A 48,960-nucleotide genomic window follows, 5' to 3' on the forward strand; every position below is an offset into this window, starting at 1 on the left:
AATTCATCATTCCAAGGATCTAGTTCATTGGGAGCTAATTAATCACCCGCTTACACGTACCAGTCAGCTTGATATGGTCGGTAACCCAGACTCCGGTGGAGTCTGGGCTCCTTGTCTTAGTTATGACAAGGGGACGTTCTATCTCGTTTATACAGATGTTAAAACACATATGGGGCCATACAAGGATACACACAACTACGTCGTAACGGCAACGAGCATTCATGGTCCTTGGTCCGAGCCTATTTATCTTAACAGTAGCGGCTTCGATCCTTCAATGTATCATGAAGAAGACGGTACGAAATGGGTCGTTAATCTAAAATGGGATCATCGTAAAGGAAAAAATTCTTTCGGCGGTATTATTATTCAGCAATTTGACGAGCAGCAGGGCAAGCTGGTTGGAGACATCCACCATATTTACGATGGAACAGAGCTTGGATTAACCGAAGGCCCTCATATCTATAAGCACGGAGATTACTATTACTTGTTCGTAGCCGAAGGCGGTACGAGACTTGGCCATGCTGAGACGATCGCGCGCAGTCGCACGCTGCTTGGCAAGTATGAAACCTCACCTCATGGTCCGCTGATTACGTCTCGTAATCATCCAGAGCATCCAATTCAACGTGCAGGCCATGCTTCGCTTGTGGAGACACAGAATAACGAATGGTATATCGTACATCTATGTGGAAGACCGGTAACGGAGCGAGGTCATTGTATATTAGGACGAGAAACTGCCATTCAGCGAGTGGAGTGGACGGAGGATCATTGGCTGCGTATGAGTCATCAAGAGGTTACTCCTGCCATTGAAATCCCTGCACCAAATCTAGCACCACATCCGTTTGATGCAGCTACTAGCTTCCGTGACGATTTTGACGGTGAGGATTGGAGCGTGCATTGGAACTCGTTGCGGGAGCCGATTACTGAAGGCTGGGCAAGTCGTTCACAGAGAAAAGGCTGGCTGCGCTTATATGGAAGAGAATCGCTAGCTTCTATGCATCGCCAAAGTTTAATTGCTAGAAGACAGCAAGCCTTTCATATTGTAGCAGAAACAAAATTGGAATATTCACCTACTTCCTATCAGCAGATGTCTGGCTTAGTATATTATTATAATACGAAAAACTATTACTATCTTTTTGTTAGCTGGGATGATGAGAAAGGGAAATGTCTAGGTATTATTTCAAGTGATCGTGGTGCATATGATGAGCCTTTAGCAGAGTCTATCGCACTTACAGGTGAGCATACGTACCTCAGAGCTGTAGTCAATCGTGACAAGCTTCAATTCTACTATTCTGAGGACGGAACTCAGTGGCTGGAGGTAGGTCCAGTATTAGATGCAAGCATTATATCCGATGAGCACGCTGAGCTTAAAAAAGACGGCATTATGCTCGATCAAGGCTTCACAGGAGCTTTTATAGGGGTATGTGCACAGGATTTAGGTGGAACAAGACAGCATGCTGATTTTGATTACTTTAACTACGAGGAGATGGAAGACTAATGTCTAATCAAACGATGCTAGCTGCAGTACTGAACAAGCCGCTCGATATGGAGATGAAGCAAGTGCCGATTCCTACACCTGGTAAGGATGAAGCACTCGTTAAAGTCTATTGTATCGGGGTGTGCGGCTCAGATGTGCATTATTACGAGCATGGCAGAATCGGTCGTTATGTTGTAGAGCAGCCAATTATATTGGGACATGAGCTAGCTGGAGAGGTTGTTGCGATCGGTGAGGACGTGAACCATCTACAAGTTGGCGATCGAGTTGCGGTTGAGCCTGGGGTAACGTGCGGCAGATGCGAATATTGTAAATCAGGCCGTTACAATCTCTGTCCGGATGTTGTATTCATGGCAACACCGCCTGTAGATGGGGCATGGGCGGAATATGTTTCGGTTAGAGCAGACTTTTTGTTTAAGCTGCCAGATACGATGAGCTACGAGCAGGGTGCACTGCTTGAGCCGCTTTCTGTGGGCATCCATGCGATGAATCGAGCAGGAGTCACACCGGCTGATCGCTTATTAGTTACGGGGCTAGGTCCTATCGGTCTATTAGCGATCCAAGCGGCTAAGCTTTACGGCGTGAAGGAGATCTATGCGACAGACATGGTTCCATTCCGTCAAGAGCTGGCGATGGAGATGGGCGCTACTGCGGTGCTTGATCCGTCGAAGGAAAACGTGAAGGAACGTCTAGAGGAGCTTACTGCAGGACACGGAATTTCGGTAGTGGTTGAATCTTCTGGGAATGGCCGAGCAATCGGAGATGCTATTCGTACGGTGAAGCGTGGTGGACGCATCGTTCTAGTCGGCATGCCGGCTGTAGATGAGATTCCAGTAGAGATCAATACCATTATTGATTCAGAATTAGACATCTTTGGCTTGTTCCGTTACGCCAATACGTACCCGGCCGCTATTGCAGCCTTGTCGAGCAGTGAGCTTGATATCGAAAAAGTCATTACGCACAAGTTCTCATTGCAGGATACACAGCAGGCCGTAGAGATGGCTCGCACACAAAAGGATACGAGCATTAAGGTTATGATTTATCCTGGTATGTAATCGATCGTCGTAATAGGATTACATCGTTATTATGAAGTCTACTCTCCTAGGGAGTAGACTTCTGCTTATATGTAATGACTTGAGGGGAAGAGGAAGATGAAGCAGCTCGGTAAGAGATTAGGTCTAGACACAACAAGAGGACAAATATTAATTGGTTTTGTTGCTACAATGATGCTGATTCTCACCGTTATGTTCTCCTTTATTTATACGTTCTTATCAAAAGAGACGAAGGATAGCGCGATGCTATATATTGAGGAAATTGCCGAGCAAGCAGGCGGACGATTAGAATCACTAATGAATGAAATTAATGTATTAACCTTGCAAATGGCAATGGATGAACGAATGCAGAGCATTCTTATGAGTGAGTATCAAGGGGAATTAGCTACTTATGAGGAACGAATGAAGCTGAGGAAGCTGTTGCTTGATATGACAGCGTATTCAGATACGATAGAGGAAATTGAACTTTACAGTGGTCAGAGAGCTATTTATCCACTGATTGATGAAACGATACAAACTAGAGTAGATCAGCACGTCATCCGGGAAGCTGATCGAATCGATCAAGCAGGCGCATTAATCTGGGCTGGTAAGGATCGAGAGCAAGAACAATTTTTGCTCGCAGTTAGACAAATTAAGCTAGAGAAGCTGAACTATGCTAATGGTGGATATCTTGTTATTAAAGTGAAGCCATCCTTTATTCAACTGGCAACGTCCAACAGAGAGCAGGATCAAGGGGCGGTCATGCGACTTCTTCAACAGGATGAAGTATTGCAATCGACAGGTGAGCTGGAAGGGAAGCTGTCAGAGTATTATAGCTTTGAGCGCTCAATAAAAGGGACAAGCTGGGTGCTGCAAATGATGGTTCAAAAGAAGCTGGTATTGTCCGATGTATACTGGCTGCGTAACCTATTGCTGTTGCTTCTGCTTATAAGTATCGGACTCGTGGCAATTATGTCTTACTATTTGGCTCATGTGATCTCTTCTCCAGTAAAGAGCTTGATTCGCGTAATGCAGGGCAGCAAGCATGGTGCGCCAAGGGACAATCCTATTGATTACTACAACAAGGAAGTTAATCAGTTAAACATTACCTACAATCAGATGGTGAAGCAGATTGATTACTTAATTAAATCAGTCTATGAAAAGGAGCTTCTCAAAAGCCGCAGTGAAATTCGAGCGCTGCATTCACAAATTAATCCGCATTTTTTGTTTAACACGCTTGATGCGATTTATTGGGATCATATCGAAAAAGGAGAGAAGGAGCTGGCGCATATCGTCGTTCAGCTTGCAGATTTGTTCCGCTATAGCATACAGCAACATCATGGAGATGGCTTTGTTTCAATTAAGCAGGAGCTGGAGCAAGTGGAGCGCTATACCAATCTAATGAAGCTCAGATGGCAGGAACGACTAACGATGCATATCGATCGAGAAGAAGAACTGCTTACTGTAAAGATACCGAAGCTATTAATACAGCCGCTCGTTGAAAATGCAATTGTACATGGCATCGAGCCGATGCCAGATGGCGGCGTAGTTCGCGTTCATCTTTACAGACATAGAGATCGCTGTGTTATTCAGGTGAAGGACAATGGGATTGGCATGACGGCCAAGCAGCTTGAGATGCTGCGGCAGAAGCTTCAGCAAAGCAATGAAGCAACCGTGCAGCATTCCAATCGAGGGATCGGTTTATATACGATTCATCGCTTATTAAAGCTGCATTATGGTGAGAGCTTCGGCCTGCATATCGAGAGCAAGGAACAGTTTGGGACAAGCATTACATTAGAAATTCCGCTTACGCTGAGTACAACACAGGAGGCTGCGCGATGACCTTTCGAATATTAGTAACGGACGATGAAAAGCATTCTAGAGTTGGGGTATCAACTACACTAAGGCAGCAATATAAGGAGAAGCTTCATATCGATACTGCTAATCATGGTGAGGAAGCGTTTGAGCTTATTGGCAGACATGCCTATGATTTGCTTATTACAGACATTCGTATGCCTAAGATGGATGGTTTACAGCTACTTGAAGCACTGCGCAACGATAACAACCGAATTGATACGATTCTGCTGACTGGCTTTGCAGAATTTGAATATGCACAGCAAGGAATTAAGCTCGGAGCAATAGATTACTTAGTGAAGCCAATCCATCAAGAACAGCTAATTGCTTCTGTTGAACGGGTGCTACACTCAGTAAAAAAGGCTGACCATCGATATATAAGCAGCAACTCCTACATTCAGGAGGCTATAGACTTTATGGAGCAGCATATCGCGGAGGCCTTTACGATTAAAGAGGTTTCGAGCCATGTGCATCTGAATGCAAGCTACTTTAGTGTGCTGTTTAAAGAAGAGACAGGCAACTCCTTTACAGATTTTTTAAGCACGCTGCGTATTGAAAAAGCGAAAATGCTATTGCGGGACACTGAGCTTAGCCTGGATGACATCTGTGAGCAGATAGGAATTCAATCGACGAGCTATTTTATTAAAATGTTCAAGAAGTTTGAGGGAGTTACTCCAAACCAATTTCGTATTAAAGAATAGATATGTTCTATGCCCTTTGCCATAGTGTTACGACATGAGGGTGCATGAACAATAAAATAATCCACCACGATATCGTTGTCGTGGTGGATTTAACAACTTTTTAAGTATGCCGAACGAATGAGAGAAGTTTCGTTGAGATTTCGCTCATTCGTTCGGTATTTTTACGCATGCTCTAAACCATTTTTTACCAGTAGCCTCTTTTTTTATATAATTTCTTCGTTCTACTCTATAATTCCTAACGCATAAAGTCGATATATTATATAATTCGACCTTTTACACTAACAGTCGACAAAATAATCGTTGACTATGCGAAACTCGATGCTATATAATGTGAAATTGGTTGGAAAAACTTCCTATAAAGTCATTAAATTGGCAATCAGCAAGCTGCAAAAAATAAAATACAGGAGTGGAAAAACAGCATGAAAAAACATCTAAGGCAAATTTTTAAGAAGGACCTGTCTTTAAAAGTAAAACTTCCGCTTTACATCTCAGTGTTAGTTGCAGTGATGTTTGCCGTAACGACAATTGTCATCTATGAGATGAATTCTAAGCTTTTAACGAACCAAAGCAAGGAAACGTTGGTTACCAGTGGTAGCTTAATCGGAGAAAGCTTATTCTCAGCCGTACTATCAGAAAAACAAGGTGTCGCATTGGCATCTAATCATGATTCTTTTAAAGATCTGCTAATCCTTAGAAACTCTGGGGACATGTCTGATGAAGAATTTTTCTCTAAAGATCATCAAGCGATACAAGTATCCAATCGTCTGCTAAAAACAAGCTTGGCTAAAGTAGTTGGTGTCCAAGCGTACCAGGTTATAGATAAGAATGGAGTTATTGTTGCTTCCTCTAACGAGGGAGACTTGCAGGGAGATCGATCCGATAGAGAGTACTTTCAAGAAGCGTTAAAAGGGAAGCCATTTGTTAGTGATGCGCTACTTTCGAGAAGCACTGGAGAGCTCGTTATTCCGTTTACTGAACCTATTCTAAATGATAATGCCCAAGTATTAGGTGTGTTCAGTGCGACCATCAATGCATCGTTTTTTGTAGATAAATTAGACAGTTTAGACATTCAAGGTGACGTAACGGTGTTCAGTCGTTCAGGCATTGTTATGTATAGTAATGTCGATCCATCTGTTGTCGGCACTACACTTGAGTTGGATGGAATGGACGAGTTCCTTAGCGAGCGGGCACAAGGAACATCAATCACAGGTGAGATTGATCTAGGAGATAGCTATATCAGCTTTACCAAAATTCCTGATGCAGATTTCTTAGTAAGTGTCTCGAAAACATATAGTGACATTAATAAGCCCGTGCAACAAATGTCTCAGCAGCTTATTATCATTTCTATCGTTGCGATGATTTTAGCCATCTTATTTGGAATTTTAATCTCTGTAGGCATTACTAATCCGATTATTAGCTTAACGAAGCTATTTAGAAAAATGGCTGATGGCGACCTCACCGTAAGTGCTGAAGGTAAGTACAGAAGTGAGATGAAGGATCTTGCTGATAGCTTCAATATTATGTCCGCCAATAATAAGCTGCTCATAACGAGCATCAACCAATCGATCGACGTGCTCAAAAAAAGTACAGGTGAGCTAGATAGCTCATCAAAGCAAACGGCAGTTTCGATCTCAGAAACAACGGCCTCAGGCTCTGAAATCGCAAGAGCGATGGAATCACAAGCTGACGATACCGAGCAAATTGTAGACAAATTCCATGGATTTGGTGACAGCTTCGATTCATTACGTGAACAAACGAATTTGATCAAAGTAGAGGCTGAAAAAATAGTTGAGGTTTTCCACAACAGCCAATCGGTCATTAATAATCTCATTGCGATCAAGGAACAAAATGAGCAAGAGGTACAAAAAATCTCGGATATTACGAAAAAATTGCAGGAAAGCTCGAGCAGCATTGGTCAAATTACAGGTGCAATAGCTGAAATTTCCGATCAAACGAATCTTCTAGCATTAAATGCTTCTATTGAAGCGGCAAGAGCGGGAGAGCATGGTAGTGGCTTTGCTGTTGTTGCCCAAGAAATCCGTAAGCTAGCTGAACAAAGTGCGAAGCAATCGAAAGAGATTAACGAGATTATTCAGCAGAACTTGACTTACGTAGCAGAGAACAATACAAGCGTGATGGAAATTCGTTCCGTTACTCAACAGCAGGAGCAATATGTAGAAGATACGAAAAACGCTTTTATGCAAATTTTCAACAATGTTTCACATATCTCCGATGAGATTCTAGCGATTGCTAGTCGAGTTGTGAATATGAATAAAGATAAAGATGAGGTTATGGACTCTGCTCAGAGCCTATCAGCGACTGGGGAAGAGGTATCTGCTTCGGTAGAGGAGCTGAATGCTACGATGCAGGAACAGTCTGCAATGGTCCAACAGCTCGCAGGAATGGTCGAAACGATTAATTCGTTGACAATAAAGCTTGATGAAGCTGCGTCCAAGTTTAAAGTAGAATAGACCGTCACGTCATAGCAAAGGGTGTTTCAAACGGAAGAGTATCTTGCCGTTTGAAACACCCTTTTTAATCGTCAAATACTTAGTCATTCATGATGCTATGCTTTCTTCCATAGATGATATAGATCGCTAACCCGAACAATAGCCAAATAACACATGCGATCCACGTATAGTAAGCAAGCTGGCTCATTAAAAATACGCAAAGCAGGAATGAAACGATAGGCAGCACAGGATAGAACGGAACCTTGAAGCCACCTGGCTGTATACTTTTATTGTTCCTTAAAAATATAACACCGATTGAAACGATGGAAAAAGCGATTAGTGTCCCCATATTAACCAGCTCTGCAAGCTTGGCAAGAGGAACGAAGCCTGCACAGAGTGAAACAGCTACAGCGAATATCAATGTGTTTTTTATTGGTGTTTTATACTTTGGATGAATGCTGCTCATGCTTTTAGGTAGCAATCCGTCACGACTAAGAGCATATAGCAATCTTGATCCACCATAGGACATAACGAGTATGACAGTCATCATACCGACAACCGCACCAAGTGCAATTAGTCCAGAGATCCAATCCTGACCAACAAGTGCAATAACAAAGCTAACTGGATCACTTACGTTAAGCTGAGTGTACGGTGCAATGCCAGTAAGTACAAGTGATACCGAAACATACAGCAATGTGCAAATAAACAATGAGCCAATAATACCAATCGGCAAATTTCGCTTCGGATTCTTCACTTCCTCCGCTGCATTAGAGACACTATCAAAGCCGAGAAATGCGAAAAAGACAAGTGCCGCACCGCTTAGCACCCCACTTACTCCATAAGGCATAAATGGCTGCCAGTTGTCTGGCTTTACATAAAAAATGCCTACGACTAGAAATAATACAATGACTCCTACCTTGATAAATACCATGATGGTGTTTATTCTAGTGGATTCTCTAACACCCAAGGTTAGCAAAAATGCTACAGCCATAATAATCGCGATGGCTGGTAGATTAATATATGTTCCTTCAGCGGGATTGAACGGTCCTGATAACGCCGTAGGTATATGCAGCTGAAAACCTTCAAGCAATGACATTAAGTACGATGACCAACCTGTCGCGACAGAAGCGACTGCCAAGCCGTATTCAAGGATGAGCACCCAGCCAACTAGCCAAGCAAATACTTCACCGAATATAACATAGCTGTAGGAGTAGGCGCTCCCAGTAACTGGAACGGCGCTCGCAAACTCTGAGTAGCATAATCCAGCAAAAGCACATACGATTGCAGCGATTATAAATGAAAAAACGATAGCAGGGCCTGCATGCACAGCTGCTACCGTTCCCGGTAATATGAAAATACCAGTACCTACGATTGCACCAACACCAAGTAGAATTAAATCAAATCCGCTTAACGTGCGTTCAAGCTGTACACTCCCTTTTTGTTGAAAGAAATCGTGTACCTTCTTTTTTCTTAACCATTCGTTCATCTGTCAAACACCCATTCATTTTATGATTAGTTCTATGATGCACATTTTCCTATTTTACTGGTTTAGTTATAGTATGACAAGTTAACGCATATCGATTCGTACAATCTAGCTAGTCGCTGTAACAGAGTATGCTAGCGCGTCAATGCTTTTGCTGTGAGAGTAAGCATTTTTATCCAAAAAATTGGTGTTGAAACATTGTGCAAGATGTTGTAGGATAACACAATGTAAACTCATATAATTTTGGGAATATGGCCCATAAGTCTCTACTGGCGACCACTGTAATCGACCAACTATGAGTGAATGATGATCAAATAGGTTTATTTAGTGCAGGCAATGATAGAACGATGATATCGCTATGCAACGTAGATTACCAAGATGACAGACTTCACTTATGAGCAAAAACTCTTAAGTGAAGTCTGTTTTATTTTAAAGGAGAGGTAGAGGACAACCATGAAGCTGCTTGAGGACAAAATTCGTACAGAAGGCAATATATTATCAGACACAGTATTGAAGGTAGATTCCTTCCTTAATCACCAAGTTGATACATCACTAGCTTTAGAAATCGGCAAGCAATTCCATCGTATATTTGAGCAAAAAAAAATTACAAAGGTTTTGACAATTGAAGCGAGTGGTATTCAGTTTGCCATGGCAACAGCAATGGCGTTTAATGTACCGTTTGTATATGCCAAAAAGAAAAAGGCTGTGACGCTGCAGGAAAGTGTATATACAGCAGCTGTGCATTCATTCACTAAGCAAGAAACGTACCAAGTGAGTGTATCACAGGCGTATCTTGGAGCAGATGATCATGTGCTAATTGTTGATGACTTTTTAGCAACGGGTGCTGCATTAATCGGACTTGTTGATATTGTAAAGGAAGCGGGAGCAACACTTGCAGGTGTGGGCTGTGTTATTGAAAAATGCTTCCAGGAAGGGCGCGAGCTGCTAGAACAAAAAGGCGTTAACGTATACTCATTAGCAAAAATTTCAGCGATGGCGCCCGGAGAAATTCACTTCGTTCCTGGTGATGACGAGACCGTGCTAGGAGAAGTGAACGATCATGCGGAGTAAACAGTTTGCACTTGGGTTTCAGCACGTTCTTGCTATGTATGCTGGAGCGGTTATTGTTCCGCTAATTGTCGGAGGAGCGCTTAATCTTACGCCGGCCCAGATGGCATATCTTATTGCAGCTGATCTGTTTACCTGTGGAATTGCGACAATTTTACAGGTCATGAATACGAAATACTTTGGCAGTCGCTTGCCGGTCATCTTAGGCTGTACCTTTACTGCGGTAGGGCCAATTATAGCGATTGCATCGACCTCAAACCTGGCTACAGCTTATGGAGCGATTATTATTTCGGGGATATTCGTCGTACTTGCAGCTCCGTTATATGGTAAGCTCCTTAAGTTTTTCCCTAAGCTTGTAACGGGAACGGTTGTTACGATTATTGGATTATCGTTAATCCCAGTTGGCATGAAAAATGTCGGCGGAGGTGACGGCAGCGCGGACTTTGGAGCACCTCACCATTTATTACTGGCTCTTATTACATTCGTTATTATATTGATCATTAATCGCTTTGCGAAAGGCTTTATTCGCTCGGTTTCTGTATTGATTGGCCTTGCTGCAGGTACAATCATTGCTTACTTTTTCGGCATGGTTGATTTCTCATCGGTTGCTGATGCCAAATGGGTGAACGTCGTACAGCCTTTCTACTTCGGTATGCCACAGCTTAGCATTACCGCGATATTAACGATGGTTATCGTAAATATCGTCAGCATGGTTGAATCAACGGGCGTATACTTGGCGGTAGGCAAAACGATTGATCAGAAGGTAGAACAGAAGCAAATTGTAAATGGATTGCGTTCCGAGGGGATTGCAATTACACTTGGCGGCATCTTCAATGCATTCCCCTACACTGCCTTTTCGCAAAATGTTGGATTGCTTGCGATTTCACGTGTGAAATCAAGAGATGTTATTTTTGCAGCGGGGATCATTATGGTGGTGTTAGGGCTATTGCCAAAGCTAGCAGCCATTACAACGGTTATTCCTAACGCTGTGCTAGGCGGTGCAATGATCGTAATGTTTGGCTCGGTTGCCGTATCAGGTATTTCCATTCTGTCCGAAACGAATTTGCAAAAAGGAAACAATCTAATGATTGTTGCATGCAGTATTGCGATAGGACTAGGATCAGCAGTACTTCCTGAGATGTTTAGCCAGCTTCCAAGCTTTGCTAGAATGCTGCTAGAGAACGGAATTGTGACAGGGTCGATTACAGCGGTTGTATTGAATGTGCTGTTCTCAAGTAAGGATGAAAAGCAACATGAGCAAACAGTGGATCACGAAGCAACCGTAGCATGAGATGCGCAAGTGGAAAATTAAACAAGATCTTTAGAAAATGTCGCATTAAGTGTGAGATTTGTAGCGTACATGTATGAACTAATCTGGCGATGTTTGAAAGCAACAGGATACGGGGAACAAGTGGGCAAGCATTGGAGCGCAACATCCAATGCTTGCCCTTTTAAGTTAATGCTTTGGTTGATGCTTAAAGTAAGGCTTAAATAATCATTGCTCACAACAATTAAACGTTTAATTCAGTGTGTTGTCTATTCATGCTACACTTACGATAGCAACAAGTATTAAGGAGTGTACGACGATGATTTATATAAAAAGCTTTAAGCTGTCCCCCTTTATAGACCGTAATCCTAATGCCTATCCTGATCATGTATTTAAGCATATGGCGGGCGAGGTGCTGCTTTTTGATCGGATTACAGTGCTGTATGGCAACAATGGCTCTGGCAAGTCAACGCTATTAAATGTTATTGCCAGTAAGCTGGGCGTGAAGGGGAATGAAAGCATGCTTAGCAATGGATACAATCAATATGCAGAGCCATTTCTAAGCTTTTGCTCATATAGCCTAGGCGAGGATGAACAAGACCGAGCACTTACGCAGCTGCCACACAGCAGTCAATATATTAAATCAGAGGATATTCTGTATGAGATTAAAAAAATCCAGCAATCGTCTGTCCTGCGTGAGAGCATGCTGCACGAGCAAGCGATGCGGGGACTCGATAAGGAGCAATTAGCACAGCATGAGCAATCAGCAGCGTTCTATAAGCAGATGGAGATCACAAAGTTTGCACAGGAAAAATACTCTAATGGCGAAACCTCAATGCAGCTTTTTGAGCAGCTGCTAGTGCCGAACAGCTTGTACCTGCTCGATGAGCCTGAGACTTCCTTGTCGCCTCATAATCAGCTGCTGCTTGCGGAGGAAATTAATGAGCTTGCTCGCTACTGTAACTGTCAATTTATTATTGCAACACATTCTCCGTTTATGCTTGGAACGCTGCAGGCGAAAATTTATAATCTTGATCTCCCTGCATTAAAAACATCGGAATGGACTGAGCTTGAAAATGTGCAGTTTTTTTATCAGTTTTTTCAAAAGCGCAAAGCTGAATTCGAGAGATAGGACTAATCATAAGGACTATTAAAAATGAAAGACGATACATTGGAAATCACCTTTATTTTGCTTGTACAGCTTAATAAAGGTGTTTTTTATATCTATTATTTACAATAAATTCAATTGAAGTTAACAATTAGATGATTTTGTCCCCGCATAATGGTGCTGCAAGGAAAGAGAAAAAGAGCATGGAGGGATAAAATTTGAAAAAGCAAAGTTTGAAAATGGCTTTAGCAGGATGTTTAGTTTTTTCTATGCTATCTTTGCAGTCAGTATCCGCAGCTGACCAACCAACGAGCTCAACATCTACCTCAAAAAACTTGATTGTGCTTATCGGGGATGGAATGGGTCCTGCACAAGTGACAGCAGCACGTAATTACTTAATGTACAACAAAGGGATTGATCAGCTGACATTAGACAGTATTTACACAGGGCAAGCCACAACTTATGCGGATCGCGGTGAGGATGGCGGAACGATTGTATCAGGTGTTGTCACAGATTCTGCCTCTGCAGGTACTGCGTTTGCAACAGGCAACAAAACATACAACGCAGGCATTAGTGTTTCGAATGAGGAAGTATCCAAGCCGTTCGCTTCAGTGATCGAAGCGGCAGAAGCGGCTGGCAAAGCGACCGGTCTTGTATCAACGGCTAGAATTACGCATGCAACTCCAGCCGTATATGCTTCGCACGTACGGAGTCGCGATAATGAGCTGGCGATTGCATCACAATATTTAGAAAGTGGCGTTGATGTTTTACTTGGCGGCGGAAGCTCCTTCTTTACAAGCAAGGACGAAGGGGGCAGACGCAGCGATGGCTCGCTTATTCCACAATTCGAAGCAAAAGGCTACACATACATAACCAATGCATCGCAATTAAACCGTCTTAACCAAAATGATGAGCAAGTGCTTGGTCTGTTCAGCAGCTCACATATTCCTTATGTGCTGGACCGAACTAACGAGATTCCATCTTTGGCTCAAATGACGAAAAAGGCTATCGAATTATTGGAAAAGGATGAGGATGGCTTCGTTGTCATGATCGAAGGCGGTCGTATTGACCATGCCGCTCATGCGAATGACTTCCCTTCTACTGTGCAAGAGGTGCTTGATTTTGATGCTGCGGTGAAGGTAGCGCTTGATTATGCGAAGAAGGATGGCAACACGTCAATTGTTATAACTGCTGACCATGAGACAGGTGGTCTATCGCTATCTCGCGATAACATTTACGAGCTGAATTTAGACCTATGGGATAAGCAAGTTCATTCCTCTGAGTTTATTGCAAGCAAGCTGAATGAAGCGAAAACGTTAAGTGATATTAAAAAGATTGTGACTGCCAATACATGGATTACTGATTTAACAGATGAAGAGGCTCAGCAGATATTGGATGGCGATGGTTCATCCTACGGCAGAGAAGGCGGCTATAACGCAGTCATTAGCAAGCGACTTTTAGTAGGCTGGAGTGGTCATGGACACTCCGCTGTAGATGTTGGCGTATGGGCTTACGGTCCAATTATTCCGTTTGTAAAGGGGCAAGTCGACAACACTCAAATTGCTAAAGCGTCTGCTCAGGTTATTGGCGTAAGTCTTACGGATGCAACGGCTGAGCTGCAAGCCAAGTATCTATATCCGAAGTTCAAAATCACTCGCAGCAATGAAGTGCTATATCCTGCGAAGCCACTAGCTGAAGCATTAGGAGCAACGGTTCGTTACGATGCTAAGGCCGGCACTGTTACGCTGCAAAAGGCGGCAACGACGCTTGTCATCGCTACAGAATCAGCTGAAGTATCGATCAACGGAGCGAAAACGAGCATTGTTGGTCAAATGGATAAAGGCACATTATATCTGCCACTAGAAGCATTTAATAGACTTACGAACACGACGATGAGCTGGGATACGCTATCTGAGCGCATTATTAAGAAGTAACGACATGATGTTAATAGGCAGGGGAGCAAAAGCTTTCCTGTCTATTTTTCCATGAAAGGAGCACGACGGTATGATCACGATACAGCAGCTGAAGAAAAGCTATGGTCAGCAGCCCATTCTATATCTTCCACAATGGACAGTACAGCAAGGCGAGCAGGTTGCTTTGCTTGGGCCTAGCGGCTGCGGTAAAAGCACGCTGCTCCATCTATTAGGCGGCGTGCTAGCAGCCGATGCCGGCAGTATAACGATTAACGGTCAAACGTTAAGTACGATGTCAGAGGCAGCACGCGATGAGTTTAGAAGCAAGCACATCGGCTATGTGTTTCAAGATTTTTATCTAATTCCTTCGTTAACCGCAAAAGAAAACATTGAATGGGCGCTGACTTCGCAGGAAAGAGGGAGCGCGATGAAGCGCAAGCAGCTAATCGAGCAGTGGTTCGAGCGAGTGGGTTTAAGCGATCATATGAATCGCTATCCTTCTCAGCTGTCACGTGGCCAGCAGCAGCGTGTCGCGATGATACGGGCATTAATCCATACTCCACCGTTGGTGCTTGCAGATGAGCCGACAGGAAGTCTCGACTGGGAGACTGCCTCGCATATAATGCAGCTATTGCTGGAGCTGTCCAAGGAGCATAGCATGACGCTAGTAACCGTCACGCATGATCTTCATCTCGCTGAACTGTATCCGACTACGGTTCAGATGAAGGAGATTAACGAGCTAATTAAGCAGCCAGCTCAGAAAGGAGTTCTTGTATGACTGCCTGGGGATATATATGGCGTAATATCAAGCATCGAGCGATGCTGTCTACATTAACAATTGTAGCCGTGACCGTTACCGTTGCTATCTTTTCTTTACTTTTAATGAGCAAGGAAAGTATAGAGCATGGCGCGCAGAAGGGCTATGGACCTTTTGAGGTGGTTATTGGAGCTGAAGGCAGCGAGGCACAGCTCGTGCTTCATACGTTTTATCGAATGGGGGCACCATTAGGCAATATTCCATATGAATTGCTTCAGCAGGTGAAGGGTAGCGAGCATGTTGATCAAGCTTTCGGTATTACGACAGGAGATCAGTATAATGGCTATTCCATCGTCGGAATAGAGGCTGCTTATTTTGGCACTCGTTATAATAATCGTGCTTTGCAGCAAGGTAGATTATATCAAGCAACAGGCGAGGTAACGCTTGGTTACACAGCAGCTAAGGAGCTAGGGTTAGAGGTTGGTGATCAATTTACAGGAGCTCATGGCACAGTAGCGGGCTTTGATCATGAGGAACACCACAGTGATGAATCGGCACACGAGCCGCATGATACTCACCATTCCTTTATATACACTGTAGTAGGTATTTTACCGCAGTTAAGCAATAGCGATGATCGAGCAATATTTACAACGATGGACTATGCATGGGCTGTGCATGATAGCACGGAGGAAGAACGTGAAGTGACGACGATTATCGTGAAGCCGAGCTCGCTATTAGGCTTGCAAATGATAAAGCAGCAGATGGACGCCCAATCAGGTGTTCAAGCTGCCTATTCTAGTAAAGCTATTGCTGACGTGCTCAATATGGTAGATACAGGCTCTCAGCTTATGATGATCATGCTGGGGATATGTACGTTGCTAGCTGCAACATCACTGGTGCTATCTCTTGTTGCATCGATTCAGGAGCGCAAGCGTGATGTTGGGCTGATGCGGTTGGTTGGTAAATCTAAACGCTATATTTTAATGGTGACGATTGGCGAAGGCGTGCTATTAACTGCGATTGGGGCGTTCATAGGCTTACTGGCCGGTCATATTACAGGAGCAATCATTAGCCAGCAGCTGTTTGTCTATGCGGGAATACAGCTGCAGCCGTGGTCATTGGCAGAGTATGAGCTGCTTATGCTTATTGGAGCTTTGATGCTAGGGATGCTAGCATCATTAGGACCTGCACTTAAAGTGTATCGTACGGATCCAATTACGTTATTTAAAGCTTAGGAGGGCGAGTAGTATGAATATACGGAAACCTATGCTATATTGTGCAGCATTCATCGTTTGCATCACGTTATTAGTAGGCTGTGGGGAGGAAGAACAAGCTGCTTCAAGTACATTTTTTGATGCTATCGAGGCTTCAGCTAGTGAGTCTAAGAAAAGGACTGCTTCAGCTCAATTCGACGATGAAGCGGGAGAACGTCAACAAACAATGCAGCTAGGGCTAGAAACAGAAAAAGAAGAAGCAGTGAATCTGGAATTAGAGAAACGAGATGAAGGTCAGCAGCAAGACGCATCTATGCACGATGCTGCAAAGGAACAACTTAATGCATCTACCACTGATGCTGTAGACCATAGTCGTATCGAGAATAAAAATCAAACCGTCGAGATGAGCTTAAAGGAAATTCAAGCAAGAAAGATGTCAGCAGCTGCAGCGGAACAGGCAGAAGGCGATCAGATCGAGGCAGGAAGTGAAGCAGTAAGCGACACAACAAAGGGCACATTAAGTGGTAAATCAAGCAATATATCAAGTGGTAAAGCAAGTAGCCCACGAAACGATGAAAAAACTAGCGCTGTAAATGAAGAATTTAACAGCACACCAGTCAACACGCCAAGTGGTAAAACAAGCAACAATTCACCAAGCAGCGCAGCAAACGATGAATCTATCAATGCACCAAGCGATGTATTAAGCAGTAACGCCACAAGTAGTAAATCAAGTGACACCTCAAGCACTGTCTCCACAAAAGGGAAAAATGAGATCTATTGGAGCGAATTTTTCGATAACGAGGATCAAACAACGCCATCGAACACGTTTTGGGATTTATCTGAAAAATCGGCAACAGTGCAAATCAAAGGCTTTATGGGCGAGGTACTGTCATTAGACAAAAACTGGTTCCTGCTAATACCCGAGCCAGGAGCAGAATGCCCATTCGATAACGGGGATGAAACCTATTGGAACAAAATTATGATCGTATTTGTCGATGAAGACGTAAAGCTTCGCTACACCTCTAAGCCACTACAATTAACAGGTAAGCTAGATGTCGGCATAAAAGTCGATGAGTCCGGCTACAAAACAATGTTCCGACTATACGACGCAACCTTTACAGAAATTTAGAAGTAGCGGAATAATGGTGAGGGCACAACGAAGCAACCGCACGACACCGCTCCAGCGAGGCAAATGGAGAGCCCACGAAGCGATACCCAAAACCGCTCCAGCGGAGAACATGGATATGGTGGAAAAGCGAAGCGGTTGCCTTTGCCCTCTGATTTCTACAAATGATATCCTTCTAGAAATCAGAGGGGAACAGCAATTGTAACCAATCCATGTTCGGAGCGCTGTGAAATCAGAGGGGAACAGCAATTGCAGCCGCACCATTTGCGGAGCGCTGAATATCACTTCCGTGAAAGCGACACAAGCGATGATTCACGTACGATCAAACGATGCGGGATAATAATTCGGTTTTGGTGAACGGATGGCTGGTCCGTAATTCTTCTAATCAGCATCTGTGAAGCTGTATAGCCGAGCTGATAGGTGCCAATATCAATCGAGCTAATTGGCGGAGACGCAAGCTCAGATAGAGCGATATTGTTAAAGCTCACGACGCACATATCATCAGGTACTTTGAAGCCAAGCTCCGTTAGACCATGAACGACACCAAAGGCAACCGCATCATCGATGACAACCAGTGCACTTGGACGCTCCTGCAAATTCATTAAAAAGGTCATCGCACGATACCCGCCATGCTGCAAATATTCTCCTTCCACGATCCACTCTGGTCGAAGCTCCAAGCCTTGCTCCTGCATGGCACGGCGATACCCTGCCATGCGATCAAGTGATACGGTTAGGTTCGGAGGACCACTTACGAATCCAATACGGTCATGCCCCTGCAATATTAAATGTCGAGTAGCCTCGTAAGCAGCCTGCTCGTTATCGTTATCAACGGATAGAATATCTGGATGCTCATCTGTTCGACCTATAAGAACGGTAGGGAATTTTGCCTTATCGAGCATGGAGATGAGAGGATCATTAGGGCGCGAGGACAATAGAATAACTCCATCTACACGTCTGCCAAAAACAAGACGAGAAACGGTTTCCTTTTCATCATGCGGTGATGTAGCAGCAGCTAGCAGCATATCATAACCAGCTAGCGTCGATTGTGTCAGAATCCCTCGTAGCAGCTCTCCAAAGAAGAAATCCTTGAATAGCTCCTCGGCTGGACGAGGCAGCATAATCGCAAGTGTTTTGGTTGTTTTTGAGACGAGACTCTTCGCCATAATATTTGGATGATAGCCCATCTCCTCCATAATACGTTTCACTTTACTGCTAGTGGCACTGCTTATTCGATCATGGTTAGAGATCACTCTCGATACCGTAGAGGGTGAGACACCTGCAGCCTTTGCAATATCCTTTATCGTTACCATAGGAAATGCTCCTTTTTATTTACGAATGTAAAACTAATAAGTCTATGAACATCTACGGATGTTAATATATAACAAATGTAAGCGGTTAACAAATGTGAAAAACTGTCTAATTTAGAGAAAACGAAAGAAAACAGCAGGTAAATTGGCTATATTTCCAAATATTGAGCTATGCAAACGTTTTAACAAATTGCACAGCGTGTTGTATGATAATGACACAAATAGAACGCTTACATTTTCAGCTTGTATCGTGAGAGGTCGAATCGACAGGAAAAATTCACGATGAGTAGGATATTTTGTTGAATTTTGAACAAACGTTTGCGCTAGATTGCACAATATGTGATTACACCGTGAATCGCACACCTAATTTATCACGTACCTTGCATCACGTAACCGTCCTACTACGATACATAACCGGTCATATAAAAAAGTCGATACAAGGCTGATTTAAGCGATCTATCAGTTAGTTAAGTTTTTAAGTATACAATTTTGAGAGGGGAATACTTAGAATGAAAAAGCTACTGACTTTAACGATGATTGTTGCTCTGTTTTTTGTGGCTGCTTGCGGCTCTAACAACAACGGAGGAAGCACAGGAGGAAACACGCAGACAAATACTCCTGAAACAACGAATACGGCAAATAATTCAAACAACAGCAGTAATAATGCAGCGGATGAAGCTATCGAGGAGCTTGTACCAGAGGAAGGCGCAACTTTGCTTATATGGGAAAGTAAAGAAGAGCGTCCATTCGTAGAAGCGATCGCTAAAGAGTTTACTGAAAAATATGGTGTTGAAATTAAGTTTGAAGAAGTTGGCGCAGGTGACCAGGTTAATAAGCTAATGACAGACGGTCCTGCAGGTCTTGGTGCAGACGTTGTGCTTTTCCCTCACGACAATCTAGGTAAAGCGGTAACGGCAGGTCTTGTTCTACCTAATGATTTCTACGAAGAAGAAACGAAAACAGCAAACTCTGAAATCGCGGTGAATGCGGTAACGTATGATGGCGTGCTATACGGCTATCCTCGTTCTGTTGAAACCTATGCGTTGTTCTACAACAAGGATATTATTACAGAGGTCCCTAAAACCTTTGATGAGGTTGTAGAGTTTGCGAGCACATATAATGATGTTGCCAACAATAAATTTGCAATTATGTGGGAAGTAGGTAACTTCTACTTCAACTATCCGTTTGTTTCCACTGGCGGTTATGTGTATGGCAATAACGGTCAGGATAAAGACGATATCGGTCTAAATACACCGGGTGCAGTAGAAGGCTTAGCGTACTACGGCTCATTAAAAGAGAAGCTGCTTCCGATGAACTCTGGTGATATTAGCTACGATATTAAGAAGGGCTTTTTCACGAGCGGTACGTTAGCAATGGATATTAACGGACCTTGGACAATTGGTGATTACAGAAATGAAGGCATTAACTTCGGTGTAGCAAAGCTTCCTGATATTAACGGACAGCCAGCTTCTTCCTTCTCAGGAATTAAAGCTTGGTACGTAAACTACTTTACGAAATATCCAATCGCAGCTCGTCTATTTGCACACTTTGCTTCTACGAAGGAAGCACAATTGAAAAACTTTGAAATTACTGGTGCGCTACCAGCAAATATTGAAGCGGCCAATGACCCTTCAGTAACAAGCGATGAAATCGTGAAAGGCTTCCTAGATCAATTCGAGCAATCGACTCCAATGCCTGCAATTCCTGAAATGGGTAATGTGTGGGATCCAATTGCATCAGCGTTCTCTGAGGTATGGAACAACGGTGCAGATGCGAAAACAGCACTTGATAACGCAGTTCAGCAAATTAAAGATGCGAACAACGGAGCTCAGTAAACATGCAGTGACGCTCGGTCATCACCCGTCGATAGCTATCGACGGGTGAACCGATGTTTACGAATCGATGAGAACTGATGCTTGATGGTACGTTTCGTACGGAAAGGAGCCGGGCGCAATGAATGGACACCGCAATGCCGCAACGATTTTGTCTGTTCTCTGTATGGGGCTAGGGCAGCTATATAACAGACAGTGGATCAAAGGTTTATTGCTGCTAGTGTTTAACGCAGCAGCACTAAGCTACTTTATATCTAATTTAGGCACGGCGATCTGGGGCATCGTCACTTTAGGAGAAAAAACTCAAGGGCTAGAAAAGGTTGGAAGGCTGATGGTCCCTGTAGAAGGGGATCATTCCATCTATTTATTAATTGGTGGCCTCATTACGATATTTGCTTTAGCGATTTATTTAACTGTATATGGCATGAGCATCAAGGATGCTTACCGTACAGGCGGCGAGCGAGATGCTGGGAAAACACCAGCTAACTTTAAGCAAACCTGGGCATATATTACCGATAAAAAGTTTCCGATTCTGTTGTTAGCATTGCCGGTATCTGGTGTGCTGCTGCTAACGATTATGCCGATCATTTTCATGATTCTATTAGCCTTTACCAACTACTCTTCACCTGATCACATACCACCAGCCTCACTTGTGGATTGGGTAGGCTTCCAGACGTTTAAAGATTTATTAACGCTTAAAACATGGAGTCGTACATTTGTTGGTGTATTTACTTGGACAATAATCTGGGCAGTTCTGGCGACAGTTACGACATACTTTGGCGGTATACTCGTAGCCTTGCTCATTGAATCAAAGGGAATTCGCTTTAAGAAGCTATGGAGAACGATTTTCATTATTCCGTATGCAATCCCCCAGCTGATTTCACTGCTAGTTATGCGTAACTTGTTCAATGGTCAATTCGGTCCAATTAATCAATATTTAAGCTACTTTGGCTTAGGGAAGCTGCCTTGGCTTACCGATCCACTATGGGCAAAGGTAACCGTTATTATCGTTAATATGTGGGTAGGTATTCCAGTGTCGATGGTACTGATTCTCGGTATATTGACAGCGATTCCAAAGGATTTATATGAAGCTGCTGATGTAGATGGGGCATCAGGCTTTCAGAAATTCAAAATTATTACAATGCCGTTTATTCTATTCTCGACGGCTCCAATTCTCATCATGCAATTTGCAGGTAATATCAACAACTTTAACGTCATCTTCCTATTGACGAACGGTGATCCGGTCAACGGTAATTATCAATATGCCGGCAGTACTGATTTGCTTGTTACTTGGCTATATAAGCTGACGCTTAACAATAGTAAATTCAATATGTCATCGGCAATTGGTATCATTATTTTCTTACTCGTTGCTTCACTTTCGATCTGGAGCTATCGTCGCTCACGCTCATATAAAGAGGAGGATATGGTACAATGACAAACCGAAAATCAAACTATATCCTGACTGCACTAAAATATGTGATTTTAATTGCCATCGCGGTGTGCTGTATCTATCCAGCTTTATGGGTCGTTCTGTCCTCGTTAAGGCCGGGTACTTCATTATACAGTCCAACGCTCATCCCAGAGACGTTCACGCTTGCTCATTATCGTGAGCTGTTTAATAATCCAAGCTTTCAATACGGTAAATGGTATCTCAATACACTAAAAATCGCGACGCTTACGATGCTATTCTCCACCATATTGGTAACGCTTAGTATGTATGCTTTGTCACGGTTTCGCTTTAAGTCACGCAAATCGATGCTTACATCGATGCTAATACTAGGGATGTTCCCTGGCTTTATGAGCATGATCGCGATCTTCATCTTAATGCTGCAATTGAATCTACTGGATACACATGCTGCACTCATTCTTGTTTATTCTGCTGGCTCTGTGCTTGGCGGCTTTGTCGTAAAGGGCTACTATGATACGATTCCGAGAAGCCTAGATGAAGCAGCACGTATTGATGGTGCTAGTCATATGCAGGTTTTTCTGAAAATTATGCTGCCACTGTCAAAGCCAATTCTTACGTATGTTGCCTTAACGCAATTTACTGGGGTATGGGGAGACTTTATCTTTGCAAGACTCGTGCTGCGCAGTAAAGAAAATTGGACGCTAGCTGTTGGTATGTGGGACTTAGTCGCATCATATCAAAACAGTAACTTTACGTTGTTTGCTGCAGGGGCTGTGTTAATTGCCATTCCGATTACACTGCTGTTCATCTTCCTGCAACGCTTCCTCGTACAAGGCTTAACGTCTGGGGCGTCAAAAGGATAATATGATGCAAAATAATAATATGAATCATTGGAGAACATGGTTGCAGCGTGTCATCGTATTATTGCTGCTTCTAACGCTCATTGCATGTTCGTCGAATAAGGTGACGATCAATGAGCAGGGAGCAGTTCAAGCTCAAGCTCATGCCGATGAGCAGCAGAGTAATGAGCTTGATAAGGAGCAGGCTGAGGGAGCATCTGTGAAGGAACAAGGCACAACCAAGCAATCAGCTAGCAAAAACGGGCCGTATGCTGTCGTTGAGCAGCCTGGTACAGTATATTATGAAATCTTTGTTCGTTCCTTCTATGATAGTGATGGTGACGGTGTTGGTGACCTGAATGGGGTAACCGCTAAGCTTGATTATTTGGAGGAGCTCGGGGTTGGCGGTATCTGGCTTATGCCCATAAATAGCTCACCTAGCTATCATGGGTACGATACAACGGATTACTATTCGATCAATCCAGAATACGGGACGATGGACGATCTTACGACGCTTCTTGATGAAGCGCATAAGCGTAATATTAAAGTCATTATGGACCTTGTCGTGAATCATTCGAGCAGTGAGCATCCTTGGTTCAAGGATGCAGCTGAGGACCCGAGCAGTCCGTATCGTTCATGGTATCACTTTGTTCCTGGAGATGAACCAACAAGCTCAGATAGCGCGGCTGGCAGTGGAAGCGCATGGCACAGCTATGGTGATTCCAAATACCTTGGTATCTTTTGGGGCGGCATGCCAGATTTTAATTTTGATGAGCCTAAGGTAAGAGAAGAGCTAATTGCCATCGGTCAATTTTGGTTAGAGAAGGGACTGGACGGCTTTAGGCTGGATGCAGCTAAGCATATTTATGGTGACTTCAAATCAACCGTGCATAAGCCAGAGGTTCAAGCGGCCAATCATGCATGGTGGCAGGAGTTCCGGCAAGGTATGAATGAGGTAAAGCCAGATGCATTCTTAATCGGTGAAGTATGGGATTCGATGTCCGTGATCGGCCCTTACTTCGATGAGGCGCTTGATTCGGCATTTAATTTCGATCTGGCTGATCGCCTGCTAGGCGCAGCAGCTGGTGAAACAGACCCGGATCTCGCTTATTCACTAGGCCGTACGCATGCTTTTTACGCGCAAGCCTCTAATGGTAAATTTGTCGATGCGCCTTTTCTTAGCAATCACGATCAGAATCGCATAATGACGGTGTTAGGTGGTCATGCCGATCATGCGAAGATGGCGGCAAGTCTGCTGCTTACACTGCCAGGTACACCATTCTTATATTATGGTGAGGAAATCGGCATGCAGGGAGCAAAGCCGGATGAATACATTCGTGAGCCAATGCTCTGGTATGCAGATTCAGCGGGAGGAGAAGGACAGACGACCTGGCAGGTGACGCGTCATAATCCTGATCCAGCAGTGATCTCAGTTGAAGCGCAGGAGCAGGACGAGGCATCGCTGCTGCAGCATTACAAAAAGCTAATCGAGTGGCGCAATAACGAGCCAGCTCTGCAGAACGGAGCGATTGCAGAATATAAGCTCGCTGAAGCAAACAGTAAGCTGAGCCTGTATCTACGCATAACAGAGAACGATCGTGTGCTGGTTGTGCACAATTTATCTGGCGAGCAGCAGCAGGCAGAGTTGAACCAAGCTTCAGAGTATGGTGCTTTCGATGAGCTGCTACACACAACAGCTGCATCAGCTGAGCTGAACGGTGCTGAACTGCAGCTGCCGCCATATAGCACCGTTATCTTACGTTAATAGATCAGATAGTGTACTGCTAGCTATTGCTAACCTAAATGAAAAAGTATGGAATCTCCTGTAGTTATAGAAGATTCCATACTTTTTTGTAGTTACTTAATCTATGCTAATGATTGTTATGCTTTCAGTACGATAAAGCTGTATGCTGGTAAGGCAACGGTGAGCTGATCTGCTCGCTTGCTGCCTGCTGGAAGCAGCTTAGCTTCACCGCTCTGAAACAGAACGGACCACGCTTCAACTGGAATATCAAGCTTTGCTTCAGCAGCACGAGCATTCAGCACGATGAGTAAGCGCTCGTCTTCTGCTAGACGTTCATAGGCTAGCGTACCGTCTTCGTCTTTACCAGCATGAATAAAGCGGATATCACTTGAGCGCAGAGCTGGATGCTGATGACGCAGAGCAATTAGCTGCTTGTAGAAATCTAGCAGCTCAGCATTTTGCTTTTCTGGCTCCCACACCATACATTTACGGCAATCAGGATCACCTTCGCCATCTAATCCAATCTCATCTCCATAATATATGCAAGGCGTACCAGGATACGTAAGCTGGAATAAAGCTGCCAGCTTCATCGCAGCTTCATTATGATCGCAGATCGTTAGCAGACGAGGTGTATCATGGCTGTCGAGCAGGTTGAACGCTGTCTCCGTCACTTGCTGAGAATAGGCAGCCAGCTGATGACCGATCGCATGTGTAAAGCTCTTCGCGTCGAGACTTTGATGACCGAAGAAATCCAGTACAGCGTTAGTGAAAGGGTAGTTCATCACTGCATCAAACTGATCACCCTGCAGCCACATTAATGAATCATGCCAGATTTCTCCCAATATATATGCCTCTGGATTGACATCCTTAACAATCTTTCGGAATTCACGCCAAAATTGATGATCGACTTCATTGGCTACATCTAATCTCCAGCCATCGACCCCGATCTCCTCAATCCAATAGCGCGCTACCTCAAACAGATATTGCTTAACCTCTGGATGCTCCGTATTAAGCTTCGGCATGAGCGGCTCGAACGCGAAGGTATCATAGGTAGGTATGCCATCAATAACCTGAAGAGGCCACTGCCGTACATGGAACCAATCTGCGTATTTGGATTGCTTGCCATTCTTTTGTGCATCGACAAACGGTGCAAAGGTACGTCCCGAATGATTGAAAACAGCATCCAGCAGTACTCGAATTCCGCGAGCATGACATGCGTCAACGAGCTCTTTAAGCTGTTCATTCGTACCAAAGTGCGGGTCTACCTTTAAATAGTCCTGTGTGTCGTACTTATGATTCGTCGTTGCTTCAAATAATGGAGTAAAGTAAATCGCATTGATCCCAAGCTCTGCAATATGATCAAGATGGTCGAGCACCCCTTGAAGATCACCACCGAAGAAATTCGTCGGCGTAGGCTTACCGCCCCAAGGCTCAACATCTGCTGGGCTGATCGAAGGATCACCGCATGCAAAGCGCTCAGGAAAAATTTGATAGAACACAGCATCCTTAACCCAAGCCGGTGGCTCGAACACATCGATTGGATTAATAAATGGGAAGTCAAAAAAAGTATTCGGATTGTCTGGGAGCTCATCTACGAAACCGCGCTCGGTATATATGAGCTGCTCTTCATTACTTGCATCTGTTAGTCGGAAAGCATAGCGCAGCCGGCGATATGGCGGCTTAACCGTTGTTTCCCAATAATCGAAATGCTCATCCTGTGCAAATATACGCATGGACACGATATCCATCGTTGAGTCCCAGGTATACTTGTCACCTACAATCGCTTCAACAATAGCGCAATCATTCTTCTTGGTGCGGATTCGCAGATGTATTGTACGTTGGTCATAAGCATATGACCAGTTTTGTTTTGGACGATGATATACAGCTTCACGCAGCATTCCATTCACTCTCCTTGTCATATTATGGGTAGAGCAGTAAACTCTCTGATAAAACAAGAAGAAGGCACAACCTGGGCATATAAGTCCGAGGTTGTACCTTCTCCAATCAATGTTCTCGCAAAGCATAGGAACATATGGTTTACGGTAGCATTGCCTTTCTATTGTATCTCTCAACATTTTAATTATACTATATATTGGTTATTTGGAATAGTGCAAATTTGCAAATAATGCTAAAAAATTAACGGGTTTCGTAACGTGCTCTAAGCCGCCCAGCCATCTCAATTACTTGCTCATCGTCAGGTAGAATGAGGCTAGACGTTGTTAGCTCTGAGGAATAGGCTCTTATACACTCTTTAATTGATGTAATGAACGCTTGTGTACCCATGCCAAGCAGCTCCTCTAAGCTGGCAGTGCTGGCTTCAGCTACTAACGGGTAGCTTTGCTCAGGTGCTCCTATCGCTGCACGATCATAAAATTGACGAACGAGTGAGGCTCTGTCACTGCCTTTTTTATCTGCTACAACAAAGGCGTGAACACAAAAAGCATGGAGCTGTCTGCGCTGTGCTATGCCACAAAATTTTAGCCCATTAATACTCATATCGTAATCCCCTGGACAATAGGCTCCTGAGAATTCCCCAACGTCGACAGCTGTATTAACAGGAGCAAGTGCTTCGCGAATAAGCTGTGTCATACGTGAAAAATCATGATGAAAGCTCGTGGACGGGCTAACAATTGGGAAGATAAGTGAAAGATTTATGACGCCAAGATCCAAAGGCACTGCTGCTCCACCTGAATTTCGTACCATTGGCATATACCCAATGGAGCTTAGCCAATCCATTGCCTCTTTGGCGTAAGGCAGACGATAATCGCGCTGTCCAAGTACAAAGGCTTGAGGATGACGCCATATATGGCATATGCTCAGCTTGCTGCGTGCAGCATCCTTACAGAGCAGTTCGTCAAGGGCAAAGGATCGCATTGGATCGATGGGTTCAATCTGATCGCTGCGATCAAGTATGATCATATCGCTTGCCCAAGTGGCGATGCTTGGTTGAGTCATGCAATCCCTCCAAAGTTGAAGCTACTATAATTATGTTACCAGAGCTGGACGAATGTAGCTATATAAGTTTAGCAAGCATAGAAAACAAAAGCAGAACTAAACGATATAGGGTCGTAAAAAAATACTTAATTAAATTTGAGTAATAGCTAATAAAAATAATAAATAAAAAAATTAAACTATACGTTATTTGCAATTAATTTATGTGGTGCCCTCACTTACGAGGGCATTTTTTATTATGAATAATTATATTTTAGTCATAAATTTTTGTAATTCGTTCAAACTATCTTTATCATCTTGGAAACGGCGGTGAACAAAGTGAAGCAAGAGGAGAAAGAGAAGAGAGAGAAGCTAGTTCAGCTAGAGCAGCAGAATGAACAAATGCAACAACAGAGTCAGCTAGAGCAGCTAACTCAACGAGAGCAGCAAGATCAACAAATGAAGCAAGATGCAATGGAGCAGCAGGAGTCTATTGCTTCTAGCCCAGAACTAGCTCCTCGTCTAGAGTGGTTTAAGCTTCGTCTGGAGCGAGTCGCTGAAGTCGTTTTTCATGAATTTACAGTAGATTATGGGCATTCTTGTGTCCTTATCTATATGAGCGGAATGTTTGATATTAAGCAAGCAGAACGGAACTTGCTAGAGCCCTTGCTTGGCAAAGTCTTTTATATGAAGGATGAGCTAACACAGTATTTGTTTTCTCGTAATCAGCTGCCTGTAACAGAGCTGCATTGGGTTGATCGTGCAGCTGATGCGCTTCAAGCCATCCTTCAAGGCTATGGAATCTTACTTTTCCAGGGTGAGCCGCGAATGCTCGTTCTCCCCTATGCGAATTATGAAACTAGATCAATTGTAGAGGCACCTAATGAAACGGTACTAAGAGGACCGCGAGAAGCTTTTATTGAGGACATCGGTGTCAATATCAGCTTACTAAGGCGCAGAATTAAAAGTCCCTTGCTTAAAACAGAGGAGTACACATTTGGCAGACATACGTCAACGCGAGTTGTACTCGCTTATATGGAAGGAATTTGTAAGGATTCATTAATTCATGAGGTAAGAAGGAGGATCAGCTATCTAGATATTGATGGTGTATTAAGCTCAAGTCAGATTGAGGAAACGATCACAGATCGATCCTCCTCGCCATTTACGCAAATTCAATATACAGAGCGACCGGATGTCGTTAGCTCGTCAATTCTAGAGGGAAGAGTCGCAATCCTGGTTGATAATACTCCAATCGCACTATTGGCACCTACAACGATATTTTCAAAGATGCAATCCTCCGAGGACTATTATCAAAACTTTGTTGCGGCTACAGCCATACGATATATCCGATATTTATTTTTGTTTATCTCGTTTTTACTGCCATCGTTTTATATTGCGATATCGACCTTTCATGCTGAAATGATACCGTTCAGGCTATTAGTAACCGTTGCTTCTGCACGTGAGGTTGTGCCTTTTCCCGCTTTACTCGAGGCATTTATAATGGAGATTTCATTTGAAGCGCTGCGCGAGGCTTCGGTACGCATTCCAAAATCGATAGGACAAACGGTTTCTATTATTGGGGCGCTTATTATCGGAACAGCCGCTGTGCAAGCAGGGATTGTATCTGCAGCCATGGTTATTATTGTTTCTGTTACTGGCATTGCATCGTTTATTATACCTAGCTTTGATCTAGGCCTATCCTTTCGTTTAATGAGGTTTCCGCTCATGCTGCTGGCCGGAACATTTGGAATTTTTGGCATAGCATGCGGAATGTTTCTCATCTATACACATGCCCTAAATCTAGAATCCTTCGGTGTGCCGTATCTAACACCTATGGCTCCTTCTAATCGTGATTCAGCGAAGGATGTTTGGATGCGTGCACCTTGGTGGCGAATGAATGAACGGCCGTCCTTTGCCGCGCCAAATAATAGAAATCGCCAAAAGAAACAAGCTAGAGGCTGGAAACTCGAACAGGAGGATTTGGAATGAGAAAGCTCATAATCTCCTTACTGCTTCTTATGATGCTTACAGGTTGCTGGTCATCGGAAGAGCTCAATGATCAAGCCTTCATTGGCGTATTAATTATAGATCGTAATGATGACGGAATTGAAGTGACGTTCGGTGTTCCTCTTACAACGAATTTAGCAAGCGGGGAAACGAGTGGATCGGCCTCTGGTGGAGAAGTTTTTGGCTATTTCAGTCGGACGGCCCCAACTTTGGAGGAAGCCATGCAGAAGGTGCAAGGTGATTTGTCCAGACGGGCTAATATTGGGCAGAATCGCAATATTGTTGTTGGAAGAAGATTTGCTGAAGAGGGAATAACACCTGTTCTGGAGCTCGCTGCAAGAAATCCTAACATCAGAATGAATACGAACATGTTTTTAGTTGATGGCTATGCAAAGGATGAAGTAGCAAAAGCGACTGTTACGTCTGAACGCTTTTTTATCTCCATATTAAATAAATATGTTGAGCATCGTACCGCGCTGCAAACGACGATTAAAGACTTTATGCTGTCAAAGGCATCTGGCGGAGATGGTCTGCTGCCGATAATAAACTTTTCTAATACTACCGAAGGTGCGATGGTTGGTAAGTCTTCTACTGTTGGGACAGGTGGAGCTGCCATTATAAAAAAGGGGAAGCTGGTTGAGCCAATTTTAACGCCGGATCAGACCTCAGCTGCCCAAAGTATACGGAATCAACTAGGGAACTATTTCTTTAGTATTAAGTCACCAACGGAAAATGGATGGATCGGGCTTTACAGCACATCAGTTGATGTGAAAACGAAAATTGTGAAGAAGGAAAAAAAATATCATATCCTGATTAAGCCAACCTCTGAGGTTGAAGCGATCAGCAACAATTCGACAATGAACTTCGCAATTTATGAGGAAGTCAAAAAGCTTGAAGATAGAATCGATCAGTTTTCTGATCAATTACATGCTGACACGATGCTCATCATACAGCAAACCGGTGCTGATGTTTTCCACTTTGATCGGTATATGATGGTGAAATATCCACAGGAGTGGAGAAAAATTAAAGATCATTGGCGCGAATACTATCGCGATCAACTCGCGATCGACATCGATTCCGATATCCGTATTCGACGCAAAGGCTCCACCGTTAGATCGTTTAAGTCTCAATTTATTGAACATAATGAGGGAGATTAACAATCATGACGACCAAGGTTGTAACACAAAAACAGATGTACAAATATTTTACCATTCATATTATTACGACCATTATTATGTTTATGATCGGGATCGTACTACAGCAAAGCGGGTATAGTGCTCCACTTGGTGTGCTCATCGGGGCCTGTATAGGTATAGTGATTACTTTCTTTTCTATTGCATTTGCCAAGCGCAGACCTGATGCTTTCTTTGTTCATTATGGTGCTGACATTGTGACCCGCTGGCTGCATTACCCGCTGATGGCTTTTATTATTATGACTAATTTTCTACTCGTAGCGATTAATTTATGGGAAATTCAAGACTTACTCTTACAGTTTTATTTAACTGGGACTCCCTCATGGATTATTCTCGGATTATGTGGGCTATGTATATCCTATATGGCACGCTACGGTATTAAATCAATGTTCAGAGCAGCAGAAGGCATGTTCTATTTAAGCATGATTACCTTTATTATTATTCCGTACCTCGTCCATTCGAATATGGAATGGTTTCTGGCACGAGGCTTTGCTACGATTGCTTCAGTTAAAGAAGCCTGGCCGACGGCTTACCACCTGGGTTCGATATTTGGTGAAGCATCACTCATCTTATATATATATCCCTATATCAGTCAGGCGTCCTATACACGAAAGACTACCATTCGTTTTACGATGCTAGCTGCATTGATGGTAATCTGTCATCTCATACCGATTCTCATCGTGCTTGGTCCTGATCTAGCCCAAAACTTAAACTATCCGGAGCTGGACATTATTCGTTTAATAAAAAGTGGGTCGTATCTAGAAACGCTTGATCCGATCATTATTGCGCTTTGGCTCGTTAGTATCTTTATTAAGCTCAGCTTTATCTTGTTCGTTATTAGTCACATGCTGTCACGAATACTAAAGCTGAAATACAGTAAACCTCTCATTTATCCGATCTGTGCTTTTATTATCGTTAGTACGATATGTTTAGCTCAATCTCACACGCAGTTTTTTAGTATGCATAATGGCGGGGTTAGCACATGCGTCTATATCTCTCAGCTCATACCGCTTCTATATTATGTTATCGATGTGATGAGAAACAGGAGACAACAAATGGAGGAAGAAAGTCTATGATAATTATCGCTATCGCCTATATTGTGATCATTACTTATGAGGTCTATTATATGAAGCGGCACAGTGTTCCGATCAAGCCTTATGTAGTGCTATATGGTTTCATGCTTATTGCCAGTGAAATACTGTATTACTTTAAGGATGAGTTTCAGCTAATTACAATAATTAAGGTTTTATTTGCCCCAATAGAAAGCATCTTATTATTCAAGTAAGTGCTCAGGCGACTTAGAAAACAATTTAATAAAGGTTGATATTCATAAATATGGTGGTGTTACGTAATACTAGATGTAAGTAAATGAAGTGAATATTATACGAGTACATAGTAGGAGGAATAGCTTGAATATGATGAGCTTGTTAAGGAGAGGGAATAAATCAGCAGGGATTGCTGCAATCGTAAACTTGATTATTTCCCTTATTAAGGGAGCTGCATTCATGTTTACAGGCAATGTGGCTATGTTTGCTGAGACAATGCATTCGTTGGGTGATGCTGCCAATCAATTATTTGTGTTTGTTGGTAGTGCTCTATCTAAGAAGCGTCCCAATGATCGCTACCCGAATGGCTTTGGACGAGTTGTTAACTTAGTGCTTTTATTCGCGGTCATCATCGTTGGCATTATGAGCTATGAGGCGATCAAGGAAGGCATTCATCATATTTTTCAGCCAACGGAGTCGAAAGGAATATGGATTAGCATTTCTGTACTTACCGCAGCAGTTATATTAGAAGCCTTCGTTATGTTTAAAGCGATGAAGGAGGTTATTCATGAAACGAATGCTGAGGCAAAGGGATTGTCTATCATTCCTAAAAGCTTCGCCAACCTTTCCAAAGCAAAGCCTGCTACCAAGCTTGTATTTATGGAGGATTTGGTCGCTACATTAGGTGGTGTTATTGCGATTATAGGCATTCTGCTGTCATTTTACGTAGGATTTCATGCGGCAGAGGGAATTGCATCGGTCATTATTGGTGTCATGATGTTTTATGTAGTGGGCAGAGTATTTTTAGATAATGCCAAGGGTGTTCTGGGAGAAGCAGATGATGAGCTGGAGGCCAAGATCGCTGCGTTTATTTTTACAAATGAGGATATCAAAGATATTAAGACTTTATTCGCTATGAAGGAAGGAGAGGATTATCATATTGAAATGAAGCTAGAAATTGATCCCTCTATTTCAGTAAGCAGAGCGATTAATATCAAGAAGAGCATCGAACAGCATATACAAAATATGCCAGGCGTCACAGATGTAATCATTGAGTTTGAGGAAGATGATCAGATTGCAACTTGGGAAAAAGTGAATTCAACGCCAATTGGATAATGCAAGGAATACTTCAGGCTGCCAATCAACGAATCAGATGCGTTGGTCGGCGGTCTTTTCAATTATAGGGGTGACTAAGCAGATAACAAATACTACAATACATAGTAGTGGTGCATAAAAAAAAGCGAGCATAAGGTGTGCTCGCTTACGGATGTTCAGAATAGGTAATGGTGACTCCAAGATGATAGTTAGATTCTTCTTCATAATGTCCGTCAGGGCAAAATTTGATATAGCCTAAATCTGTTCGCTCATCCTTCAATGGCTGATTACAATGCGGACAATTATTAGCAAAAATATCTTTTAGAAGGCTCCACAATTCATATCACCTTTTTCCAACTTGTTTACTTGGTTTTATTATAAAGGCAGTTATCGTTTAAGTCTAGAGTTAATTTTACATTAATTGTTTTTGTTTTTAAGGAGGAGGCTAATGGACGTCATATTATATGTAGTTTTGCTCGCGCTAGGTTTAATTGCTTCCTTTCTATCGGGATTATTAGGAATAGGCGGAGCAATAATTAATTATCCCTTATTATTATATGTTCCACCCATGATTGGAGCTGCTGAGTTTACAGCACAGGAGGTATCCTCCATCAGTATGTTTCAAGTGTTTTTTGGTTCACTAGCTGGAGTCATCGCCTATCGCCAAAGTCAGAAAAAAACTGGGAAATCACTCATTCATCGGGGACTTGTACTTTATATGGGCAGCAGTATATTAATGGGGAGCTTTATTGGCGGGTTAAGCTCACAATATCTATCCAGCTATACGATCCATATCATTTATGGCATCTTAGCCATAGTTGCAGTCTTACTAATGCTCATACCGAATAAAGGGAAAAAAGAAGGTGTGGATGGTGAGGTTCGATTTCATAAGGGTGTAGCCATAGCATCAGCATTTACAGTAGGTATTGTATCAGGGATTGTTGGAGCTGGAGGAGCATTTATTCTAATCCCGTTAATGCTGAATGTGATGAAGATACCGATTAGAGTAACGATTGCTTCATCCTTAGCCATTGTCTTTATTTCTGCAATAGGTGGAGTTATTGGCAAACTATCCGCTGGACATCTGCTCTTTATGCCTACGCTTTTCGTTATTATCGGAAGTTTAATTGGCGCACCACTAGGCTCAAGAATCAGTTCAAAGATTAATGCTAGGGTGCTTCGCTATATTTTAGTCGTTCTTATTTCCGCAACAGCTGTAAAGATTTGGTCATCTGTATTCGCTTGAATAAAAATTTGCTATCGTATATGTACCTCTGTTATAGTTTACGGAATAATAACATTAATCTATTTACTAACTACAGACCTAGAGAAGTCAGACGATAGAAATGAGGCGAGCGACATAATTAAATTTTCAATGATTGTTGATTCTTGCTGTGATGCAACACAGGCACTTATAAAGGAACTTAACTTAATTAAAATACCATTAAACCTAATGCTGGGCGACCGTGAAATTGTGGATAATGAACAATTGGATCTTACGCAATTTATGGCAGACATGAAAGCATGCACTGGAAAGGTCGGCTCCTCAGCTCCCGCTCCAGCGTTATATCAGGAAGCCTTTGATCAAGCGGAGAATTCATTTGCAGTAACGTTGTCTAGTAGACTCTCCAGCTCATATTCAAGTGCGATGCTTGGAAAAGAAATGATGGAATCAACCTCAAATGATGTTTATGTATTTGATTCAAAAAGTGCATCGGCTGGTCAACTGCTCATCGTATTGAAAATTTATGAGCTCGCTCAGCTTGGCTTAGCTAAGTCTGATATTATCTCTCGCACAGAGGATTTTATTAAGCATATGAAAACATATTTTGTACTCGATAATATCGATAATTTAATGAAAAATGGTCGCTTAAGCAAGGTTAAGGGAAAGCTTATCAATATGTTAAATATTAAGCCTTTGCTTGGCTCAGATGGAGATGGCAATATTGTGAGCTATTCCAATGTTAAAGGGCAAACGAAAATTGTTAAAAAGCTTGTTGATACCATTAGCGATAGCGGAAAAAATACGGTCGGAGAGAATGCTGTAATCTCGCATTGCAACAATGAGGATTTGGCTAACCGATTAAAGCAAGCGATAGCTGAACGGTTCCAGTTTAAGGATATCGTCGTTGTGCCAACAGGCGGAGTAAGCTCATTGTATGCCAATGATAAAGGGATTATTTTAGCCTTTTAAGGTGTATTAGTACTAGATAGCATAGCTATATAACAGCAAATGGGGTATCCAATGGTTAGAGACTAACCTTGGATACCCCATTTGTTACTTCCGTGTCCAATATATCATATGCAGCAGCTACTGATATTATGTGTTACTTATGCTTTACTTAGCAGCTGCAGCATCTTCTGCTTCCATACGAGCAACAGCGGATTCACTCACATCGACTCGCTTAATGAAGAATGTGAGGATTAATGCAACAGCGGTTGTTAAAGTTGCGATTAGGAATGAGTATTGAATACCTTCCAGCATACCTAGCTGAGTAATTTGAGCTTTTTCAATATCTGTAATAGTTGTAAGGTCAATCTTGCTAAATTGATCTGTAATGCTGCTTTCAGCACGAGAGTTCATAATGGATACGAAAATAGCTGTACCTAATGCACCAGCTACCTGAGTTAACGTATTGTTAACTGCAGTACCATGTGGGTTTAGTCGAGTTGGTAATTGGTTTAAGCCGTTTGTCATAATCGGCATCATGACCATCGAGATACCAAGCATGCGCACACAATAAATCGTGATGATGTATGAAATCGACGTGTCAAGATCAAAGTACGTCATAAAGTACGTCGTAACGCACGTAATGGCAAGGCCGAGAATCCCGAGCACCTTCGGTCCAAATTTATCAAAAAGCTTACCGGTAATTGGTGACATAATCCCCATCACGATCGCACCTGGGAGCATCATAAGACCAGAATCTAATGCTGATATTCCGCGCACGCTTTGTACATATGCAGGAGTAAGAATCATACCAGAGAATAAAGCTGCTGAGTTAACGACAGAGATTAACGATGCGAGCGCGAACATTGGATGCTTGTATACCGATAAATTCAGCAGCGGCTGCTCCATCTTAAATTGTCGTAGAGTGAATAGAATGACCATAATTGCACCGACGGCAATCGTCGTAATAACTACTGGATCTCCCCAACCGTCTGTGCTTGCGGAGCTGAAGCCGTAAAGTAAACCACCAAAACCAAGCGTAGACATGACGACAGATAAGTAATCGAGTGTTGCTTTACGTGTCGGCATAATGTTTTGGAATTTGAATATTGCAAGGATTAGACTGATGATGGCAAATGGCAAGATCATTTCGAACAATAGACGCCAGTCATAATATTGGACGATATACCCAGATAATGTTGGTCCAAGTGCTGGAGCAACGATCATAACGAGACCGAATACCCCCATAGCAGCTCCACGCTTTTCACGAGGGAAGCTAATGAGCATTGTATTCATAAGCAGTGGCGACATTACTGATGAACCTGCTGCTTGAATCATGCGGCCTGCAAGTAGAAAACTAAAGTTAGGTGCAAAGGCTGCAAGTGCTGTTCCCAAAGTGAATAGGAGCATCGACGTAATAAACAGCTGTCGATTCGTAAATCTGGTAAGTAGAAAAGCGGATACCGGAATTAGAATACCGCTAACTAGCATATAGCCTGTAGAAAGCCATTGACCCGTGGCATAGGACTCGATATTCAAATCCGCCATAATGGTCGGTAAGGCAACGTTCATTAATGAGTTATTAAGAAATGAAACGAATGCCCCGAAAAAGAGTATCCCTAACATAAAATAGGGTGGCTTCTTTAACTGTTGTAAAGTATCACTCATTATATTTTACGCTCCTATCAAAAATTTATTTTAGCTTTAAAATTTGTGTCACTTGATGATTTTATATCATTGGTTCATTAATTTCAACTTTTTTATACTACCAGTCCAAAAAATATTGTAAAATGTTTTGTGACATGGGTATACTTAATGAAAAGTAGGAAAAGGGGGCACGATGTGAATAAGCGTAAAAAGATGGTTGTTGATCATGCAAAAGCACTTTTCCTAGAGAAAGGCATACAGCAAACCTCAATTCAGGATATTATCGAGCGCTCTGGAATATCTAAGGGCACCTTCTATAATTATTTTTCCTCTAAAAATGAATGTGTTGCTGCGATCTTACAGCAAGCAAGATCCGAAACGGATCTTAAAAGACATGAGATACAACTAGGGAAAGATGAACAAGACATCAATGTCCTTATTAAGCAAATCACGATGCTATCTCGAACAAACGAGCAGCAAGGCATTAGTGGTATGTTCGAGGAGATTATGCACTCAGGTGACGTTGAGCTAAAAAAAGTTGTATTGAATTATCGTCTGCTTGAGATCGAGTGGTTAGCTGGGCGATTCGTCGAAGTGTTTGGACATGAGCTGAAACCACATGCAATAGAGGCAGCAGTTTTATATTACGCTATGCATCAGCATTTATTGCTCACTGCCAAAACAATGAATCAGCGAAATACGAATGCTGAACAGGTTGCACAATCAGTATTCCTCCATTTGCGCCATATTATCAACAATTTGGTGAATGAAGGAGCTGCTATACTCGATCCTGAAAAAATCGAGCTATACAAAAACAATATGAAGCAGGAGCAGCTTAATCGAGAGGAAATTGTTATTCTGTATCGTGATTTAATAGCGAATACCAAGCTTACTAAGTCTCAGCTTGAGCTCACTGAGGGCTTAATCGAGGAGTTGGAGCGGGAACAGCTTAGGGAAAGTATTATCAATGCACTGCTTTCACCGTTTATGGATGCTTTCCGCAACACAACGCTTTATAATCAAGCGAAAGAGATTATGGGGCTAACCTGGAGCTATCTTAAGCAAAGACAATAGAAAAGAGTAGGTCGTTGGGTTTACATCAACGCCTACTCTTTTTTCGTACGAACACGTTATACCTTTACGCGATACCAATACGTATATGCTTCCTGATACCCCAGCTTCGCATAGACACGCTTCGCTGGCTCATTATTAGCAACGACTGCTAGATAGCTTTTGGACGCGTGCGGCTTGCATTGCTGCAGCAATTGCCAAAGCATATAGCTGCATAAGCCCTTATTACGATAGGCTTCAGCCGTAATAACATCATAAATGCCTACATAGTCCTGGTCGATAATAGCCATGGCAAGAGCGGCTGGCTCACCGTCAACGTAGCAGCTAGCTAGCATTAGCTTGCCTGGCATAGCAGCCATCATATCAATCATCGTTGGGATATACCCATCATTCACTCCGCTTAGCTTGCAATATTGCTCGAGCCAAGGCAATGAAATATGCTCTTGAATTATGAACTCAAGCTGACCTTCTAGGCTTGCATGAATTGAAGGCTGATCCTTTAGCTGATCGAGCGAAAGGGTCAGCATAAGTGACGGATCATATAAAGCATAGTCAAGACTATTCAAGGTCTCATCTAATTCAGGCTCTGAAAATGGAGTCAGCTTAAAAATAGTAGGCTGCTTCATTAACTTATATCTTTGCTCACAGGCAGCAATATTCGCATGTAGCTGCTTGCTGGAGCTTTGAATGGTGCTGATGCAATTGGCACGCTTGGTATAGCCATTAGACATGCGCAGCTTCCAGCCATCCATATATTCTGTATTTAACGCTGGCCAATGAGTAAGGCTCAGCTCTTCAATATGCTTTAATGGTAATGACATCTTCATTCCCTCCTCTTGAACATGTATAATGATACATTATAATGAATAAATATTCAATGGGGCGGAAAAAAATACATAATTGACCTGCCTAGCAGTAAATTATGTATTTTGGTTTAAGTTAAGCGTATTGCGCGATTTGTCTACGAACTTCTGGAATGACCTTCGTTGCTAGCAGCTCTAGACTATTGGCAGCGAGCTCGAATGGCATACCGCCAATATCCAGCTGTGCGAGAAAACGCTGATGACCGAACAGCTTGTATTGCAGCAATATTTTACTTGCGACCTCTGAAGGGCTGCCCACAAATAGCGCGTGCTGCAGCTCTGTCATTTGATCGAATTGCTCCCTTGTAAACTGTTGCTGCTTTCCTAATTGTGCATTGACATAGTTTTTATAATTTTCGTAATAAGGATAATATATTTCACGAGCATCCTTAGCACTCTCAGAGATAAAAGTGTGGCCTGTTACTGCGACCTGACGATGTTCAGATGGTCGATCTAACTTGGTTGCCATACGATGGTAAGCTTCCACTAATGGCTGATAAGATGTAACATTACCGCCTAAAATTGCAATGGCCATGCCATGCCCGTATCGAGCTGCACGTTCAGCACTTGAGATGCTTCCACCTACACCAATCCATAAAGGAATTTCGGATTGATAGGGGCGAGGTGCGATTTCAACATTATGTAATGCTGGACGAAATTGACCTGTCCACGTTAGTTTTTCATGCTTGTTAAGCTGCAAGAAGAGCTCCGTGTTTTCCTCAAACAGCGCGTCATAATCCTCGGGATCGAAGCCGAAAAGCGGGAAGGATTCGAAAAACGCACCCCTGCCTGCAATAATTTCAGCACGACCATTGGATAGCAGATCAAGTGTAGCATAATCTTCATACAATCTGACGGGATCAACAGTACTTATAATCGTTGTTGCACTTGTTAATCGGATATTGCTTGTACTTTGCGCAATGGCTCCCAATGTAACTGCGGTAGATGACACTGCGTAGTCCAAACGATGATGCTCTCCAAGACCAAAAACATCGAGGCCAAGCTGATCAGCCATTTTCGCAAGCTCAACAATTTGTCGTGCGCGCTCATGGGGAGTAATCTGTACTCCAGTATGAGGATCCTTCCCCAAATCAGCTAGTGTGTAAATGCCGAATTGGAATGGTTGTTTACGCATAGTTGTTATTCCTCCAAATTCAGATAGATATTTATTCTAGTACATAACCAAATTCAAGCCCATCTACCTCACCGGATGCTTCCTCGAAGAGATCAGTAATACTCGAATAGTCTGTTTGATCCTGACAATCATTATTCCATAAGATTGTTATAGGAAGCTCAATATGACCAGTGAGACAATCCCATAAGGCATCTAGATTATGACCATAATGCGTTGGTAGCTCGAGCTGTGCTGCAAGCCAATGATGCACCGAATCATACTGTTTAATATGAGAGAGCTTAAGCTCAATTGTTTTATTCATTCTGTTGCCACCTCATCTGTAATATCTGTAAAGCTTTTATAATGGTCTGTCGTCATATAGATTAGTCCATCATTAGAGAAGACGATTCGGTCCGCATTGCGATGACCGCCTTCATAATTAATATCCGCCTCATACCATATTCTTCCTTCCTTTTTAGGAAGTAAACCTTCACGATTGCCAAAGCGGTCGCCGCCAATGCTCTTTCCTGGAGCAACGTCATGCAGATTTCCATCCGCTGCAATCCAGCCTAGTTTCTTTGCTTCATTCTTCGTAATAAAATTACTTGGCAGCTGTCCGTTTGCACGTATGTAAGCAGCAACCTCGTCAAACGAGGTTAAACGTTCATTATTTGATTGCTCAATCTCAATAGCAGGGCTATTGCTGCTGCGAGGCTCGTCTAGGAAAACACTACAGCCCGTAACTAGTAATATCAGCAAAGCTATCGAACTGATAACGGCAAGCTGAGCTAGGCGGCTGAGTTTTTCTTTCAATAATGACTTCATCGTCCCACTCCTTATGTAGTAGCTTTCCATAGTATACGTGATTAAATTTTTTAAGGCAAAACAGAAAAAACATACACATTACAATATGAATTTTCGCATAACCAGTGTATGATGATGGTGATGATAATTTACAACTGTAATTGAATGTAAAAAGGAGTCTAGCAGCATGGAATGGAGCATTAAGCATTTTAATGAATTAAGCAACATCGAAGTATATGAGATCATAAAGCTTCGTACAGATGTGTTTGTCGTGGAGCAGGAAAGTATATATGCTGACTGCGACAATAAGGATTTAGACGCCTATCATCTACAGCTGAGAAATGAGCACAATCAACTCGTCGGATATTGCAGGCTATTGAATTATGGCGTGAGCTATGAACACAGCTATTCGATAGGTAGAGTCATTATTGCACCTGTGCTCAGAGGAACTGGCAATGGTGAAGAGCTAGTAAGGAAAGGGATTGCTTTTATTAAGGAGCATTGGGGCGGTAAAGCGATCACGATCTCTGCACAGCAACGCTTGCAGCATTTTTATGAAAAGGTTGGATTTACTGTACAGTCGGAGCCTTATATGGAGGATGGAATACCTCATATTCGTATGACCGCTCATATTAACTAATGATCTACAGCTTAGGGAGGCTATATTGTGCGATTTCAATTTCTAGTAAAAGATAAACCCAAATCATCGTATCGGAAAGGCATGCAAGTGGCCGTTGTCGAAGGCATGTGGGCAATGCTGCTGCTCACCATGCTTACTGGCCCATTTCTAACCGCATACTTATTATATCTTGGAGCAAATTCGAAGCAGATAGGAATCGTACTGGCGATTCCAGCGTTAGCGAATTTGCTGCAGGTTGTAGCAGCGATGTATATGCAAAGGTTGGTCAATCGTAAACGCGCGTTTATAATTTTTACATCGGCTCATCGTCTAATTGGACTATCAACAGGACTTATTCCATTCATATTTCCCAAGGATTTATGGCTTGTTACGTTTATCATTATTTTTCTAATTTATGCTGTTGTAAACGCGTTTGCAGGAGTCATCTGGCCCTCGCTAATTTCTGATATGGTTCCTAATCAAGTGCGAGGTAAATATTTCGGTATTCGAAACGTGCTAACAAGTGCTGTAAATAGCACGGGCTTATATATTACGGGAGTAATTATTGATGCTTACCCCGGTGCATGGGGCTTCAACATCATGTATGCCATTGCTGCTGTGACGGTCGTTATGAACATTATATATATGACGAAATATCCGAATCCTCATTTTGAAAAAAGTGAGGGGATGAAGCTAGGTACATTTGTGCTGCGCCCATTTCGCGATCGTACCTTCTTTAAAGGGCTTGTGTTTTTAACGATGTGGACGCTTGTCGTGACGATGACGCATCCGTTTTTTTCGTATGTCATGCTTGACGTACTGCGCGTGCCTTATGCAACTGTTGCGAATCTAGTTATTCTGCAGACGATTACGTCAATGGCTGGTTTTTATGTGTGCGGGCTGTTATCTCGCAGATTAAGTGAAAGAGCGCTTCTCATTGGCTCGCTGCCGTTTTTAGCTGCCGCTGCCTTGCTTTGGAGTACGATGAACGTTCTACCTCAGCTGCTCGTACTTATTATGATTTATGCATTTCTTGGCTTCGGCTTAGGAAGCTATAACCAACAAATCTTTATTTTTATGATTGGCTCTTCCACAAAAGCAGAGCGTCCTATATATATCGCTGTGTTCTCCGCGATAACTGGTATTGCCGGTTTTATTGGTCCCACAGTTGGAGGCATAGTATTTGAAGAGCTGAAGGCATACCCGTTATGGCTACAGGAATACGGTTTATTTTTAATGCTGGGCATCATTCTACTCATTTTAGCTGTCATCGTAGCACCTATTATTTTCCGCAAGCCGAAAAATAAGCTATAATGTTGTAGTCAGAAAAAAGTAGAATGAAATTAAGTTTTGTATAGAAAGGTCGTGCAATTATGAAAAAAGCAGTGCATACAGATCTAGCACCGCAAGCGATTGGACCTTATTCTCAAGCGGTCCAGGTTGGTCAATTGCTATTCACGTCAGGGCAATTAGGAATGGACCCTGCTACGAATCAGTTTCCAGAAACAGCTGCTGAGCAGGCGAAGCAATCACTTAACAATGTGAAGGCAATCGTTGAAGCAGCAGGTGCGTCGATGAACCAAATTGTTAAGACGACAGTGTTTTTGAAGAATATGAATGATTTTGCAGCAGTCAATGAAGTATATGCAAGCTTTTTTGAACAGCCGTACCCAGCTCGTAGCGCTGTAGAGGTTGCACGTTTGCCTAAGGATGCGCTAGTTGAAATCGAGGTCATCGTGCAGCTGTAAGAATAGTAAAATAGCTTAAGCGAGATCTATTGTTATTGTTTTATTATAACAAGGGGTCTCGCTTTTATTTATTCAAGGAAAATAGTGCAAATATACTAAGCTTTTTATTGACGTTAGGTGTCCGAGGTTTAATAATAGAATAGTAGTGTTCTGCAAAAAAATGTATAGAAAGTGGCGGTATATTGAAAGCACCTATACGCAATACGTTTATTATTGTTAATCTGTTACTTCTAATTACAATTCTACTAAATTATTCTTTACATACCTTCCAGAAGCTTGAATCTATGATGTTTGATCATAATATGAAGCAAACAGCCACTCATGATCCTGATCCACACATCGTAGTTATTGCCATCGATGATCGATCCATACAAGAGCTTGGGATGTTCCCTTGGGATCGTTCGATATATGCCTCTCTGCTAGCTACGATCAATGAGCCTGACTTTGAGCCTAATGCGATCGCTTTTGATATTGTGTTCAGCGATCCAAGTCAAGAAGATAGCGATGCAATCTTCGCCGAGGCACTGGCTACATACCCTAATGTTATACTTCCCGCTGTTGCTAGTACGACAGGGGATGTTTTCCGCACTACGACAGTGAGCTCAGATCAATATCTGCAAACCTATGCTGTCGATTACGCTTATCCTTTATTTTCTGAGCATACCGAAAATGCGCATATTAACCGTGTCGTAAGTCACGACGGGATTATTCGGCAAACGTGGCTGAAGCTGCAGTCTCCAGAAGGAGACGTTATCCCCTCTTTAGCCTATAAGGCTGCCGAGATGGCAGGTGCAAACCTATCGCGATATGAGGATTGGACAGATCGTAAAAAAACAAGTGATCCTATTGCGAAGAATACGATGACCATCGATTACAACCTCGTGACCGAGGATTTTCTAACCGTATCGTTTGTTGATGTGATCTACGGTGAAATCCCTCCAGAAACGTTCCAGGATGCGATTGTATTTGTTGGTATGACCGCGACAGGACTATCTGGTGACAGTGGTCAAGATTCTGGACCGACACCACTAGCGCGTGACATGAAGCTGGTGTATGTCCATGCCAACATTACGAATCAGCTCCTTCAAGGCTCAGCGATCGTATTTGCACCGAACTCATTAGAGCTAGTCGCCATAATCATTGCATTCTTATTATTTACGTGGCTGCCATGGCGCTTCAGAAACCAATATACGTTTATCGTTGCTGTTAGCTCGATTATTGGCATCTACATGCTTCAGCTCTATCTTTTCAAGCAGTTTAACTATCAAATGAGCATGGTCTATCTAATCGCATCAATTGTTATAGCTTATATCTTTAACGTATCTTTGAAATCGTACAAGGAGCAGCAGCAGAAAAACTTTGTTACGCGACAATTCGGCCGTTATATATCGCCAGATCTCGTGAAAAGCATCATTGACCAGGGCATGGATATACAGCTAGGGGGCATCTCTAAGCGAATCACGATACTATTTCTAGATATTCGCGGTTTTACAGCTTTATCTGAGAAGCTTACACCTACTGAAGTGGTCGACATTCTGAATACGAAGTTTACGATGATCACGAATACTGCACTACAGTTTCACGGCACGATTGATAAATTTATCGGTGACGCTGCAATGATCCTGTTTAATGCACCGCTCGATGTAGAAGAGCATGAGAAGATGGCTGTCTATACGGCGTATCATATTCAGCAAAATATGAAGCCAATCCGTGAGGAGCTGCTGCAGAAGTACGGTGTGGAAGTGGCGATTGGTATCGGCATCCATACGGGGAATGTCGTCATTGGCAATATTGGCTCTTACTTAAGAATGGACTATACAGCGATTGGTGATAGCGTCAATATCGCCTCAAGAATTGAGTCAGGAACAACTGCTGGGCAAATTCTCGTATCCGAGGAGGTCTATAAGCAAACCTCAGAGCATGCTATCTATGGCGAAGGAGAGCAAAAACTATTTAAGGGGAAATCACAGCCAATCCAAATATATGAGCTGCTCGCTCTAAAGAAAGATTCAGAAAAATGAGAGCCAGGTTACTGAAACGACCTTGATTCGAGCGTAAGCTATGTATAGCCTTGCAAGTCTCGAGTAAAGAAGCGCGAAATAAATTAAATAAGGGAGATGATAAATGAATGAAGAACAAATTATTGAAAGGGATCGTATGGGCAGCCTGCGGTGCTTGCTTCTTGATGCCGATGACTGCAGCGGCGAATCAAGCGGTGTTAAAGGAAAAAAACCTCTATGAAATCCGAACGCTAACCGGACAGAATCAACCAGGCTATAGTGACGGAGCAGCCCAAGCTGCTAGCTTGTACACACCAGCTTCTATTATTGAGCTGAATAATGGAGGGATATTAATAAGCGATAGTGACAACCATCTGCTTAGGTTGCTATCTAGTAATCAAGTGACAAGCTATAGTGGACTTATTCTAGATTTCGATGAACAAGGCTTCCCTATTGGAGCCTACAATGACGGTAACAATGATAGCGCTTTTTACAATAAGCCAGCTGGCTTAGCCCAAGATGTACAAGGCAATATATATGTTGCTGATAGCGGGAATCATAGCATTCGTATGATTACTACTGATGGCATAGTGAAGACGATTGCTGGTAATGGTGAGATCGGCTTTCAGGATGGGACAGGTGAGCGAGCAAAGCTATACAGCCCTTCAGATGTAGCAGTAGATCACAAAGGAAACGTATATGTCGCTGATACACTAAATCATGTGATACGAAAAATCGATGCAAATGGCGCAGTTACGACATTAAATAAACGTTCAGAGCGCGTCGTGGAATATTTTCCAGGGGTAGTAACCGAGGCTGGTGATTTCAAGGATGGTCGACTTTCCGAGGCATTATTCAATGAACCAACTGGGCTTGCCATCGATGAGCTTGGAAATCTCTATGTAAGCGATTCTGGCAATCAACGGATTCGGTACATTGATTTTGAACAAGGCATCGTGAAGACAGTGGCAGGTGGTGGTGAGTACGAACGTAACGCACTTTATGCTCCTGGCGCATATGCCAATGGAGAGGCAGAACAGGCAAGATTCTCATCTCCGACAGGGATATCTGTTGCTAGTGATGGTTCATTGCTCATCGCTGATCGTAACAATCATGTGATAAGACTTCTTGCTGATGGAATAGTTTATACGCTTGCAGGGCAGGAGGAAGAGAGTGGTAAGTCAGATGGCGTTATAGGTGCAGCTGAGCTGAATGAGCCTACCGACGTCATTGAGCGTTCAGACGGTACGTTACTTGTAACGGATTCTAGCAACAACAGACTTCGCGTTATTCAGCGCTATGAGCAGCAAGCGCACGACGAGGACGGTAATATTCACGTTATGGTTGAAGGAAAGCTGCTTGTTTCAGATGTCGCGGCTAAGCTTCAGGGAGGCCGTACCTATGTCCCATTACGCGCACTTGCGGAACATTTCGGCTATCGTATCCACGTTGATAAGCAAAGCAGTCAAGTAAGAGTGACGATTAACTCTAGTCTCTCCTATCTCTTCTCTGAAGATGGTCAGTCTATCGTTAAGCAGACGAGCGAAGGAACTGAAACGTTGGACGCATCAGGCATTGTTGTAGATCATCGTTTGCTAGTACCAGTTCGCTTTATTGCTGAGCAGCTTGGCTATGATGTGCAGTGGGATCGTCAGCAACAGCATGTTGTTGTTCGTTCGGCATTATTTCAAAGCTAGTTTTATAGAATGATAGGGAGGTTCGTCGATGAGAAGAGGCTTAATTATAGCTTTAACGTTTATCTTTGCTGTGGTGACACTCACAACGGGAGTAGGCTTTGCTGATGCAGCTACTTCACGCGTTGCCATTATTTCTAAGATAGAAGGAACGGTAGAGGTTCAAAAGTCCGGAGGTAAGAAAACGCTAAAGGGCTTTAAGAACATGAGCTTAAATGAAGGGGATGTCGTTACAACCGGAAGCAAGAGCAGTGTTGAATTGAAGTTTTCTAACGGTACTTCAACAGATGATACGTTAGTTCTTGAAAGCAACTCAACGGTAACCTTTAGTAAGCTATCCACGAAGAATGGAACAACAACGAAAGTAAAGATGAAAAAAGGTAAAGCTTGGGTGGATGTGAAATCCATTGCTACGAAGGATGATGAATTTCAGCTGGAAACACCGACAGCGATTATGGGCGTTCGTGGAACTAACTTCTTTGTTGGAATAGATCCCAATACGGGCGAATCCGTAATCGGCTTACTATCTGGTATTATTCAAATGCAATCGAAGGACGATGGCGATCAACAGCCGCAGCAAATCTATCCTGCACAAATATTCTTTCACAATCCAGACTCCGGGAATATGATCGGCAATATGTCTAATCAATCATTAGAGCAGTTATTGCAACAAACATCACCTGATACGATGCGAAGCATATTGGACAATCTTGCAAAGATACAGCGGGAAAATGAAGAGATGCTTAAAAGATTGCAACAATCTCAAGGCTCCGATTCTCAACTGCCGTTATCAGATGAGGTGATTCAAAACAATATTCGAAATTTGACTAGCGCAATTCTATTAGCCGCGTTGAATAAAAATTTGATATCACAAAATGATAAGGAAGCAATGGAGGATGAGCTTGAAAAGATTATACAATCTGTAAACGGTCAAATAGAAAGGGAATTAGATGGAAATCTAGATACTAGATTACCTAATAATCGATACGATTTTGAGCTACAGAGAAAAACTGAGGAAATGCAAGAGCAGTTGGAACGAGCGAAAAAAAACAATGGAGATTTATTAAAAGAAATAGAGAGGAAGATGGAAGAACAGCGACTAAAGAATGAACAAGAGAGACAACGACGAGTTGATGAGGCTATGCAGAAATTACTTGAATCCTTAAATGAAGACGAAAAAAATAGATTTAATTCAGACAAGGAGCGTCGACTAGAAGAAGAAAGAAATCAACAGCGAAGCACTCCAGTGCCGGTGCCGCCGAGACCGACATCAACGCCGACGCCAACGCCAACGCCAACACCGACACCGACACCGAGCTGGGAGGACGAAGCAGCACCATTCGCTGTGGAGTATGTACAGAATGGTCAGAGTACGGCGCTAAGCTACAGTGCTGGTCAGGAAGCATTAAGTTATATGCTTGACGAGATGCTCGTCTCCCAAGGCAATGCACAGCTAATTCTTACTCCGAATGTAGCGGGTGCTGATCTTACAGCGGTAACGATTAACGGTGAAGAGCTAGATAACGTAAATGGCAGCTATGTATGGGATTTACCTGAATCGTCATCAGATCTTTACGCGTTGATTAACGTGTATCATCCAGATTATAATCCAGCGGAAACAGAGCTGACGCTTCGCGGTATCGTATCGTATCAGCCAACGCCGAGCTGGGAGGACGAAGCGACACCATTTGCAGTGGAGTATGTGCTATACAGCGGCAGAGAAGCGTTAAGCTACACGTTTGAAGAGACGCTAAGCTATCGACTAGATGAGACTATAGTTTCAGTTGGGGATGATCAGCTCGTCTTTGCGCCGAGCGTAGCCGATTCTGAAATTACCTCGGTAATGATTAACGATGAAGAGCTAGAGGAAGTGAACGGCAGCTATGTATGGAACCTGCCGACGATGTCCACAGAATTCGTGGCAACGATTAGGGTAGATCACGTAAACTATGGCCCCGCAGAGCTGACGCTTCGCGGCATTGTGTCGTATGAACCACCGCCAAGCTGGGAAGACGAAGCAGCACCATTTGCACTCGAGTATGTACAGGATGGTCAAAGAACTTCACTAAGCTACAGTGCTGGTCAGGAAGCATTGAGCTATATGCTAGACGAGATGCTCGTCACCCAAGGCAATGCTCAATTAATTCT

At 42.9% G+C, this 48,960-nt stretch carries 39 protein-coding genes and 1 riboswitch (1 of these 40 running past the window's edge); of the genes, 30 read left to right on the top strand and 9 right to left on the bottom strand.

The genetic code is table 11. The annotated features are described in order from the left end of the window. The 5 genes from M3180_RS13455 to M3180_RS13475 form a co-directional block, all read left to right on the top strand. A protein-coding gene (locus M3180_RS13455; RefSeq protein WP_251668313.1) for a glycoside hydrolase family 43 protein crosses the window boundary here: on the top strand, nucleotides 1–1,492 show its 3' portion. Its footprint begins 116 nt before the window's first position; only the last 1,492 of its 1,608 coding nucleotides appear in the window; the start codon falls outside the window, past its left edge; the stop codon is at nucleotides 1,490–1,492. After that, nucleotides 1,492–2,544, top strand: coding sequence for an NAD(P)-dependent alcohol dehydrogenase (locus M3180_RS13460; protein WP_251668316.1), 1,053 nt, complete (start codon nucleotides 1,492–1,494; stop codon nucleotides 2,542–2,544). The genes M3180_RS13455 and M3180_RS13460 overlap by 1 nt, the downstream gene beginning before the upstream one ends. A gap of 96 nt (nucleotides 2,545–2,640) precedes the next feature. Continuing rightward, nucleotides 2,641–4,362: a sensor histidine kinase gene (locus M3180_RS13465; protein WP_251668317.1), complete on the top strand. Its 1,722-nt coding sequence runs from the start codon at nucleotides 2,641–2,643 to the stop codon at nucleotides 4,360–4,362. Then, on the top strand, nucleotides 4,359–5,075 hold the full coding sequence (locus tag M3180_RS13470; RefSeq protein WP_251668319.1) for a response regulator transcription factor: 717 nt from the start codon (nucleotides 4,359–4,361) through the stop codon (nucleotides 5,073–5,075). Before M3180_RS13465 ends, M3180_RS13470 begins: the two co-directional genes overlap by 4 nt. A 419-nt stretch (nucleotides 5,076–5,494) precedes the next feature. Further along, entirely contained in the window at nucleotides 5,495–7,546 is a 2,052-nt protein-coding gene (locus M3180_RS13475; protein WP_251668321.1) for a methyl-accepting chemotaxis protein, read from the top strand. 79 nt (nucleotides 7,547–7,625) lie between these two features. On the opposite strand, the gene bcaP is transcribed toward M3180_RS13475, so the two are convergent. Then, nucleotides 7,626–9,011 (bottom strand): branched-chain amino acid transporter BcaP, encoded by a 1,386-nt coding sequence (bcaP, locus tag M3180_RS13480; protein WP_251668323.1) that lies wholly within the window; start codon nucleotides 9,009–9,011, stop codon nucleotides 7,626–7,628. A 210-nt stretch (nucleotides 9,012–9,221) separates the two neighbouring features. After that, nucleotides 9,222–9,324, top strand: a riboswitch (purine riboswitch). A gap of 137 nt (nucleotides 9,325–9,461) precedes the next feature. Here bcaP and M3180_RS13485 point away from each other — a divergent pair. From M3180_RS13485 to M3180_RS13515, 7 genes are all read left to right on the top strand, one after another. Continuing rightward, nucleotides 9,462–10,079: a xanthine phosphoribosyltransferase gene (locus M3180_RS13485; RefSeq protein ID WP_251668325.1), complete on the top strand. Its 618-nt coding sequence runs from the start codon at nucleotides 9,462–9,464 to the stop codon at nucleotides 10,077–10,079. After that, nucleotides 10,069–11,367: a nucleobase:cation symporter-2 family protein gene (locus M3180_RS13490; RefSeq protein ID WP_251668327.1), complete on the top strand. Its 1,299-nt coding sequence runs from the start codon at nucleotides 10,069–10,071 to the stop codon at nucleotides 11,365–11,367. The genes M3180_RS13485 and M3180_RS13490 overlap by 11 nt, the downstream gene beginning before the upstream one ends. A 295-nt stretch (nucleotides 11,368–11,662) precedes the next feature. After that, complete coding sequence (locus M3180_RS13495; RefSeq protein ID WP_251668330.1) at nucleotides 11,663–12,475, top strand: AAA family ATPase; 813 nt, start codon at nucleotides 11,663–11,665, stop codon at nucleotides 12,473–12,475. Between the two features lie 245 nt (nucleotides 12,476–12,720). Then, on the top strand, nucleotides 12,721–14,385 hold the full coding sequence (locus tag M3180_RS13500) for an alkaline phosphatase (protein ID WP_251668408.1): 1,665 nt from the start codon (nucleotides 12,721–12,723) through the stop codon (nucleotides 14,383–14,385). 70 nt (nucleotides 14,386–14,455) lie between these two features. Next, nucleotides 14,456–15,142 carry an ABC transporter ATP-binding protein gene (locus M3180_RS13505; protein ID WP_251668332.1) on the top strand — a complete coding sequence of 229 codons (687 nt, stop codon included), beginning with the start codon at nucleotides 14,456–14,458 and terminating at the stop codon, nucleotides 15,140–15,142. Continuing rightward, nucleotides 15,139–16,356: an ABC transporter permease gene (locus tag M3180_RS13510; protein ID WP_251668333.1), complete on the top strand. Its 1,218-nt coding sequence runs from the start codon at nucleotides 15,139–15,141 to the stop codon at nucleotides 16,354–16,356. The genes M3180_RS13505 and M3180_RS13510 overlap by 4 nt, the downstream gene beginning before the upstream one ends. Before the next feature lie 13 nt (nucleotides 16,357–16,369). After that, nucleotides 16,370–17,464, top strand: a complete 1,095-nt coding sequence (locus tag M3180_RS13515; protein WP_251668336.1) for a hypothetical protein — start codon at nucleotides 16,370–16,372, stop codon at nucleotides 17,462–17,464. Nucleotides 17,465–17,742: 278 nt separating this feature from the next. Here M3180_RS13515 and M3180_RS13520 read toward each other — a convergent pair whose 3' ends face one another. Further along, nucleotides 17,743–18,771, bottom strand: coding sequence for a LacI family DNA-binding transcriptional regulator (locus M3180_RS13520; protein WP_251668338.1), 1,029 nt, complete (start codon nucleotides 18,769–18,771; stop codon nucleotides 17,743–17,745). 506 nt (nucleotides 18,772–19,277) lie between these two features. Between M3180_RS13520 and M3180_RS13525 the strand changes: the two genes are divergently transcribed. The 4 genes from M3180_RS13525 to M3180_RS13540 all read left to right on the top strand — a co-directional run bounded on the left by M3180_RS13525 (nucleotide 19,278) and on the right by M3180_RS13540 (nucleotide 24,612). Beyond that, nucleotides 19,278–20,603, top strand: coding sequence for a sugar ABC transporter substrate-binding protein (locus M3180_RS13525; protein ID WP_251668340.1), 1,326 nt, complete (start codon nucleotides 19,278–19,280; stop codon nucleotides 20,601–20,603). A gap of 118 nt (nucleotides 20,604–20,721) precedes the next feature. Then, on the top strand, nucleotides 20,722–22,035 hold the full coding sequence (locus tag M3180_RS13530) for a carbohydrate ABC transporter permease (protein WP_251668343.1): 1,314 nt from the start codon (nucleotides 20,722–20,724) through the stop codon (nucleotides 22,033–22,035). Then, the gene (locus M3180_RS13535) at nucleotides 22,032–22,871 is read left to right on the top strand and encodes a sugar ABC transporter permease (RefSeq protein WP_251668345.1); all 840 of its coding nucleotides are present in this window, start codon (nucleotides 22,032–22,034) and stop codon (nucleotides 22,869–22,871) included. Before M3180_RS13530 ends, M3180_RS13535 begins: the two co-directional genes overlap by 4 nt. A gap of 1 nt (nucleotide 22,872) precedes the next feature. Then, nucleotides 22,873–24,612: an alpha-amylase family glycosyl hydrolase gene (locus M3180_RS13540; RefSeq protein ID WP_251668347.1), complete on the top strand. Its 1,740-nt coding sequence runs from the start codon at nucleotides 22,873–22,875 to the stop codon at nucleotides 24,610–24,612. 116 nt (nucleotides 24,613–24,728) lie between these two features. Here the strand turns inward: M3180_RS13540 and M3180_RS13545 are convergent, their stop codons facing one another. Both M3180_RS13545 and M3180_RS13550 read right to left on the bottom strand, forming a co-directional pair. Then, complete coding sequence (locus M3180_RS13545) at nucleotides 24,729–26,489, bottom strand: glycoside hydrolase family 13 protein (protein ID WP_251668350.1); 1,761 nt, start codon at nucleotides 26,487–26,489, stop codon at nucleotides 24,729–24,731. Between the two features lie 238 nt (nucleotides 26,490–26,727). After that, entirely contained in the window at nucleotides 26,728–27,546 is an 819-nt protein-coding gene (locus M3180_RS13550; RefSeq protein WP_251668352.1) for a lipoate--protein ligase family protein, read from the bottom strand. Between the two features lie 306 nt (nucleotides 27,547–27,852). Between M3180_RS13550 and M3180_RS13555 the strand changes: the two genes are divergently transcribed. The 7 genes from M3180_RS13555 to M3180_RS13585 all read left to right on the top strand — a co-directional run bounded on the left by M3180_RS13555 (nucleotide 27,853) and on the right by M3180_RS13585 (nucleotide 35,276). Further along, complete coding sequence (locus tag M3180_RS13555) at nucleotides 27,853–29,511, top strand: spore germination protein (protein ID WP_251668354.1); 1,659 nt, start codon at nucleotides 27,853–27,855, stop codon at nucleotides 29,509–29,511. Then, on the top strand, nucleotides 29,508–30,686 hold the full coding sequence (locus M3180_RS13560) for a Ger(x)C family spore germination protein (protein WP_251668356.1): 1,179 nt from the start codon (nucleotides 29,508–29,510) through the stop codon (nucleotides 30,684–30,686). Before M3180_RS13555 ends, M3180_RS13560 begins: the two co-directional genes overlap by 4 nt. 5 nt (nucleotides 30,687–30,691) lie before the next feature. Continuing rightward, complete coding sequence (locus tag M3180_RS13565) at nucleotides 30,692–31,798, top strand: GerAB/ArcD/ProY family transporter (RefSeq protein ID WP_251668359.1); 1,107 nt, start codon at nucleotides 30,692–30,694, stop codon at nucleotides 31,796–31,798. Then, on the top strand, nucleotides 31,795–32,007 hold the full coding sequence (locus M3180_RS13570; protein ID WP_251668360.1) for a hypothetical protein: 213 nt from the start codon (nucleotides 31,795–31,797) through the stop codon (nucleotides 32,005–32,007). Before M3180_RS13565 ends, M3180_RS13570 begins: the two co-directional genes overlap by 4 nt. Nucleotides 32,008–32,137: 130 nt before the next feature. Next, nucleotides 32,138–33,103, top strand: coding sequence for a cation diffusion facilitator family transporter (locus M3180_RS13575; RefSeq protein WP_251668409.1), 966 nt, complete (start codon nucleotides 32,138–32,140; stop codon nucleotides 33,101–33,103). Nucleotides 33,104–33,530: 427 nt separating this feature from the next. Further along, the gene (locus M3180_RS13580) at nucleotides 33,531–34,328 is read left to right on the top strand and encodes a sulfite exporter TauE/SafE family protein (protein WP_251668362.1); all 798 of its coding nucleotides are present in this window, start codon (nucleotides 33,531–33,533) and stop codon (nucleotides 34,326–34,328) included. 129 nt (nucleotides 34,329–34,457) lie between these two features. Further along, entirely contained in the window at nucleotides 34,458–35,276 is an 819-nt protein-coding gene (locus M3180_RS13585) for a DegV family protein (RefSeq protein ID WP_251668364.1), read from the top strand. A 144-nt stretch (nucleotides 35,277–35,420) separates the two neighbouring features. On the opposite strand, the gene M3180_RS13590 is transcribed toward M3180_RS13585, so the two are convergent. Further along, nucleotides 35,421–36,920, bottom strand: a complete 1,500-nt coding sequence (locus M3180_RS13590) for an MDR family MFS transporter (protein ID WP_251668366.1) — start codon at nucleotides 36,918–36,920, stop codon at nucleotides 35,421–35,423. Between the two features lie 174 nt (nucleotides 36,921–37,094). Between M3180_RS13590 and M3180_RS13595 the strand changes: the two genes are divergently transcribed. Then, on the top strand, nucleotides 37,095–37,973 hold the full coding sequence (locus tag M3180_RS13595; protein WP_251668368.1) for a TetR/AcrR family transcriptional regulator: 879 nt from the start codon (nucleotides 37,095–37,097) through the stop codon (nucleotides 37,971–37,973). Between the two features lie 56 nt (nucleotides 37,974–38,029). Here the strand turns inward: M3180_RS13595 and M3180_RS13600 are convergent, their stop codons facing one another. The 4 genes from M3180_RS13600 to M3180_RS13615 all read right to left on the bottom strand — a co-directional run bounded on the left by M3180_RS13600 (nucleotide 38,030) and on the right by M3180_RS13615 (nucleotide 40,772). After that, nucleotides 38,030–38,791: a GNAT family N-acetyltransferase gene (locus M3180_RS13600; RefSeq protein WP_251668370.1), complete on the bottom strand. Its 762-nt coding sequence runs from the start codon at nucleotides 38,789–38,791 to the stop codon at nucleotides 38,030–38,032. Nucleotides 38,792–38,909: 118 nt separating this feature from the next. Continuing rightward, nucleotides 38,910–39,968, bottom strand: coding sequence for an LLM class flavin-dependent oxidoreductase (locus M3180_RS13605; RefSeq protein ID WP_251668372.1), 1,059 nt, complete (start codon nucleotides 39,966–39,968; stop codon nucleotides 38,910–38,912). A gap of 31 nt (nucleotides 39,969–39,999) precedes the next feature. Further along, complete coding sequence (locus M3180_RS13610) at nucleotides 40,000–40,269, bottom strand: barstar family protein (protein WP_251668374.1); 270 nt, start codon at nucleotides 40,267–40,269, stop codon at nucleotides 40,000–40,002. Further along, a complete protein-coding gene (locus tag M3180_RS13615; protein WP_251668376.1) occupies nucleotides 40,266–40,772 on the bottom strand; it encodes a ribonuclease domain-containing protein in 507 nt (168 codons plus the stop codon). Before M3180_RS13615 ends, M3180_RS13610 begins: the two co-directional genes overlap by 4 nt. Nucleotides 40,773–40,938: 166 nt before the next feature. Between M3180_RS13615 and M3180_RS13620 the strand changes: the two genes are divergently transcribed. The 6 genes from M3180_RS13620 to M3180_RS13645 form a co-directional block, all read left to right on the top strand. Further along, nucleotides 40,939–41,391: a GNAT family N-acetyltransferase gene (locus tag M3180_RS13620; RefSeq protein WP_251668378.1), complete on the top strand. Its 453-nt coding sequence runs from the start codon at nucleotides 40,939–40,941 to the stop codon at nucleotides 41,389–41,391. 27 nt (nucleotides 41,392–41,418) lie between these two features. After that, nucleotides 41,419–42,684: an MFS transporter gene (locus tag M3180_RS13625; protein ID WP_251668381.1), complete on the top strand. Its 1,266-nt coding sequence runs from the start codon at nucleotides 41,419–41,421 to the stop codon at nucleotides 42,682–42,684. Between the two features lie 59 nt (nucleotides 42,685–42,743). Continuing rightward, a complete protein-coding gene (locus M3180_RS13630) occupies nucleotides 42,744–43,118 on the top strand; it encodes a RidA family protein (protein WP_251668383.1) in 375 nt (124 codons plus the stop codon). 182 nt (nucleotides 43,119–43,300) lie between these two features. Next, nucleotides 43,301–45,139 carry a CHASE2 domain-containing protein gene (locus M3180_RS13635; protein ID WP_251668385.1) on the top strand — a complete coding sequence of 613 codons (1,839 nt, stop codon included), beginning with the start codon at nucleotides 43,301–43,303 and terminating at the stop codon, nucleotides 45,137–45,139. Nucleotides 45,140–45,246: 107 nt separating this feature from the next. Then, nucleotides 45,247–46,815 (top strand): NHL domain-containing protein, encoded by a 1,569-nt coding sequence (locus M3180_RS13640; protein WP_251668387.1) that lies wholly within the window; start codon nucleotides 45,247–45,249, stop codon nucleotides 46,813–46,815. Nucleotides 46,816–46,843: 28 nt separating this feature from the next. After that, the coding region (locus M3180_RS13645; RefSeq protein ID WP_251668389.1) for a FecR domain-containing protein at nucleotides 46,844–48,960 on the top strand (2,117 nt) is incomplete at its 3' end.

This window comes from Paenibacillus camelliae, assembly GCF_023715345.1.
In the GTDB taxonomy this organism is placed as follows: domain Bacteria; phylum Bacillota; class Bacilli; order Paenibacillales; family Paenibacillaceae; genus Pristimantibacillus; species Pristimantibacillus camelliae.

What these genes read in the sequence shown, in the direction of transcription:
- M3180_RS13460 (WP_251668316.1), top strand. Translation starts at nt 1,492, where the DNA reads ATGTCTAATCAAACGATGCTAGCTGCAGTACTGAACAAGCCGCTCGAT.
- M3180_RS13465 (WP_251668317.1), top strand. Translation starts at nt 2,641, where the DNA reads ATGAAGCAGCTCGGTAAGAGATTAGGTCTAGACACAACAAGAGGACAA.
- M3180_RS13470 (WP_251668319.1), top strand. Translation starts at nt 4,359, where the DNA reads ATGACCTTTCGAATATTAGTAACGGACGATGAAAAGCATTCTAGAGTT.
- M3180_RS13475 (WP_251668321.1), top strand. Translation starts at nt 5,495, where the DNA reads ATGAAAAAACATCTAAGGCAAATTTTTAAGAAGGACCTGTCTTTAAAA.
- bcaP (WP_251668323.1), bottom strand. Translation starts at nt 9,011, where the DNA reads ATGAACGAATGGTTAAGAAAAAAGAAGGTACACGATTTCTTTCAACAA.
- M3180_RS13485 (WP_251668325.1), top strand. Translation starts at nt 9,462, where the DNA reads ATGAAGCTGCTTGAGGACAAAATTCGTACAGAAGGCAATATATTATCA.
- M3180_RS13490 (WP_251668327.1), top strand. Translation starts at nt 10,069, where the DNA reads ATGCGGAGTAAACAGTTTGCACTTGGGTTTCAGCACGTTCTTGCTATG.
- M3180_RS13495 (WP_251668330.1), top strand. Translation starts at nt 11,663, where the DNA reads ATGATTTATATAAAAAGCTTTAAGCTGTCCCCCTTTATAGACCGTAAT.
- M3180_RS13500 (WP_251668408.1), top strand. Translation starts at nt 12,721, where the DNA reads ATGCTATCTTTGCAGTCAGTATCCGCAGCTGACCAACCAACGAGCTCA.
- M3180_RS13505 (WP_251668332.1), top strand. Translation starts at nt 14,456, where the DNA reads ATGATCACGATACAGCAGCTGAAGAAAAGCTATGGTCAGCAGCCCATT.
- M3180_RS13510 (WP_251668333.1), top strand. Translation starts at nt 15,139, where the DNA reads ATGACTGCCTGGGGATATATATGGCGTAATATCAAGCATCGAGCGATG.
- M3180_RS13515 (WP_251668336.1), top strand. Translation starts at nt 16,370, where the DNA reads ATGAATATACGGAAACCTATGCTATATTGTGCAGCATTCATCGTTTGC.
- M3180_RS13520 (WP_251668338.1), bottom strand. Translation starts at nt 18,771, where the DNA reads ATGGTAACGATAAAGGATATTGCAAAGGCTGCAGGTGTCTCACCCTCT.
- M3180_RS13525 (WP_251668340.1), top strand. Translation starts at nt 19,278, where the DNA reads ATGAAAAAGCTACTGACTTTAACGATGATTGTTGCTCTGTTTTTTGTG.
- M3180_RS13530 (WP_251668343.1), top strand. Translation starts at nt 20,722, where the DNA reads ATGAATGGACACCGCAATGCCGCAACGATTTTGTCTGTTCTCTGTATG.
- M3180_RS13535 (WP_251668345.1), top strand. Translation starts at nt 22,032, where the DNA reads ATGACAAACCGAAAATCAAACTATATCCTGACTGCACTAAAATATGTG.
- M3180_RS13540 (WP_251668347.1), top strand. Translation starts at nt 22,873, where the DNA reads ATGATGCAAAATAATAATATGAATCATTGGAGAACATGGTTGCAGCGT.
- M3180_RS13545 (WP_251668350.1), bottom strand. Translation starts at nt 26,489, where the DNA reads ATGCTGCGTGAAGCTGTATATCATCGTCCAAAACAAAACTGGTCATAT.
- M3180_RS13550 (WP_251668352.1), bottom strand. Translation starts at nt 27,546, where the DNA reads ATGACTCAACCAAGCATCGCCACTTGGGCAAGCGATATGATCATACTT.
- M3180_RS13560 (WP_251668356.1), top strand. Translation starts at nt 29,508, where the DNA reads ATGAGAAAGCTCATAATCTCCTTACTGCTTCTTATGATGCTTACAGGT.
- M3180_RS13565 (WP_251668359.1), top strand. Translation starts at nt 30,692, where the DNA reads ATGACGACCAAGGTTGTAACACAAAAACAGATGTACAAATATTTTACC.
- M3180_RS13570 (WP_251668360.1), top strand. Translation starts at nt 31,795, where the DNA reads ATGATAATTATCGCTATCGCCTATATTGTGATCATTACTTATGAGGTC.
- M3180_RS13575 (WP_251668409.1), top strand. Translation starts at nt 32,138, where the DNA reads ATGATGAGCTTGTTAAGGAGAGGGAATAAATCAGCAGGGATTGCTGCA.
- M3180_RS13580 (WP_251668362.1), top strand. Translation starts at nt 33,531, where the DNA reads ATGGACGTCATATTATATGTAGTTTTGCTCGCGCTAGGTTTAATTGCT.
- M3180_RS13585 (WP_251668364.1), top strand. Translation starts at nt 34,458, where the DNA reads ATGATTGTTGATTCTTGCTGTGATGCAACACAGGCACTTATAAAGGAA.
- M3180_RS13590 (WP_251668366.1), bottom strand. Translation starts at nt 36,920, where the DNA reads ATGAGTGATACTTTACAACAGTTAAAGAAGCCACCCTATTTTATGTTA.
- M3180_RS13600 (WP_251668370.1), bottom strand. Translation starts at nt 38,791, where the DNA reads ATGTCATTACCATTAAAGCATATTGAAGAGCTGAGCCTTACTCATTGG.
- M3180_RS13605 (WP_251668372.1), bottom strand. Translation starts at nt 39,968, where the DNA reads ATGCGTAAACAACCATTCCAATTCGGCATTTACACACTAGCTGATTTG.
- M3180_RS13610 (WP_251668374.1), bottom strand. Translation starts at nt 40,269, where the DNA reads ATGAATAAAACAATTGAGCTTAAGCTCTCTCATATTAAACAGTATGAT.
- M3180_RS13615 (WP_251668376.1), bottom strand. Translation starts at nt 40,772, where the DNA reads ATGAAGTCATTATTGAAAGAAAAACTCAGCCGCCTAGCTCAGCTTGCC.
- M3180_RS13620 (WP_251668378.1), top strand. Translation starts at nt 40,939, where the DNA reads ATGGAATGGAGCATTAAGCATTTTAATGAATTAAGCAACATCGAAGTA.
- M3180_RS13630 (WP_251668383.1), top strand. Translation starts at nt 42,744, where the DNA reads ATGAAAAAAGCAGTGCATACAGATCTAGCACCGCAAGCGATTGGACCT.
- M3180_RS13640 (WP_251668387.1), top strand. Translation starts at nt 45,247, where the DNA reads ATGAAGAACAAATTATTGAAAGGGATCGTATGGGCAGCCTGCGGTGCT.